This window comes from Pseudoalteromonas luteoviolacea (genome assembly GCF_000814765.1).
Classification (GTDB): Bacteria; Pseudomonadota; Gammaproteobacteria; order Enterobacterales; family Alteromonadaceae; genus Pseudoalteromonas; species Pseudoalteromonas luteoviolacea_H.
In genome coordinates this window covers 598,500-656,170 of sequence record NZ_JWIC01000007.1, presented here as the reverse complement: position 1 = coordinate 656,170, position 57,671 = coordinate 598,500, and the positions used below count along the sequence as shown (strand labels likewise).

The window sequence follows — 57,671 nt, the reverse complement described above, 5'->3', positions numbered from 1 at the left end:
GTGTGCCCCCCCATAATTTGCTACCGCCAAAGCAAATATAATTTGAGCCAAGAAAAGTAAAATTAGCGTTTTACTCATCATGCTTTTCCAATTTGAACTTTTCAATACGACGATACAGTGTTTGACGACTGAGGCCTAACTCTTGTGCCGCGTGCGCAATCGTCCAGTTATGCTTCTCGAGTACCTGCTGCATGTGCTCTTTTTCGCTCAATGCAGTTGTCTGCTCATGTCCTTGAAACGCACTGACATCCACTTGATTTCCATCCGCAAAAATCAACGCACGTCGACAGCTATTTTCCAGCTCTCGAACGTTACCTGGCCATGTTTGCTGCATTAAAAAGTGCTCAGCTTCCTTGGTGAGTGTATGCTCCACGCCTATGAAGTGTTGAGCCAATGGAATAATGTCTGCTTTGCGTTTATTGAGCGGTAAAATTTGCAATTCCATCCCATTGAGGCGATAGAATAAATCTTCTCTAAACGCACCGCTTTTAATGTCGAGTAATAAGTTGGCGTTAGTCGCACTAATGACGCGCACATCTACCTTTTGCGTCACATTAGAGCCCAATCGCTCAAATTCACCAGTCTGCAGCACACGTAATAGTTTCATTTGACCTGCAAGTGGTAAGTTGCCAATTTCATCTAAAAATAATGTGCCACCGTCGGCTGCTTCAAAACGCCCTGCCCTTGCTTGGTTTGCGCCAGTAAACGCGCCCTTTTCTGCACCAAATAATTCAGCTTCCATAAGCTCCTGCGGGATCGCGCCCATATTCACTTTAATAAATGGCGCATTCGCTCGCTGCGATTTATGGTGGACAAAGTCAGCTAACTTTTCTTTACCTGAGCCATTCGGTCCAGTGATCAACACATTGATGTCCGCCGCGGCCACTTTAGTCGAGGTAAAGATAAGCTCACTCATTTCACGACTTTGATAAATCAATTTACACTCAGGGGTAGGCGCAGCTTGCACAGTGATATTTTCTTCAATTGCTTTTAGTAGCTTCTTATCATCCCAAGGCTTGGGGAGATAATCTGCTGCACCTGATTTGACTAACGTAATGGCCGTTTCTAATTGGCTCCAAGCGGTGATGATAATGATGGGTAAAGTGGGGTTTAGCTCTTTTAATGTGCCAAATAACTGCTTTCCTTCATCCCCTGATGTGGTCCCTTCACTGAAGTTCATATCTTGAATGACCAAATCCACTTTTTGTCGAGAGACGGTCAAAATGGCATCTTTAACGTTAGTGACCGTCAATACAGTATAATTGTGAATGCTCAGCAATAAGTCTAACGCATCTAAAATATCAGGGTTGTCATCGACAACAAGAATTGTGTTCATAACCATTTAAATACCATGTAGTGACCGTTTTACTGGCCACTACATGTCTTTCCTTAATTTTTATAACGTGCGGGTTGCAACCACTGGCGCTATTTTTGTTGTTTTCCATGCAGGCAACCAAGTTGCCGCAGTACCAGATATAAACACGATGATAACACAAGACAAATAACTGATAACATCCGGTTTTGGCATCACAATCACCTCTGCCAATAACATATTCACTGCAATCACACTCGCGACCCCAAGTAGTGCTGCAATGCCACTGACCAGCCAATTTTCGCTCAACACATAGACTAATACATCCTTTTTCCGTGCGCCCAGTGCGCGTCTAATACCAATTAAACGCTTTTGCTTAGACACGTGAAAGTGTGCGTGGGCAAAGCAACTTATCATGGTCACCAACAACATCATTCCGGTCAGCAAACTAAATAAGGTTGCCAAACTGCTAGACTCTTTAAAATAGTCACTGTGATGTGCTTCCATGGTCAGGATCTCTCGGATCTCTCGTTCAGGATGTACTTGCTTAATTGCCTCAGTGATCGCCGTTTTGGTCTTTTGCACATCACCTGAGGTGACTTTCACCATATATATTAAGCGTGATTGAGCACGCGCCATATTTCTAAACGTAAAGATGCCATAATGTGGACGTAGACTCGATGGCCTAATTGCAATATCTGACACCACGCCAATCACTCGCCCTTCGGAGGTATGCTTACCAACCGCGCTTTCTCCCGGGTAAAGCGCCTCAGCTAAACTACGAGTTAAAATGATATTGGCTTCAAACTCATAATTGTCTAAATAGCCTCGCGTTGCGTCATCATCAAAAGTGAAGTCTCGCCCAAGATGCATTGATGCGCCGAGCAACTCAAAAAACTGCTCACCAACATAATACATTGGCACACCACTAAACTGCCTTTCTACTGGTACATCTTCTGGATGATCCGCATCTTCAATAGAGTGAAAGTTACCCCCTTTCATCAGCGGTAATTGGTTAGTAAAACTCACCGTTTCAACCACATCAAGTTTATTCAATGCCGCCATATCTTCATCTACAACAGATAGAAAGAAGTTGGCATCTAAAAAGGCTTCGGAAGTTGGACGGACCTGAAATACCAGTACATTTTCCATGTCAAAACCCACATCACGCGCTAACTTCTCGTTGGCCTCAATGCTCAACAATAAACTGTTGCAGGCGAGCCCAATGGTTAAAACTAATTGAAAAATCAGCAAGCCAGTAGCAAATTTGCGCAATAACATGGATTTAAATAATGCTTTTATGTTCATAGTGCTACTCCTTACTTTAGAATGCTGGCTAATGGCGTACGAGCGCCCTGTACTAACGGATAAATGGTACTTAGAAGACTTGAAGCCAGTGCAACACCTACCCCGATCACTATCATGTGTAACGGTAATTCGGCCACAGGCGCTAAATCCTCAAATAGCTGACGGTATAATGCGAGTAAGCTAATAGCGAGTACCAAAGATATCAAGGCACAGGTGATCCCTAAAATCACACTCTCTATCACGCCTTGATAAAATATTTGCTTGCGACTGGCGCCAACCGCTCGACGCAAGTTCGCTTCAAATTGCCCAGCTTGATAACGAGACAACATCAAGCTATTGGCATTGAAAATACACACCAGCAGAAAAATACCCGTGGCAAAAGTAAACGCTAAAAGGTCTTTATTGACGACTTCATTCTCATCCAACCAAGCATTAACATCATAAAGTCGGTTATCCACTTCATGGCGGTGATTACCTTTGTCCTTTTGCTGCTGTGCATAGCTATCAATAAAGGTTTGAAAAGCCAGTCGCTGCTGCTCGTCTATCAGCTCAACAAAGGTCTGAATATAATACGCATTGATCTGCCTTGTTTCACTCAATACTGAATAGCTATCTGTCGACAACGCTCTTGCATAGATGGCCCAGTTATTATCTATAGCCACTTCAATAGGCACAAACAAATCATCGGTTTCATCAAATGCTTTTCCTTCAGAGGCATGATAAAAGAGCGGTCTCATATGCCAAGGTTTCAACACCCCGACAATGTTATAAATTTTACCTTGCAGCTCTACTTGCTTGCCAACACTATTTCCACCACCAAATAAGGTCATGTTGAGCTTATGGCCAATCACAACCTCTGTACCATGCTCATTTTCCCACGCTTTACCATGGGCAAACTCAGCACCCATCATGTCAAAAAATGAAGCGGTGGTCGCTCGCGTATTGCTTGAGTAGCGAGTCAAATCTTCTGAGTCCGCGCGGCGACTATAGACATGTGTTGCGTAGTGCATCGTCGCATTTTCTGCGACATCGGCATCCAGTATCGCTTTTGCATCACTGTATCTGAGCGTGTGCATGCTACCAAAGTTATTCGTTGACCCTGCGTAAGTATTCATATTGACATTAAATATTTGATCACTTTTCCCAGGAATAGGGTCTTGCGACATCAAAGACAACATGGATAAATTTGCCAGCAAAGTACCAATCCCTATCGACAGGGTTAATATAATCAAGGAAAAAAACAGCGGTGTGCGTTTAAAGTTACGCACGCACAGCTGCACATAATAGTAAAACATATCCATGTTCATCTCCTAAGCTACTGGCTGGTTCTGATTTACAATGTGTGCCTGTTCTACTGGCGCATATATGCTGTAATCCGTGATTTGACCATCAATGATTTGTATATTGCGGTTCACTTCTCTGGCTTGATCTGGGTCGTGCGTTACCATAATAATGGTGCTACCTTCTTTGTTAATGGTTTTCAGCAAGTCCATGATTTGCCTAGCCATTAATGAATCAAGGTTACCCGTCGGTTCATCGGCCAATAAAATCTTAGGTTCACCTGCCAGTGCCCTTGCAATGGCTACACGCTGCTGTTGCCCCCCAGACAGCTGACTCGGTAAATAACTATGACGACTTGCCAACCCAACCAGCTCAAGCGCGTGCTCAATACGACTGCGTCTTTGCTTGGCACTTAAACCACGATAGCGTAGTGGCATATCCACGTTATCGTAAATACTGTAGTCTGGGATCAGGTTATAATTTTGAAAAATAAACCCGATTTTCTCGTTCCTCAGACGAGATAAATCATCATCTGACAGTCCTTTGACAGCAGTGCCATCCAAGACATATTCACCCTCGTTAAACTCATCCAGTAGTCCCGCCACATTCAAAAATGTCGACTTACCTGAGCCTGACGGGCCTGTCACTGCCACAAACTCTCCGGCATCCACTTGTAAGTTAAAGTCACGTAACGCATGCGTTTGAATCGTTTCACTGCGATAAACTCTGCTGATATTGTTCATTGAAAGCATAATTAGGTCCTTAATTCTTGTTGTTTATTTTGAAATTTTAAAAATTTGGCTTTGATTAAATGCGTCGTAATCAGAAATGATGATCTCTTCACCTTCTTGAACACCGCTGATCAATTCGACATAGTCGACACTAGATACGCCAATTTTGATGTCGCGTAACTGAGCCATTTTGTCTTGAATGACGAAGGCTTGCTTGCCTCCAAAGCTAGATAAAAACGGGCCGCGTTTGACTTGCAGCACTTGAGCTTTTTTCTCAAATTCGATTCGCCCATTCACGCGCTGATTTTGGCGTAACTTTAAATCACTATTGGCGTCAATCTTTACACGCACTGCAACTTGGTTTTGTTGGATCTCTGGAGATACGGAACTCACAGCTCCCTGATAAGATTGCCCGCCAAGGGAAATCTCCACATTAAGCCCTATGCCTAAATCATCCGCATAGAATTCTGGTACCTGTAACTCTGCTTCATATTCAGATAAATCCACGATGGTCATCAGTGCTTGGGCATCTGCAACTTGCTCTTTTTGCTGAACTAGCCAACTTCCCACTACACCGGCAACAGGTGCTCGGACTTCCAGAGCTCGTTGCCTGCGCTTCAATTCGTCGAGAATTTGTGTTTGACGTTGAACCGACAACGCTCGCGTTTGTGCCTCAAAATCTAAGCGCTTTTTAGCCATGGTGACACGCTTTTGCGCATGCTTATGCATCAGTTGCGCCTCAAGGAGCGTGTCTTTACTGCGTGCAAAATCCAATTCACTGATCACTTGCTTGTCATAAGATTCTTTGGAGCGACGCTGCTCACGCTGAGCTGCATTTAAACGCACAGTCGCCTCATCTAAACTGCGCTCTAGCTCAAGTTGTGCTTCATCGTCTGCTAATAACCCTCTATTGGACTCCAACTGTAACTGAGCCAGCAGCGAACTTTGCTGGTCAATCTGGGCATCCAGTTCTGGGCTGTGGATCGTTGCAAGCAAAGCATCTTGCTCCACCTTGTCCCCAGGTTTAACTAACAGCGTCGCCTGGCCGGGTTCCGGACTGTAAACTTGCGGTGCATTGGCTGCCACTAAACGTCCAGAAACAGACACATCTCTCACTAGATCTTTTTTAATCACTTTGGCAGTCACCAGCTGCGCGTAAGATACCGTTTTAATACCTGAATACCATTGACTAATCGCAGGGATGGACACGACCGTGATCAGCGTCATAAATACCGCCGAAACAACAAATTTCAGTTTGCTTGAACGCGTGCTTGGCGCGATGACTTCATCCTGGGACTGAGTTCCTTTAATCATTTTATAATACCTATTGATTTCGATACTCAGATATAAGCGAGGACAATGCCAATAATGATAAAAAATTAAACTCATGAATTATAAAGAATTTTTTGTAATTTAATTTTATAGAGTGTCCGAACGGACACATAAGCTGTCCAAAGGTGTCACTGTTACACGCGTCTGGACACACACTGTCCACACCTCAATATCAGGTGAAAACGATTTAAAACATGCACTGTACTCTTATTGATATTACTCACATGCCAAACCTGCTCAGAGATCCAGAATCGATCTGTATATTCAGGCTCATTTTGTTAACTCAACGTCATCAAATGAATTGGTTTAATCGACTCTGAATAAAACAAGGCGCCACCACTGTTAGGTCAGTCGGTAATATTTTAAAATCAAGCTTGAGGATAAAATGATGACTAGAGTATGGCAGGTAAGTGCATGGTGCATCATCCAATTATATAGGGTTGATACTTGAGAGAACCTCATTAGTTGAGAAGCTTGAGCGAATTGGGTCATACACCCAGCGATACTGTGTATGTAAGTGACGACATGGACTAGGTACTTACTAAAACCAAATTCGTTGACAAAGCAGTGAAGTGAGCCCAACTGTTTAAACCACAGAATCGATGTCATGGTCGTCTTTGCAAAGGGAGACAGCTAGGATCATCACTAAACACGACCAGAACAAGATCCGATGGACGCCACCTCGACTGTATTGTTAAATGGCTTTACAGTACAGCGTATCCACTTCATTAAGGATAAAAGAAATTAATCGGTCAACCATGATGTCGTCGTATATGTTTTATCAATCCCTTATCATTGAATTCTAGCGACACTATATTCGTCTTGTTATATTCGATTTCGCTATCCAAATGGGCAGGCTTCACCTTACCTGACTCCCGCATTTTGATAAAAACAACGTTGTGGCCGACCATAATATCCAAGATATCGATTTTACTATGGACGACTTTATCTCTTAACTTAGCGAGCATGTCTTGGCGAAGTTTAGTTTTATCTGAATAGGTAAAGCTATATTTCACATGTTCATCGACAAAATCATCAGCAAGTAGTGCAATAAACTTGTCTATGTCTTTATCAGTTGACTTAGGCTGTTGGCGCGCATTTTTGGCTGTAACAAATGCATGTGCCTTGGCTATGATATCATCATGCGTCAACTCAGCTTGAGAAAAGGCGATATTAGGTAGGGCAATGGCGACTATAATGACTAATTTGTGCATAATATTTCCTTATTACATCACTGAATCATCAACGAGCTTCCGCTTATCTAAAACCGTTTTTAAATAGGCGCTATAATCTCGCAATATCAATTGACGCGCTTGATAACCTTGTTGCTGAACACCATGTGCGATAAATGGTGGTATTATTTCCCACCCCATAAAGCCAAATATATCTTGGTAAAGACCGTCAATCTTAGTTTGATAGTAATCGATTTCATCTTGATCAGATGCACCACCTGTTGTGATTGAATACATGACCTTTTTTGGTTCAAGCTTAGCACTTTGACCATAAGCAAACCCTGAAGTTAATACACGATCAATCCAACCTTTTAAAATAGCTGGAAACGACCACCACCAAAGTGGAAACTGCAAAATTAACAAATTACATTCGGAGAGCTTTCGTTGCTCTGTGGTAATTTGCTCAGTAAATGCATCATTGGCAATTGCATATCGCTGCGCTTTAGCCAAACTGAACGATTCTTGCGTGCCTTCATAGCCCGCTACATCCGCAGGCCCCGCTATGGCTTCAAATTGATCCACATATAAATTTGATTCACTATAAGTAATGTTTAATTCAGTGAGTGTGTGTTTTGCAACTTCGTGCAGCGCACAGTTAAACGATAACACCTCAGGGTGTGCGACCACTAAATGAACCCGCATTACACCTCCTTGTTTCAAATACAATTAGTTTGTTTATGACTCGGCTTTTCGTTGATAGTTCAATTTGGGGACAATGGATAACAGACCAACCATAAATAGTTTAAAGATGTAATTAATATCCAAAAACAATACTTCGCGCTATATCGGTCAATTTAGTGAGCCGTGTTACCAAATCCCAAAAGACCTGATTTATCAGATTGCTCCCAAATTATTTATGAAAAAATGGCAATTTTCTTCACCTAGATTAATTCTGTTTTAAAAAAAACATATTTTTTTCCTGTTATTAATTTTTTACAAACTGCTTAAGAAGTAAAAAAATATAATCATTAAAAGCATTAAGTTAGCAGGGGTACACATTCATTATTTAGCTCGATATTTGGGCCACAGAGAGCGTAAATGGCTGTTCAATACAAAATTTTTCTTGATCTGCTTGCTCGTGAAGCGCGTATTGCTGGAAAATTAGCCACTCCAATGGAGATGATTGTGAAAGTACTTGCAAAACTGGCACTTGTTGCCGTCGTAGGTCTTTTGTCTGCTTGCTCAGATGATGATGACCCAGTAATTACCCCAGAACAAACTCAACCTGAAACCTCTGTCTATGACGCAGCTAAAGCAGCGGGCTCTTTTAATACGCTCGTTGCAGCGCTTGACGCCACAGGGTTAAACGCAACACTAGATGACACGAACAATAAATTCACAGTGTTTGCCCCAACCGACGCCGCTTTTGAGCTATTAGGCACAGACACCATCGACAGCTTGCTTGCCGACACAGACACACTGACGAAAATTTTGACATATCATGTACTTAGCTCTGAAGTCAATGCTGAAACAGCGATATCATTGGCCGGACAGACGACTGCGACTGTCAACGGTGCAAAAATAGCGCTGTCGTTGTCTGGTGATGACTTACTCGTGAATACAGCCACCGTCACTCAAACAGACATAAAAACCGACAACGGCATCATTCACGTTATCGACGCGGTATTAACTCCGCCAACAGATGCAACATCAACTCAAAATATTGCAGAAGTAGCCATCGCAGCGGGTAATTTCACCACATTGCTCAAAGCTGTTGAAGCCGCAGGGCTCACCAGTGCACTGACAGGATCCGATGCACTTACAGTGTTTGCGCCAACAGACGCCGCGTTTGCAGCGCTTGGTACAAAAACGATTAATACGTTGCTGGCAAACTCGGACGTGCTTGGCGATATCCTCAAACAACACATTGTGTCTGGCAACGTGGATGCCATTACCGCAATGTCGTTGAATGGAAAAAGTGCAACCACCTTGCTTAATAACCAACAAAGCGTTGCAATTGATACCGCTTCAAATATGCTGAAATTTGCAGGCGTCACCGTCACACAAACCGATATCGCAGCGTCCAATGGCATCATACATGTGCTCGATGCGGTTATTGTTGGGGATGTCACGGTTCCTGAGTCCCTTGGTTTAATACCTGAAGTGGCGACTGCAGCAGGGTCATTCAACACGCTGATCAGCTTGCTAGGCGCAACAGAGTTAGACCAAGTGCTATCAGATCCCACCGTAAAATTCACGGTTTTTGCACCAACTGATGCGGCATTTGCAGCACTAGGACAAGAAACGCTTGATGCACTTGGGGCAAACACAGAACAGCTAAAAGACATCCTACTCTACCATGTAGTATCAGGACAAAGCGTCATGTCTGATGCTGCATCCGCCATCGCTTCGTCAGAATCGAACATGGTTACAATGGCAAACAGCGACATGGCAGCACTGAGCACGGTCAATAGTAAGCTTTTTATTGACGATGCAGTCATCAGAACTGCCAACGTTCAAGCAGACAACGGCGTTATCCATGTACTGGACAAAGTCATTATGCCACCGGCAGACAAAGTCGTATCAGAAAAAACCATTGCTGAAGTCGCTGCTGAAACGGATGATCTATCAACGCTAGTTACCGCTCTAACCACAGCTAATTTAGTGGAAACATTGTCAAACAAAGAAGCGACATTTACCGTGTTTGCACCTACAAATAGAGCGTTCCAAAAAATACCCGCAGATACGCTAAATGCCTTACTTGCTGACAATACAGGGTTAACGCAAGTGCTTACTCAACATGTATTGGGGCTCGAAGCGTCCGCTATGACCGCATTAAAGTTAAATGGCAAGAAAGTAGACACCCTTGCATCAAACATGCTTGACATCAGCGTCGTCGATTTTGCAGGTACCAATAATGGTGAAAATGACGCAGTCGCATACGACTCAAGCAAGCAAATACTAGTAGCAGGTAATGGCAGCGAAAAAGCTGGATTCACGCTTTATACATTTGATAATGACTTAACCTTCGCGCAAAGCCAGTGTAACGACGCTTGCGCGACCACATGGCCACCAGTGATCGCCACAGAAGCACAAATCGCCAACATACCTGGTCTGTCGTTAGTCGCAAGACAAGACAACACAATGCAAGTGGCTTATTTAGGTCGCCCGCTATACCTTTATGCTGCCGACACAGCAGCAGGCGATATGATGGGTAGTAGCATAGATAACTGGTCTCACGTCATGCTACCCACCTCTGGTCTGCAAATTGAAGGCAGCAATGTGATTCAAAAAGACATTTACACCGCCAACGGGGTTGTGCACTTAATTGACACTGTTATCACGTCGGTTGACTAAATTACCCTTCCTTTGAGTTTGGTATGGCACCCTCTTGAGGCTCGCCATACCTTTTTCTACTACATAGCTAAGTGCAATCTAATTCAGGGGACGTCACTTTATATTTTTGTTCAAATAAAGCAAATGCGCCCAGTAGTGCCGCATGAGGAAGTTGACTAACTCGAATATTCAACTGTTTGCATTGCTCGTACTGTGTAAAAGAGGCAAACATACGTTCACCAAATAAATCAAACGCCTGTGTAACAGACCCGCCCATTACGATGACATCTGGATCATATGCCAACTGCATATGAGCAAAGGCAATCCCCAAATGCGTCCCCAATTGTTCAAACAGTTTCAGTGATTGGACGTTGCCCGCTTTTGCAGAAAGGTACTCTAACTCTCCGTCAGTTCCCCGTTGTTTGAAAAATTGACCACTACAATAGTCTTCAATGGTCTTACCTAAATAAGGGGCACTGCCAAATTCACCAGCCAGACCATATCGACCTGTATACAGCTGTCTATCAATAACAACGCCGGCACCTAGCCCAGTACCAAGACATACCCCTAATATGTTTTTACATGGTGCCAACTTCCCACCGTGCTCACCATAACGATACTCACCATATGTAAAACAATTCACATCGTTATGTACCAATACAGGCACATTGAATCGCTCACATAACACTTGCGATAATGGTACATCACGCCACGCTGGAATGTTGGTCACTTCAAATACTTCACCAGTGGCACTGTTCACCACGCCAGGGATCCCAATTGCAACGCCTACACACTCTTCAGTAATGGTTTTTCTAACCAGTTCAATGATATAGTCTGTTACTGCTTGTTTGCTCCCAGACGCGGGAACAGGATAACGTTTTACACTCGCAATATGCCCTTGCTTTGCGATTCCACATAGGGCTTTAGTGCCCCCTAAATCTATACAGACAACCATCCCTGACATGTTTACGCTTCCTGCTCTGCTGATTTTTTCTCAAAAAAACGGATTGTATGATTGTTTACGATAGGATTAGATGAATAAGCCACGCGCAACATATAACCCAAAGGCAAAAAGAGCACTAGCAATCCGAGTTGTAGTGAACCTGAGACTTGTACTAACAATCCAATGAGTGGAGAGATAATAGCGCCTCCCACAATGCCAGTGCACAAGATCCCTGCAATCGCACTATGGCCATTAGAAAACGAGTTCAATGCTAAAGAAAATAGAGCTGACCACATAATTGATAAAAAGAAGCCCGCTACGGGGAATGCCCACAGTGCTATGGCTGCTGAGCCGAATATCGCCCCACCTAAACTCACCCCCGCTCCAATACAGAACCACGCCAAAACTTTGCGTACATCGAATAGCTTCATCATTACTAAGCCGACAGCGCATCCTACGGTCAGCATTAACCAAAACTTACTCACCACACTGGCGCCAACTTGTTGAGTATCCATCTCATGAACTTGCAACATAAAAATCGAAATAGAATTAGCAATACCTTGCTCTAATGCCACATACGCTGCGATGGCAAAGAAATACTTGATCACCACTTTATTTTTAAACAGTGCCATGCTTTCAGCCAATGAGCATGTCTTTGCGTCATCTTCAGGATGGCGGCATGATTGAAACCGAGTCATGCCCCCCCAGATAAACATCACTAAGCACAGTGCGGCAAACAGCCAATACATACTCAACCAACTCATGTGTTGCGGTACCAAACTATTTAAAATGCTGCTTGGCTGCTGCGACCACTCAGCCAAGTTAACATAGACAATCGGAGATAAGGTTGCTCCCGCACCAAATAACAATTGCGCCACTACGGATAAAACAGCAAAATGCTCACTGCCACCAGCCCGTCGTAACATGGGGTTAATGGCTACCTGCATATATGCCATTGCGCTGCCTACCAAAAATAATGCAATCATGGCAAGCTCAAATGTTGGCCAAAAAGCAAATAACAGCGCACCGACCATGGCAATACCAAAGGCCAAAAGCATGACAAATTTTTCACCCATTCGCTGGGCCAGAAGGCCAGCTGGGATAGACATCACGCCATAAGCTGCAAAAAAAGCGAATGGAAAAAAGCCAGCCAACGTCATACCGATAGCAAAACTTTTTATCAATTCAGGAAAAATGGGACCAAGAATATTGGTGATAAAAGAGATCATAAAGAACGTCGCGAGAATCACAAAGACAGCAGGCAAATTCTTATTCATTACTAGTACCTTATTTAATAAAAAGGTGATGGCAAAAATAGGATCCTTTTGTTGGCAGACAAATGATCCAAGGGGAATCCACCATCACCTTAACTCGTCAAATAAGGTTAGTTTGCCGTCAAATAAACGAATATTGAGGCACTTTTCAAACCTTTATCAATACAATTCAAGCTCACAGAAAATCACAAGATAAACTATTCAATAAAATTCCTATTTAGGGTGTCAATTTATCTAACTGAGAGTCAAAACGTAACTGATTCAAATGTAAAAATAAGTTGTTTATTACTTTAATTATAGCGGGTCAAAATATAACTTGGGCGCATCTCTTTCAGTGCAGCATGATATGAAATTTGAGCTTGATGGAATTTAGGTTGGTATCTTAGTCGATTGAGTTATCTGCTATTTTAGTTTCTGAAAAAGCGCCATCTGTATTAAAAAATTTAAAGCCCCAAATAGGGGCATAATGAGTAAGGGGAAGCCCGATTGCACAAAGGACAGTTTAAGTGAGCATCACCTTTATACGTACTATTTAATTGTAATTACTTGCCCGCTCGTTAATTCAGGTAGCTTGTACGATGGCAGAGAAAACACGGCATGAGGCGTGCCTGCAGCTGCCCACACAGTCTCATACTCTAGCAAGTCTTCATCTATGAAGGTGATAAGAGGCTCTAAGTGACCTAATGGCGGTATGCCTCCTATAGCAAACCCGGTTACAGTTCTTGTAAAGTCAGCGTCTGCCTTACTTAACTTTTCACCTAAACACTGAGCGACTCGTTTTTCTTTTACTCTGTTTTTTCCACTCACCAGCACCAAAACAGGCTTACCACTCTCTTTGCCTTTAAAAATAAGTGATTTAACGATTTGGCCCAACTCACAACCAATGGTGATTGCTGATTCATCTGCCGTTCTTGTGCTACCAGGCAACTCAACAACTGAAAATTTGCACCCTGCCGCAATAATTGCATCTTGAACACGCTGTGCACTTTTACTTAAATTCATATCTTTCCTTAATTAATCATTTAATTTAATGCCATTACTCAACTACTCGCTTTCAAAAATGCAATTGTTCAAGCCTGACCCAGAAAGCTAAGTAGTAAATAATTTTCTTTTCCACACACCATGTGGTGAATAAAATTCAATCAATACTGACATATCGCCATAAAAATGGATACTTTTATCATCAATGACTTACTTCACAATCAAATATGAATTCACAGAATGCAAGTGATTGAATATAAAAGCGCTAAAGAAGCCATTAAAGATAGGGGGGAATGTTGTGAGCCGTTTAGCAAAAAAGAAAGGCCGATAGGCCTTTCAGGTTTTAATGATTAAAGGAAATACATCACTACCAACGTCCACGCACACCTAGTGTAAAGCGGCGTTCATAAATGTTCTGGGCGATACGGTTATCTTTCCACTGCGCATACTGTGATTCATATTCTTCCGTTAAGTTACTGCCAGACATGTAAACGGTCAGAGAATCATTGATATCATAACTTGCCGACATATCAATATAGGTTGTTGGCTCGGTCCAAATCCCTACATTACCCATACCACCTGGTGTCGATACCGTGTGTAAACGTTTAGAACGATAGTTTGCAGCTAACCTAAATTGCAAACCATCTTGCTCATACCATAAAACAGCATTACCGGACTCTTTAGAGTTATCCTCTAATGGGAGCGATTCTCCACCAAACCCTGTCTTACCACTTTCACTTTCTGAATAGGTGTAGTTAAACGCTGCACCAAAGCCACTCCAAAATCCAGGTAAGAAATCAAAAGCTTGTTGGTAACTAAACTCAGCACCTTCCATCGTGCCACCAGTTCCATTAACCTGTCCATTTACATTGACATTGCGACGAGTCACACCGTCGCCATCTTCAGCAGGTATTTGCCATTGCGCTGATTCAATAAACGACTCTAAGTCAATCTTGAATAAGGCAACACTCATTAAACCGCTTGAAGAAAAATACCATTCTAATGTCACATCAGTATTATCTGCACGCCAAGGGTCAAGGTCTGGATTACCCTGCATCTGTGCATCTGTAGCAATCAATAAGTCTGGACTCACGCCCTCTTCAGCTGCAATGTCATCCCCTGCTCGCGCACGGCTAATACTCAACCCCCCTGCAATTGCCTCAAGATCCAAACGTGTCATGGTCTTACCCCATGATGTACGCAAAATCAGATCGTCTCTGAGATTAAATGCGACATTCACAGCAGGTAAAAAGTCATTGAACGAGCGATCTGTAACAATATCACCACCATCCGTAGCGACCGACCCAGGACAGTTTGAACAAATAGATTCTCCCACCACGTTTTGGAGTATATCCAGCTCAGTTTTTATATATTGAAAACCCACATTAGCGCGATAAAAATCATTGGAAAGATCAGCACTCCAATAAATTGATTGAGTCATTTCCTCAACAGTATATGAACTACCCGGTACACCGCCTTTGATATTGCCCGCGTATAAAGCATTTTGAAACCCAAAATGATCATCAAGCTGGCGAGGATCAATAAAGTAATACTCATTCATAGATATAGGGCCAAAGTCACCGCTCTTTGATACCCAACCACTTGGTAAACCACTAAAGTTTAGAGGGTTATCTGCGCTTATCGTGATATCCCCTTTTTCCGTATTAAGCTCACCGTTGCCATCAGTGTCAAATGCAGCCAACCCTTGGTCTTTCCACATAACATTGACGCTCCCTTCTCCGACTGGATTAGAGAATGGTGCCAATAAGACATATTGCTCGCGAGTCACATCACGCTGACTTGCACGCAAACCAAATGACATTTTTTCTAAATGGCCAAAATCAAACAAATATTCACCATCAAAACGTAAAATGTCTAAATTCGCATCTTCGTCATAGTTATTTTCAGAGTATGTTGACACTATCGCGTAACGGTCGATATTTGACCCAAATGCCTCACCTTGCAATTGCTCCGGACCACGTAACGTAGGATGTTTTCCAGTATAATTTAGGCGCATTGGGACAGGTTCTGGGCCATATCCGCCTGGGTTTACCGCAATTGCACCAGTACCATCATTTCGCCTCAAACCATGAGCAAGGCCATTGGTTAAATAACCTTGTGCAACATTTTCTGTATGGCTGCGCGATGCCTCTGCGGTAATAAACCGTATTTTACCCGAAAAGTCGCCATCTCCTTTGTACTCTAGTTCAAAATTAAAGTTGGTTGATTCGCGTTTATTTGTGTGACTTTCAGAGTGCGATACAACGCGGGGCGCATGTAGCGTAATATCTTGCGCAGTATACAAATTATGGCCGTTATCTAATTGACCTCGATTGATTGGATCATGTTGTTCTTGCCAATCCCAATGACCGCTCCATGCATTATCTGCGGTGATCCCTTTTTGACGATCTGCATCGTCCATATCGGTGTAAAATACATCACTACTTAATGTCCAATTATCACTTAATTGCGCTTGGAAGCTGACCGTTGCACCTAAACGCTCCCGTTCAGTAAAGCGGTTCATAATACCGTAGTTTACATACGTAAATTCGGCATCATCCGAGTCCCCATCCCCATTCATATCTGTCTTCGGACAGTACCAACATTTTACTTTTTCATGATTCTCAAATGGCGCGTAACCCCATTTGTCATTTAGGGCACCAAAACGATAATTGGCCAGGTTTGCTTCATCATATGAAACGGTCGCTAACACGGCAAACCGGTCGCCATTGTAACCGCCCGACACCATAAATTTAGGATCCGTTTCTTCAGAATAAGAACCGGTGGACGCTTCAAGCAATGCCGCACCACTGAAACCATCTTCCAGATCAAATGGCTTGCGAGTAATTAAATCAACCGTGCCAGAAATACCGCCTGCTAGCGTATCCGCAGTTGGCGACTTCATTACATTCATCGCACCAACCAAACTTGAAGGAATATCAGTAAAATCAGGCTGAACCTCAGTAATTGACCCCGCACTTAAAAATTGCTCACCATTGAGTAATGTTGTGACTTGAGGCATACCTCGTACATTAATAGTCGATCCCTCACCTGCACTGCGTCGGATCTGTATACCCGGTACACGCTGCAGTGAATCAGCAATGGTCACATCAGGTAGCTTGCCTATGTCTTCAGCGGTAATTGAATCAACCACGCCATCAGCAAAGCGTTTTGTATTTAAGCTTTTTTCAGTTGAAGCTCGAATACCGCGTACTTCAATGACTTCAACCTGCTCTGCTTGCACACCAGTATCCGCTGCAATCGCACCGAGAGGCAAAATACTGGCTAAAACGGCAAAAGACACTTGCGACAATCTAAATGGAGATAAATTTTGTTTCATCATGATTCTCTCTGATCTATTTTTTATCTGTTTTTGCAAAAGAAAATTAGAGAAAACTCAATACTTAACACCAAGTAAGTACATTGACCTAGTCACTCGATAATGCAGAGCTACTGAAAAAATCACTTAGCTATAATGCTACTTAAAATTAACAACTCTAATTTCGTTCACTACCTATTTGAGCAGCACAGGCGTCAAGATGTTTGCATTTTCTATCCCATACAGGTACAAAACTATCAATAAACAGCGCTGTCATCGCAAAATGATCACTTTTTAGCGTTATATCCGCTGAATTTGAGTGCTTTTTTAGTCAAAATTAAAGTGGGTAGATAAGTATCATGATTGATTTGAAATGTATCACCATATAGTCGAAAGGTGATAAATTATTTAATTATATGTAAAAGAAGAATAAGGATAACCAACTTTAACGTTGGTGTATTCTCCGAAAACATGTGCTCAGAAATACTTTAATAACAAACAAAGATAAACATTAAGGATAATATTATGAGAGCGATGTGTGAAAAAATCATTCCCTCAACCAATTGCTCTTGGCGATATTGTTTATATCAATTAAATGAAATTCCATTTAATTGGCATTATCACCCAGAGTACGAGATTTGTCTTACCCTAAACAGCAAAGGGGTTTGCCATATTGGTGACTATATTGCCCCTTTCTCAGACTATGATTTAGTATTGCTTGGACCTGAGCTTCCACATACGTGGCAATCAAAGCCAAACATGGATGGCAGTATGCAAAAAGTGTATGTGGCACAAATACCTGCCCTTTGGTTAGAGCAGCAACTCAGATTAAACAAAGAATTTGAAAGCCTACACACCTTGCTTCACAAAGCCAAATGCGGATTAAAATTCAGTAAAAACTTGGCCAAAACATCCGAGCAGCTATTTATCAAAATGGCTGAAGCAAACCCACTGGAACGCTATGTATTATTATTTAACATGCTTAATCAAATGGCGACAAGTGACTATGACACTCTATCAAGTATGGAGTTTAACTATGCTAATCAACAAGATCCTGCTAAAGATAAATTCGACCGAGTAATCAACTTTATTTATGAAAACTATACAGAGCAATTAAATGCAGACCTACTCGCAGAACAAGCACATATGAGCACCAATCATTTCCATCGCTTTTTCAAAAAACGTACAGAAAAAACAGTGACCGAATTTATTAATCAACTGCGCATTGCCAAAGCCTGCAAATTGCTTATCAATTCCAAAGCACCGATAACCGTGATCAGCGACCAATGCGGATTCAATAATTTATCAAACTTTAATCGTCGCTTTCTGGCTATTAAAGCATGTACACCGAGTCAGTTTCGTTCTCGTATTCAACATAAAGCGCTATTGTAGTGCCCTGTTAGACCAATTTTAAATTGGTCTAACATCTTCTATTTACTCTCATGATTCAGGTAAAAGTCAGTATATCTTTTGTAAATTGCGCACCAAACAATCATAAAACCAAGGCAAATTATGCGATTTAAATGGTCTTCACGAGTCATTTTTGGATTGGCGCTTTCAACTTCTCATTTAGCATACTCTGAGGAGGGGTGTCGCAAAGGTGACCCTTGTACGATGGTGGTGTACAGCGAACAATCTGATAAATGGCAAGTTATCAATAAATCTCGCGCCGAGCGGCCATTTAGTCCATTTTCAACCTATAAAATTCCCAATACGCTCATTTTGCTTGAGAAAAATAAAATCAATACCAAAGCAACGTACCAAGTAGATACCAGCCAGTATCCTCCGAAAAAGTGGTGGCCAGTCAAATGGCAAGAAGAAGACATCAAATTACGCGATGCATTTAGTTACTCGGTTTTACCCCTATATCAAACTTGGACCAAGACACTCAGCAAACCAGAAATCAAGACGTTTTTGTCTCAGTTTAATTACGGCAATCAAGATGTTACAGGGCCACTGGATAGCTTTTGGCTGAATTCGAGTATGCAAATTTCGGCATTTGAACAAGTCGATTTCCTACGCCGTCTAGATAACAAAACTTTGGGATTAAGTGCACATACTTACCAAACATTTGATGCCATCTTTTTGCAAGAAGCCTCCCCAGAACATACCCTATTTGCCAAGACGGGTACTGGCCCCATTGCCAAAAAAACGTATGTAGGATGGTATGTAGGCAAAGTTAAAAACGCACAAGGAACACATTATTTTGCTTTTAATATGTATGCGCCGACATTTAACGACATGGTGAAAGTACGCGTCAATAAGGCAAAAGCAACGCTCAGCGAACTGGGGATTTTATAAGCTAAATTTGAAGTAAAAAGAGGTAACACCGTTACCTCTTTTTGTATAGGCCTAAGCTAACTTCCTAAGTAAGCCTTGGGTATTTTGTCGCATGGTACTGGCTACCATGAAGTAACCTATCAGCGCCACAAAGAGCGCACCGCTCGAAGGGCCTAACAGCCAAATGTAGGGATGTAACTTACCTTCCACTTCAAACAGCTCTCTTTGTATGATGAGCAAAGTCACATCACTGACTAACGCAGCAACAAACCCAGCCAATGCTCCGAGCAGTAAAAACTCATATAAAGTAGCTAACTTGATAAGCCGACCTCTGGCACCTAAAGTGCGCAAAATCACAATTTCCTGCATACGCTCAGCTAAACTTGCTTGCACCTGAGAAATCAAAACCAAAGCACCGCTGGTTAACACAATGGCTAACACAAAGCTGATCGCCAATGAAACTTGGGCAATCATTGACTGGGCTTGCTCTAACCGACTTTTAATATCGATCATACTCATCGTCGGATGTTCCCTTAACAGCTTACTCACTGTTTTTTCATCGCCATCAGCAAACTGCGCGGCGGTGAAATAAGTAACAGGGAATTGTCCGGCAACAACAGGATTAAAGATCATAACGAAGTTCGGTTTCAGTGAGCCCCAATCCACACTGCGTAAACTGGTTACCTTGGCGTCAAAACTGCGCTCATTCACTAAGAAGCTCAGTGTGTCACCAACTTCAATCCCCATGCCTTCAGCCATCCCTCTTGAGATCGACACCTCAAGTTCAGCACTATTTTGCTCAAACCATGTACCTTCCACGACTTCGTTACCTTCTGGCAACGTCGTCATCCAAGTCAGATTAAGCTCCCGGCCAGCACCGCGTGCTGCCTCTTCATCTTGTTCTTCTCCTTCTTGTTTTGACGCACTGCGAGCAAATTTTTCACCATTTAAGGCATTTGCTCGACCACGGAAAACAGGGAAGAAATCAGCGTGAGAAATATTATTTTGTGCAAAAAACGTTTCAATTCTCTCCACTTCTGACTCGCCGATATTGATCAAAAATGCATTGGGCGCGTCCTCTGGAACCTGCATTTGCCAGTCAGAGATCAAATCATTCTTCAACACAAACAAAAACAACATCAACTTGATAGCCAGTGCGAAACTTATCAACTGAACCGCATTCGCATTGGCACGTTTTTGCAAAGTTGCAATGGCCAAAGACCAGCTACTGCCAGGACTTAGCCCCAACTTCCTCCCAGCACTGAACAAGAGCCTAGACACACCGAATAGCACTAACATCAGGATAGCTGTACCACCAAATAGCAATAATGTGGTTTTTAATTCACCGCTGAAAAACCACATAAGCGCAAAAATAGTGCTCACAGACAACGCCATATGAATGCGGCTCACAGCCAATTTATCACCTAGATTGCGGCGTAATACCCGTAATGGAGGAATATCAAATAGATCAAGCAACGGTTTTAAAGAAAACATCAACGCACAGACAATGCCAATGGTGATGGCTAAAAACCATGGTTTAACACCCGCCAGTGGTAGCTGTGTATCCATAAAGTTGGCCAAATAATCCGTTGCGACCGCTTGCAATATGTAGCCAATCACCAACCCAATTGCGACTGAGAATAAAGTGACCATCGACAGGTGTAACAAAAAGATATTGCGAATAGTCGCGCGACTGCCCCCCAAGGTTTTCATCATCGCGACAGGGTCATACTGACGCTCACAATAACGCTTCGCAGACACTGCCATGGCAACCGCTGCCAACATGATCCCAAATAGACCCGCAAGTAATAAAAAGCGCTCCGAACGCTCTAAGTTTTCACCAAGCGGTGATTGGCGATCTTTGATCCCTTGCCATCTCTGGTTATCCCGCATTTGCGGTTTTAGCCAAGCGTAGTAGTTGGTTAAAGTCGCTTCATCTCCAGCGAATAACATGCGATAAAATACTCGGCTCCCAGGCTGGACTGCTTGCGTTGCCTCTATATCATTGTAGTTAAGCAGCACTCGCTTGTTACCTGCTAAAGAGAAAAACGGGGCATCAGGCTCATTGACTAAGATCTTGCTGGCCTTAAAAATACCTGCACCAATTTCAACTTCGTCTCCAACGGCCAACCCTAAACTATAAAACATCCCCTCGCTGAGCCAAACTTCCCCTTGCTCAGGCACACCTCGAATGTCGTAGTCAACTTGCTCAAAATTATCCTTGAGTGTCACAACTCCCCTAAGCGGATAACCTTGGGATACCGCCTTGATTGAACCGAGTACCAGCTCATCATTGGCGAATAACATCGAATCAAAAAACATCTGTTTTGCGGTTTCTAATCCCTGACTTTGTGCCTCTGTAATAAACGCTTCATTCAGCGGATGGTTACTCGCCAAGCGTCTATCTGCCGCGATAAAATCTGCCGACTTTTGCTCAATATTGAGACGAATACGCTCAGTCACCGATGACAAACTGAATACCGTCAGTACCGCAAGCGCGATTGCCGCAAAGATAATGGTTAACTCACCCCGACGTAACTCGCGCCAAAATAAAGTAAGTGCTAACTTAAACCACATGTACTGTTGCTCCTTCACCATCACGGATTTTTTCTAACTGCCCGCCTTCAATGTGAATAATACGATCGCATTGTTGCGCCAATGCTTCGTCATGGGTAACCAATATCAAGGTGGTGCCATTTTGCTTATTCAGATCAAATAACAACTTTTCTATTAAATGACCGTTTTTACTGTCCAAGTTCGCTGAAGGCTCATCCGCAAAGAGTATTTTAGGTGAACCAATGAATGCACGTGCGATTGCCACACGTTGTTGCTCCCCCCCAGACAATTGCGATGGATAATGACTGACGCGATGCGAAAGACCTACTTTATCGAGTAACTCACTGGCTTGCTGCTTAGCGCCGCTGTCACCGGCCAATTCAGCTGGTAGCATGACGTTTTCAAGCGCTGTCAGGCTTTGTACCAACATAAATGATTGGAATACAAAACCCACTTTTTCAGCTCTCAAGCGTGCTCTTTCTTCTTCATCTAGCTTGTTGAGCGCCGCGCCATCGAGAAAGACTTCGCCAGCAGACCCCGTATCTAACCCTGCAAGTAAGCTCAATAGCGTTGATTTACCAGAACCGGATGTGCCGACGATCGCAACAGACTCTCCCGACTTGACAGTGAAATTGATATCGCTAAGGATATCTAAGTCACCTTCAAAGGTACTGACTGTTTTGTTAAGCCCTTTGACTTGAATAACATTTAACTGAGAAAGTACTGACATGATTCGAATTTTCCTAAAACTTATGCTGTTCCTCGCCTGCCTTTATCAGCCTTTTAGCGCTGTCGCAAACGAAACTAAAATTATGATCATAGGTGATAGCTTAAGTGCGGGTTACGGACTTAAACAAGACCAAGATTGGGTTAATTTGTTACAAAATAAGTACGTTGAACAGAAAAAATCGATCTTATTGATCAATATGAGCGTATCAGGGCAAACCACAGACAACGCATTGCTGAACATTGACGCACAATTAAAAGCCCACCAGCCTAGCCACGTACTGATTGAGCTTGGGGGTAATGATGGTATTCGAGGGTTTCCAATCAAACTTATTCGTAAACACTTAACTCAACTGGTAACAAAAAGCCAGCACAGTGGCGCAAAGGTCGCACTCATGGAGATTCAAATTCCACCTAATTTAGGCCCAAGATACACAAAAATGTTTACGGACAACTACCAGAAAGTCGCCAAAGAGACCGAAGCATACCTAATGGATTACTTTATGGTGCCAGTCGCCGTAGACAAAACTTTAATGCAAAATGATAACCTACACCCCAATGAAAAAGCTCAGCCGCTCATTAGAGACTTTATGGAAGCGCAAATTGATTCTTGGTTGAAAAAATCATAACAACCCAAAAAATGACTTAAATAACAATAACCTATACACCTAAAACAACATTTTGGGTACAATTTCATTACAAATTAAGTATTCACAGATCCGTTTAAAAATAAAACAATTCCCTTCTAAGGAAGTTATATCTTAAGGAAATGAAAATGAAAAAGGTTTTTGTAACTGGCATGGCGATGGCGACTTTGTCTGGCTGCGCATCGATTGATATGCAAAGCTATGTAGATCCGCAATTTAGATCCACTCAGTATTCAAGCTTAATGGTTGAAGTAGCCGTCACTGATTTAAAAGCGAAAACACTTATCGAAGAGCGCGTGTGTAAACAAATCAATCTTAAGCTAAGTTCAGTTCAGTGTATAAAAGCAATCGACACTTTTGCTCCGACACGAGAGTATGATCAGCAAACTTGGCAACAAACATTTGCAAAAACAGGGGCACAAGCACGATTGCAAATAGAGCTACTTTCACAACAGCGCAACATATCGCATCACACCACCACACATACTGAACCTTCATATTTATCTAACCAGTCTTCGTATTCAACGCCAACTACAAGTTATACATCACGTACAACAACTGTACATCTAGTAGATACGTTTAAAATTACCCTATTTGATAAGGGTGACCAAAGTAAAGTGATGGTCGCTACAGGTGCAATCAATGCACAACAAGGCATGCTTAATCACAACAAAACCATGGCTTCATTAATATCTAAGCGCATTACCAAAGAACTCCTCAACAAGGGGCTTGTCAAACAAGTCTCATCAAATCCAAAGTAGACGCATTCACAAGACAACAAGCTTGAGGCAAATGCCTTAAGCTGTTAACAAGACACGCAAGTGAGGTGGAATGCCGTTCCGTGCTCACTGCTATCAAGCGATAAGTCAATATCCAACCTTTGGCATAACCTATGAACAATAGATAAGCCCATACCAAGCCCTGAGCTGCTGTCACTTTTTACACCAGACTCAAAAATACGTGCTTGAATATCTTCAGGGATCCCTTCCCCTGTATCAATGATACTCAACGTATTGTGTGAAAAGCGCACTGTGACCAAGCCCTGGTTTACATGTGAAAATGCATTACCAATTAAGTTACTCAATATCAAGCTGAGTGGGCTCTCACCAAGTGAGATCGTTGCTTCTTTTGGTATATCAATGTCAACCGTAATATCTTTATCGGCGATTTTATGTACTTGTTGTAAAACGCAGCTTTCAACAATAGGCAATAACGTGACATCGGTCTGTTGAATGGTTTCTTCTCTTGCCAGTGCTAACAATATTTCAACGCTTTGCGCCATTTGCTCTTGCGCTGCCGCAGCACGCTCTACCAATGCACGTTGCTTATCATTAAGCATTTCTTGTTTTAGTAGTGTCAGCGCACCTTGAGTCACCGCGATTGGCGTACGTAGCTCATGTGATGCGTCTCGCGTAAAAGCCTGTTCCCTGTCTATAAATTGACGAATACGATCCAATGCCTGCTCTAAGGTGCGCGCAAAACCGCCAATCTCATCATTAACGAATTGATCAGAAAAGTTTTGCGGTAATTTTTCTACTGGTGCTTGCGCCACAATATCAACTAGCTTATCCAAAGGGGTCAGTAGTTTTTTCGCCATCGCTAATGACAGATAGGCCAATAAAATAGCCACGACCAACACAATACACAGTGCTACCAGCATAAAATTAAACATACCGAGCTTAATTTTTCGAACAACCAGTTGCTCGCTCACCTCTGCCAACAACAGGCCTTGATCCAACCACATTAGGTGATAGTGCTTATCTCCCTCAGATGAAAACTCCCTAGCCCCAGGGGCTTCAACAAGTGTATTTTTAATAAACTCAGGTAATCGCTCTTTGTTTTCTAAATATTGGATAAATTCTAACCTCGGTTGAGGTATGTTTCCCACACTCAGTTGCTTCGAAACATAAGCGGCTTCGTCTTTGAGGATGACATTGAATAAATGGTCTTCTATCGTATATGCGAATAAGAAACACACAAACCCAAATAATATGCTGATAAATAAAGAGATACCAACAAAATAAGCGATGATCCTAGTGCGTAATTGACGTGCTTTCATAAGTTATACTGTATCCAATGCCAGACCAACACTGTGAATTGTTTTAATCACTGCGGTATCAAAGGGTTTATCTATGGCCTTTCTAAGCTGATAGATATGAGAACGAAGCGCATCAGAGTCGGTTGGATCATCCCCCCAAATTTTGTCACACAGCTCACTGCGACTTAAAGGTCTAGGGTGGTGTTCCATGAGTAGTTGTAAGATTTTTAGTGGAATAGGCTGCAAAACGATCACTTGTCCAGCACGCTTCACTTCTTGTGTTTGCGCATTCAGGCTCACATCACCAATCTGTAAGGTTTTTTCGCAGTTAAGTAAGTGACGCTTAGCTAACGCCAAACATCTTACATACAGCTCTTCTAAAGCAAAGGGTTTAGTCAGATAGTCATCTGCTCCCATATTAAACCCAGCCAGCTTGTCATTCAGCGCATCACGTGCAGTCAGCATAATAATGGGAATATGTCTGTTTGCTTTGGTGCGCAGAAATTCGCACACCGCCAACCCATCCATTTTCGGCAACATAATGTCTAAAATGATACAGTCATAGTAGTTGTCCATAGCAAGCTGTGCTCCTTGCTGACCATCATAAGCAAAATCTAAAATCAGCCCTAACGGCTCAAAATACTCAGCAATATTGCAACTGATCTCATGATTGTCTTCTACCACTAAAACTTTAAATTGCTCCTGAGCACTGCGCGATGAGGCGTGTCTTTCCATGCTGATACCACTCAATTATCAAAGTGCGAACAGCTTATCATGGAGACATGTGAAGTGGGTGTGAAATAACAAAGCGCTTGGTAAAAATTAGATGTGTGAACACACTATTTTACCAAGCAATATTTTGAAGGTGGCTTATTCTCAAAAAAGCCCTTATTTAAGTAAGCAACACTTACTCATAACCTAAGCACGAAATATGAAAATTTTTATACCTATTTTTATAGTTAAGCAAAATTTGCTTATGCTAAATGTACCTTTGTGCTTGTTTACGTTAACTTTCCTTTTCTCATTGGGGACTGACTAAACAGTCGTGACAGCCACTGAAATAGGCTGGGACGCGGGTCAAGTTTCACGTTTAAATTAAAACTGTACCCTTTTTTGTAATGAGTTCTGATTACTTCACCTTCAAGGTTGTGCTTTGAAATACTGCGACGAAGCTCTGACACAGCCCGGTTTATCGCATTGTTATCAACATATTCTTGTTGCCAAATTTCTCGACACAACTCATCGCGGCTAATAACGCGATCCCTGTGCTGAATAAAGTAAACTAACAAGTCGTAGATCAGGGGTTCAATTTTCACCCGTTCACCGCAGAATGTTAACGAACGTTTCCTTTTATTCAGTGCATAATGACCAAATACCGCAAAGGTAAAGTCAGTATTTTCTTTATCACTTAAATTCATGATCAACAATATACTTCCTTTATATATGACTTTAAAAGCACCTTTATTTTATCGCTCATATAGGTATATTGGAATGAATTAAGTCATATTTTCACATGACTTTTGTTAATAGAAACATATTACCCAATTGTCCATAAAAGAAACAAAAAAGCTTCTTGATCAACCTGAATTAAACAAGTTTTATACAAAAAAAACACATATGAGAACAAAAAACGCACGCTTTATTTTATAAAATTGCAGTTTATTCCGGTATTGATGACAGTCGATTATTTAGACTTTTTTCACCCGTATTAAGAAAATTCATGATGTAGTATTTTTTTCGTAATTTTAGAGAAAAAGGCCAAAAATTAGGCCCTCAATTTTACTCACAGAGATGCAATAAAAGATTTTATTTTTTGATTGTCAGGGAACTGTTTTGCGCTCACTTTTAGCACCTCAAGTGCTTTCTCCGGTTGGTTTAATCGAACCAAAGCTTTTGCCAAAGACATGGCTATCGCAGGGTGCGAAAACTTAGGTAAAATGTACTCTAATAATTTTGCACTGGCGCTCACCTGAAACTCACTGGTCGCATTATTAATTTGAACTACAGCCACCATCGCAAGCATTTTTACGTCATAATCTTGTGGCGCTTGTTCTAACTTATCAATGGCTGCTTTGTCGTCTCGTAAAAATAACTCATACAATTTAACGGTTGCATCATCTTGATAAGATTGTGCTTCAAGTAATTCAACTCCCATAGCGTCAACCATAGCACGTGCAGTATCCACGGTCGAAAATGGGTTTTGTCCGGTGATCACGCTGCCATCAATGGTTACATGGTTCAGCATCACAGCATCTTGTTCGAATTTAGCCCCTCGTTCGGTTAATTTATCTTGCAGTAAAAATGGGAAGTCTTTCAGCCACTTTGACCCAAACGCATGCTCCTCTGCATTGGTAAAACCATTAATCCGTTTACCTTCGACCAAGTATCTACCATCGCTTAATTTAACATCGACTAATGCCGCAGGCCCATGACAGACAGCCCCGATAACCCCCTGATTTTCATATAACTTTGCTATTATCTTTTTCAGTGGCTCACTTTGATATAGGTCGAACATTGGGCCTTTACCACCCACCACAAAAACACCATCGTATTTATCAATATCTATTTCATCGAGCTTATGGGTCTGCGATAACGCAGAGACAGCAGTCTCATCATTTAAAAACCTTTTGTTGTACATCGCAGCTTTATCATATTCGTCTGCAACAGGCTTACCACCATGAGGAGACGCCAATGTGACTTCAATACCGTGGCGCTTAAATACATAATACGCCTTAGCTAATTCTCCAAACTCATAGCCCGGCTTAACCAATTTTTGCTGCGGGTTAAGTTCACCGTAACTACTAAGTACAATCAAAACATTGCTTTGCGCTTTTGCAAATGCCAACGTACTGCAAACTGATAAACCTGCACATAATGCAATTTTTTTCATAACGACTCTCCTTTTGGTTGAGAGTGTTACAATAGAATGTGTGATGTGAAAGGACCGTGAAGTGTATAGAATAGCGTTAGGTAAAACAAAATAATCTCGTCATTGTGCAGCGTTGTATTCCCATACTTTTGGAGTAATACAATAAAAAATGATGTACTTAATTTTGGTGTAAAAATTCTACCTTTAAAGATCGAACAGTAATTATAAATTGATTTTAAAATATCGAAATATGAACAATGAATGATATAGACAAAAATATAAAAAATGATTTCATTCCAACGTCGTTATGGCATTTATATAAAGATGTCTATTTTTACCCTTTTTCACCCATCGCTCATTATATGAACGGCGCAATTATTAGCCTATGGAACTCACACGCTGATATTTTATCTAAAAAAGAAAATAAGCTAACTCAGAAAAAAAATATTACCTCTTTGTCCCGTCTAAATGTGCCAATACATTATTTATTTGGCGGTAATTATGACATGTCTTATCGTGAACTCAGTATTTCAGTAGATATTTCTCTTCATCTTGCACAAAAAATATCCATTCGATTTAATCAGCGAGCTTTCTACTTTTTAGATAACAATAGGATTACCTTATACAATAGTGACAACCTTGAACAAAACTGTGTGCTGGATACATTATTTACTTCACGAATTAACCGCATGACTTTACCTATTAAAAATACAGCACAAATATGACCATTTTATTTTCATACGAACAATATGACTAAATGAAAGGAATGGTTGTTTTTAATTTTTATGACTTCCTTTCGCTTTTCAATACTACAGTAGCATCTCAACACACAAGTTTTATTGATTTAGAATAATAAATCTTAAAGCAACAACAAAGACATAGAAAAAATAAAATATTGATAATTAAGACTTTTATTTAATTCCCCACAGACATACTGAGTTTTTCTCCGTGCAACTCAATTCTTGACTAAAATTAAAGTTAAATAAATCGTAAAGCAGTACCTATGCAGCTCAAAACCAGACTTCCTCTCGTGTTAGCCATCACAGCACTGATGCCTATGCTGATCATGTTTTTGATAGCCATGATCCATAGTGCACAGCAAGCCAGAGAAATGAGCATCAGGGCTGCACAGTCTGAAGTTTTAAACGCAGCCGCCATTTTCAATGCGTATTTCTCCCAGCGAAAGTCTGAAATAGCCACGTTAGCCCGTCAACCGACTGTGCGTTCTATGAACTTTGAACAGATAAAGCCAATACTCCAAACAGAAAAAAAATCACATCACAACATTTATGAAAAGTTCATTTTAGGGCGAGCCGATGGAAGTTTTCATAACACAGAAGGGGGTAACCCCTATCAAGGTATGCGTCGCACTTTTGATGATTCAGATCCGCATTCAAAGCATAAAACCATCATTAAGCGTGATTACTGGCAACACACTGTGAGTAACAATATCGACGATCAGCCTCGAGTTTATGTTTCTGAGCCTATGATCTCTTACACCACAGGCGTAAAACAGATTGTTGTTGCCGCTTCTATTTTAGGTACCAACAATCAAGTAGTAGGGCTGATAGGTGGCAGCATTGCGTGGCGAGAAATTGATCGACTGATCACCAATGTCCATGATCATGTACTTCAGCAATTTAGCAAACAAACTAAATTTATGCTGGTCTCAAGTACTGGTGTGTACATGTATCACTGGAACAAAGAGAAAACCGTTCAACACCAATACATTGATGGTAAATATGTGCTCAATGATATTGGAGAAAAAACCAGTATCATTACCCGTGTAACGAAAGAAAGAGATTCGGCTTTACAAGCGATTGGATTAAAAATGATTGCAGGATTTGAAGGGCACGGACAATTCATGCTCGATAAGTCAACCCAAGCTTTTGTCTTTTACGCCCCGGTTCCTTCAGCAAATTATAGCCTAGCGGTCGTATTACCCGAGCAGGTCGTGTTTGCTTCTGTTGAAATGCTCAAAGAGAAACTGCTTATCACGCTAATTTTGGCCACATTACTCAGCATGCTAGTTGCTTGGTGGATTGCCTATCGGCTGTATAGCCCCATCTCTAAGCTGACTCGTGCAGCCAACTCATTGGCAGAGGGACAATATGATGTTCACCTTAAAATTAAAGGAGACGACGAAATAGCCGAGTTAAGTCGAACGTTCGAGTCTATGCGCGACACCATTTTTGCAAGAGAAAGTGACCTAGAAAAGCGAGTAGAAAAGCGTACCCAAGCGTTGGAAAAAGCCATGCATGACGCAGAACTTGCGGTCTCTGCCAAAAGCCGATTCTTAGCGAACATGAGTCATGAAATTCGAACGCCAATGAATGGTATTTTAGGTACTATCCAACTACTAGAGCAAGAAGCAAGCTTTAGTGAAGAACAAAAACAACTATTAAAACTGGCCAATGTATCAGGCAGTAATTTATTAACGTTAATAAATGATATCTTAGATATCTCAAAATTAGAGCAAGGACAGATCAGTTTGTATGCGGAGCCGTTTGAACTCAAAAGTACAATCGAGCACCTAATTCAATTAACGCAAAACAGATCGCACTCCAAGCCCATTTACATGACTTATACCATTGCGCCCAATACGCCGCTTGAGATCGCCAGCGATCAACACAGGCTGCAACAAGTCCTGCTGAACCTGTTAAGTAATGCCTATAAGTTTACAGCACAAGGTGAGATCTCTGTTTTCATTCAACTCAATCCAAAAGATGGCCAGCAATTACTGTTCACAATCAAAGATAGCGGCATAGGCATTAGGCCAGATCAGCAGGATAAAATCTTTGACCCTTTTTGCCAAGAAGATGACAGTACCACTAAACGATTCGGAGGAACGGGCCTTGGTCTCAGTATTTGCCAACAACTTGTCAGCCTCGCAGGTGGCATCATCTTATGTGAGTCCAAGCCCAATGAGGGATCCACTTTTACATTTACTTGGCCCTACGCGCCTTGCTGTTTAATAGATCAAACTCGATCCGCTGAAGATCAATGTGCACAATTAAGCGGGCATATCTTACTTGCAGAAGACAACGCCATAAATCAAGTCGTGATCAGTGCGATGTTAGAAAAACTGGGTCTACGTGTCGACGTTGCCAAAGATGGCGTACAAGCTTTAGAAAAAGTGAATAAAGATTATTTCGATCTCATTCTAATGGATGTGCATATGCCAAAGATGGATGGTATTGAGGCAACTAAACAACTCCGAGCACACCCACAACACAGTCAGATGATCATTATCGCCATCACGGCGAATGTCTTTTTAGAAGATATTGCTACCTATTACAGTGCCGGCATGGATGATTTTATTGCAAAACCGGTCGAAATGACCAAGTTAGAATCCATTTTAAGTAAATGGTTAGGAATAAAAAACAGCTAACCAAATTGTTTCTGTGTCAGGCTGTGTCCAACTGACTTTATGTTTACAATGGGCTGGAATATTAATATGCTCTCCGGCCCCAAGCCTGATAACTCGACCATCTTCAAACGTCAGTTCACCTTCGCCTTGCATTACCATTACCCATTCATGCTGCGCTTGGTCATACCATCCAGTTTCTGGCGATGCATGCCCTTTTGAAATAATGCGTTCGATTTTCACATCACCATTACCTGCGATCACTTCAAAAAATTCGTCAGTCAGATCGCTTGGCAGTGCATTGAACACATTTTGTTTTCCATTACTCATGGGGTGGCCTTTAACTCGTTAACACAATATTTAAAAGTGCAGATAAAATGCTAGATAGGTAAGACTTGGTGGAGCTAGGCGGGATCGAACCGCCGACCTCTTGCATGCCATGCAAGCGCTCTCCCAGCTGAGCTATAGCCCCAAGTTAGAGACTAAGATTCTATTATATCTTATTAATTTGTAAAGCTGTTTTTGTATTTTATTTGATAACTAATGTTTTACCTTATAAAAAGAAAAGCAGCCGATTTACTCAGCTACTTTTTCAATTTCATTGGGAACAAACACATCGTGCTAGTTTGTTAACTGTGTTAATGCGCTATTCAAAGCTTCGCTTAACTGTACATTAGTAAGTTGTTGTGTCTCTAAATCAAAATTGTCGAAGAAGCTGGGTACTGACAAATGCGCTTTCACATCAGCTGCAAAATAAGGGGCAGAGTTTACTGCTGCATTCAGTACACTTTGTGCACCACCTGGCCCTGGAGAAGTTGCCAATAATAGCATTGGCGTATCTTGATACACTTTCATGTTGATACGAGATGTCCAATCGAAGATATTTTTATACGCTGCAGTGTAAGAGCCATTATGTTCAGCAAATGAAATTACAATCGCATCTGCTTCGCCAATTTTGTCATAAAACTTTTGCGCAAGTTCTGGGATACCGCTCTCTTTTTCACGGTCGATGCTATAAATCGGCATTTCAAAATCGTTTAAATCCAAAACTTCTACGTCAGCCTGCTCAATCTTAGATGTTGCATATTCCACCAGTGTTTTATTGATTGACTGACGGCTGCTGCTTGCTGCAAATGCTAATACTTTCATAACGTTCTCCAATTTAACTGTTCTATTTTAGTCGAGGATACTTGCTCAACCTGATGACAAACAGTGTAGATTAAGTTTTAATAAACATTAATAGGGCAAATGTAAAGTTACTATTTCCATATGAATTATAATCTATTTGAAGGTATCCAAGTTTTCGCCAAAGTTGTGCAATGCAATAGCTTCGCAGAAGCTGCGCAGCAACTCGGGCACTCCCCGTCTCATGTCAGTAAAGTCGTCAACCGCCTAGAGGCACGCCTCGGCATGCGGCTATTGAACAGAACAACTCGCACCTTGGCGTTAACACCTGACGGTGAGATATACTTTCAACACTGTGTACAGCTGATCTCAGATGCTGAGCAAACTCTGCAATTACTCACTCACCAAGATAACAAACCCAAAGGGGTACTTAAAATCAGTTGCCCGGTCGCATTTAGCCTTGACTATTTGAGACCTGCAGTGACAGAGTATTTGAAAAAGTATCCTAACGTCACCATCGAGTGGGATCTCAACGACCGCGCAGTTGATGTTGTAGGAGATGGATATGACTTGGCAATTCGAGCGACCACTAAGCTCGAAGAATCAACCCTTATCTGTAAGCGCATTTATCAATGTCGAACTCTCGTTGTTGCGAGCCCTGATTATATCGCACAGTATGGAAAGCCATATCACCCAAGAGAGCTCACTAAGCACCACTGTGTTTGCTATAGTAATTTAAAAACCCCTGATCGATGGGAGTTTACCGATCAAGTTGGCAAATCTTTTACTGTTGATGTACGTAAACGTGTCAATTGCAATCATGGAAAGATGCAAGCGGCCATGGCCATTGATGGTGTTGGCATCACTCGGTTACCAGAGTTTTATCTTGTAGATGCCATCAAAAATGGACAGCTAGAGGTGCTTTTTGAATCATACCTGCAAAAACCCGTCGACGTGTATGTTGTTTACCCAAGCAGAAAGCATTTGTCACCTAAAGTCAGATACTTTATCGACTTACTCTCTGAGCAACTTGCGGTGTAACAGTCTTGGTCATTTTGAGCTGGTGCCATAGCTATGATAAATGGCCTCAATCTCTTGATTGTCTATCATTGTTTTCAATGCGTTATTTAATTCACGCTGTAATTGCGTTAAGTGTGGTTGTAATCGCATATGTACTGGTAAACGGCTGATCTCGTATACCACCTTAAAATTGGCATAATCGGGATAACGATGTTGATAATAAGCGGCTGTAACGTCTCCCAACATAATAAAATCAACACGCTGATGAGCCAGTTGAGCAAGCAACTCCTTTTCAGAGACATTGTCATAGACCATGATTTTCATGAGCCCAAAGTGAGATTCAAACTCCCCGTATCGATACCCTCTTACTCTGCCAAAAACAGAGCCATAAAAGGTTTTAGGGTTGTCTGTAACACTTTCATCTTCTCGCCCTAAAACCACTTCACGCGAATAGGCATAAGGCAGAGAATAAATCCCCGGGTTGCTACTTTGAGTCCGCCAACTGGGGTTAACGCCGGGTTCAATATCAATTTTACCCATATCAAATAACTTTTGCCCTCTGGCAACCGACCAAGGCACTAGCTCAAAGGTATGGCCCGTCAATGTGCCCAACCGATTAAACAAGTGACTAAATATACCCGCTTGCTCATTGCCAGATATATAGTTGTAAGGTGGATTTGCACCATGGTAAACCAACACGGTGTAATGCTCACAGACCACCTCAGATGAATATAGAAAAATGATAAAGCCAAGCCAAGCGCGCATAATGGCCTCTTATTAACACACCCTTTATCAACTTAGCATAATTTTCACAGACATTATGAGTAAGTGCACTATTTAAGCAAAAAACAGACTGTTTATTACCTATTTAAAAACAAGGCTAATTTCAACACTAAACAAAAAGAAACAATAATTCTTACATAGAAATAATTTGGCTATTTAATGCTCAAAAGTTTAAGTAATTAAATTTTTTCTTCATTTTTTTGACTTTAATCATAAATATTATATTCATTAATTCGTTTAATAATAGTGTGCGAACGCAAAGCAATTGCTTTGCAGTTTTATGTTGTGAAGGAAACCGCACGACAAAAACATCCTCGTACATAAAACTTTTTACCAGCCTATATGGCTTTTTATTCTCAAGAAAAGGAAACAAACTATGAAAACTGGCGTATTATTCTCACTAATTGCCATTGCTGCCGCTGCAAATGTTTCAGCTGAAGAGCTACCTACTGAAGCGGGTTATGCGAGTGTTCAAGAAGTGCTTGAATATGGTCGTAAGTATCAAACCATCAGAACACAGCTTAAAGAAGCAGGCTATCGCTTCCACGACTGTCATACTCAAGTTATCAATTACTTCGTGACACCGATGCAGGCAGAATACCTTTATGCTAAAACTGAATGCACTTACTCGACGCCAAGTGGTGGCAACTACTCGCTTCAAACAGACTATGCAAAGGTCACGATTGATGTGAATTTCAATCAAGAACATGGCCTGTATAGAGAAGGAGATGTAGCGGTCAACTATATGACTGTTTACTAGTCACTTTAGACCCACGAAAAGTATTCATACCGGTTAGAATATTTTTTCGTGACCCATAGAGAGGAGCATCTTAAACGGTGCTCCTTTTAGCTGACAGAGCTTTACCTAGTCAATAAAATATTCTTCGGCTTTCATGTCACTCGCGACATCCTTTCAACTTGATGCCTTATTATTCCTAACTGATAGAACAGTTGGTTTCAGCCAATCATGGACTTGTATTTATTTGCGGTTACAGAGCGTATAAAATCTTTCTAAAGCGCATAAAAAACTAATAAAACCAATGATTAAGGATTAGAAACACTCGTTTTTTTCAATGCGTTAACACACTTACATATATCATAGAAGATGCACCATACTATCGTGCATAGGGAAGTACAATGAATTACGGGTTCGGACACAGGCTAAATATCTTGATTGCCGATGATCATCACCTAGTACGACAAGGGATCCGCGCTCTTATCGTACAAGCGAATATAAGCAACGCCATCTTCGATGCCGAAGACGGCGAACAGGCATGGCAATGTATTCACACTCTCCAGCCTGAGATTGCAATTTTAGACATTTCAATGGGTAACATGAGTGGTTTAGAGGTATGCCATAAAATAAAGCAGCGTCAACTTAGCACCAAAGTTATCTTTCTTAGCATGCATGAAGATATTAAAATAATAAACCGCGCCTTTGCCGCAGGCGCACACGCTTATCTTCCCAAAAGTGACGCATTTAACACGTTAACGCAAGCCATAAAGCACGTTTGTAATGGAGAGCAATTCATAAGCCCACGCTTAAAAACAAAACTAGAAGCATACCAGCTCTGTGCTAAGGATTTTATTCTCACGGCCCGAGAACAAGAAATTGTTACTCATATCTCTTCAGGTCTTACTAATCGCGAAATAGCAGAACGCTTATGTATCTCAATTAAGACCGTTGATAATCACCGTACCAGGATTATGAAAAAGCTTGGATTAAATAAAACGGCCGAGTTAGTGCGATTTGCCGTCAAAGAAGGCCTTGTTTTATAAAACTATACATATCTTTCCCTATTTAGGGTAAATACCCTATTTCTCTATTTGTTACTGAGCACTATCCTGCCGGCTTTACTATTACGTTGAACGCGCTCATTGATTGCAAATGATGCTAGGGAAAGAGCTAATGCCATTGCACCTAAATTGTATAACATCCATCAAATCCAAATTTGTGACCTACTCTCAACATTCCCTTTTAGCACTACTATGTGGCTTGCCAATTCTGACTGAAGCACATTCCCCAGTAAAAGTGGGGGACATGCAAACAGTCGACATTGAATACCGTTCACAAGTGCTAGATCAAATGCCTGCAATCACCTCGCTCAATGAAGGGGGTTACATTGTTTTGTGGACCGCTGAAATATCTGGGAATTCATATATATATGGACAAAGATACGATCAAAACAATGTCAAAATAGGCCATCCTACTCGTATAAATACCAATGCGAAAAGAGCTTCGAGAGCCCCCCATATCTTGCCTCTGACAGATGGTAAACTCCTGGTTACATGGCAGAACTATTGGGTTAGAAGTATCAATGGACGTAAGTTAAATCACGATGGGAGCTTTGCTTCCAGCGAGTTTGAATTGACCCCCATTACTGCACCTGTAAATAATTACAATCGCAGAGCCGCGGCCTTAAAAAACGGCTGGTTTATCATCGGGTGGGGTGATAGAGATAGGCAAAACCCAGTGGTGTATGCAAGAGCGTTTTCTCCTTCTGGTATTCCATTTGATCAGCGCATTGATATTATCAGCTCAAATGAAAAACTTTATCGGGAGAACCCTTCTCTCATTGCCTTTGATGACAATAGTTTTGTACTGACTTGGGCGGCTTCATCCAACATCTACGTGCGCCGATTTGACGCAAACCACAAGCCTCTTGGCCAAGAACTTAGAATTAATAGAGAGGGGCTAACCAATGGCAAAGACACTGACATACAGCACTTGCCAAATGGTGGGTTTTTGGTTGTATGGCGGGGTTTTGATGTCCACTCAGATTCCTACGGGATCCATGGACAAAGATTCAATGCCGACGGCAGTGTCGCCGGAGAAAACTTTACCCTAGTGCAAAATACATCCAGCTCAACTCATACACAGCCAAAGATCACCGTGCTAGATTCTGGTGCATTGGTCGTTACCTGGACCGCCCCAGATGCTGATGGCTTAGGTGTTTTCGCACAAGCTTTTAATCAAAATGGCGATAAGCTTGGCGATGCGTTTCAAGTCAATGATACCGTAAAAGGGTCTCAAAAACTGCCCAACCTCACAGCGCTATCAAATGAGCAATTCGCCATTAGTTGGCTAAGCAGTCCCAATAACAATGATGAGTGGACTGTGCACATACAAAAATATCAACTGCCAAGCGGCCCGAAAAATAGCGTGATCCCCACATTGCCAACAGGCCCAATCTACGAAGGGGATACGATACCACTCAACCTTGACGTGCAAGGTAGTCATATTTATGGCATTAAAGCCATCATAACAGTCAACGCGCCTAAAAAAGCCAGTTTTTCAGGTGGTCACCTTGGTAGCTTCATCCCTGAAAATGAGCGCCTCGATAGTCCATTGCAGTATTCCGATGCCCGTTGGGAAGCCTCTGCGACATTAGTCCCACCGCACAAAGCAAAAACTGGCGAGGGTCAATTTGCCACAGCAACTTTATTAGCCAAACAAACGGGAGAAGTAAGCCTGCGTATCGAAACCAAGTTTACCGGTGAAGATGGCTCACTGATGTTTGAACACAGCGCTGCTCACTCACTGACCATCTATGAATCCGTGATCTTGACTGGCAACATTAAAACGCTCACTGAAAATGCCGACTATCAAGACATCACGCTCACTTACAACACTCAACCTGTAGCCATAAAGCCGGATGGCAGCTTTTATATTCAAGCGCAATTAACACCTGGTCTACTGACAATATCTTCACCTGGATTTTTGACAGCGAAAGCAGAATATCACTTTAAAACAGGCCAAAAGGACATCCATTTTGGCGAAATCGCGCTTATCCCTGGCGATGTAAATCAAGATAATGCCATTAACATTGCCGACTTTACGTTATTCATGAGTCATTACCGTTCGCACGCCAGTGAACCTACATACCTATTTATTGCTGATTTTAATAAAGACGGTCAAATCAACATAAAAGACTTAACTCTACTGGGAAAACATTTTGGTAAATTCGGCGATCAACCTATTAACCCCTAACTTAGCCATTGCGAGATAGGTTGCCCTTGAGCCGAAATTGGGCTTTGAAGAATAAACTGTACATCAACTTATGCATCGCACTCATTGTGCAAGAAATAAGGAGAAAAAGTGAAAATTCAAACAAAACAAAGTGCAACATACACACTGTATTTACAATTGTGTTTTCGCAAAAGAATTTGGACCAATTTAAGGTAAACCCCTATTTTAATTGAACAAGCCTTCCCCTAGTTTATGGAAGCTTTAATAAAACAGGCACCTGAGTAACCTCATCTGCCTCATTTTTGCCCAAAAGGAAATTTTAATGCCCATTCTAAAAAAACACACAAAATCAAAGCTAAACACCGTGCGTAAGTTTAGTCGAAACCTACTGCTCATGAGTATGTTTAGTTTGCCGATGATTGGTCAAGCGACAACGCCTGAGCCAGTTGGCGGTGAATTTACTATCAATATCCCCTCCGAATATCCTGTAGCTAATCCAACGATCACAAGGCTAGAGAATGGTAATCGTCTCGTATCTTGGGCCGATAATGCTGATAGTATGTTTGGTATGCACTCTCTTAATGCACAGCTTTACACACCAGATGGATTCAAATCGGGTTCAATTTCTCAATTGTCCGCAGCAAATAAAGGCGGGAAAGTAGTCGCACTCGATGGCGGTGGATTTTTAACTGTCTCTATACAGGAAGAGCCAAAGTTAGAGTTCGTTATCCAAAAGTTTGACAATAATGCTAATCCAATAGGAACTGAACAGCGTTTTGACATATTTAATGGACAATATAATGATGTAGCCGCCCCGCATAGATATTATAGATTAAGCCAATTGCCTAACAATAAAGTCGCTGTTGCTTTTGTAAGCTATTCACAAAATCCTGAAAAAAATATTTTTACATCGATCATTGATGCTAATGAGAACATCACTATTGAGTCGACACAATTAGTCGCATCCTCAGTAAATGATCACACTGGCTTGCAAATCAAAACGTTACAGGACGGTAATTATGCAATTTTGTGGACAAGTAAAGAGCATTCAATTGCAAAATCGCATGTGCAGAGTTTTAATAACCAAGGCATTCCCGTCAGCAACGCAATTACTGTTGACTATATAAACGTCTTGCTTGACGGTGAGTATCCAGGAACGTTAGCAGCGACAAATGATGGTTTCCTTGTCGTTTTGCCATCACAAACTGGACCGATAGCTTATTCATATACTAGTGACGGTCAACTAAAAGGCTCAAAAATCGAAGTATACTTGAGCGAATTCGAGACGATAGAACAAAACTTAGCCACTACCACCCTAAAAGATGGGCGAATTATCATTACATTCATGACAAACAAAGGATTACAGGCTCAGGCTTTAAACCAAGATGGTACAAAAAATGGGGATGTATTTACCATCAGTGCATCAATGGTAGATATGCAAAGCTTGGTATTCCCAAGCATAGATGAGTTAGCGAATGGCTATTTATTCGTTACATGGGTATACACACACAATGTAAGTAGAGGCTATGTTAATGATGTTAGAGGCCAATTATTAAAAGTCGACACTCAGCTAGTCAATGGCGTAACGGCCACACTCCCTACACGCTCAATCTTTGTTGGAAATACCTTTGAGATCCCACTTTCAATCGAAGGGACCAACATCTACGGTGTTGATACCGTGCTTAGCATGAATGGCACTCAAGTTGCGCAATTTAGTGACGGGCTTTATGGAGAGTTTTTACCTTCCTATGAGCGCCTGACAATTCCAGTTAATGTGACTGGCGAGCGATGGGAAAGTGCACTGTCATTAAAATCTCCCTATAAAGCAAAAACAGGTAAAGGGCATTATGGTACTGCCTCATTAATTGCCAATAATCCGGGGACTGTGACGGTCACGGTGCAATCACAATTCACTGATGAAAATGGTCAATATATTTATCAAAGCCAAGATAATTATACTGTAACCGTATTAGAATCCGTCTTAATTAGTGGCAGTGTGGCGTCATTGGCACCAGACGGTGATTTCTCCAACTTTACCATTACAATCAATGGTGAGATTGTTAAAATCAATCCAGATGGAAGCTTCAGCGTTCAAGCGGGCATTGGTGAGGCAACACTGACGTTCTCTGCGCCAGGTTATCTCAGTAAAGAGCAAAGCATCACACTGTCGCCAAATCAGGCTAACGTTGATTTAGGCGAAATTGATCTAGTTGCTGGAGATAGCAACGGTAACGATAAGATTGATATCGGTGATTTAACGAAGCTGCTCGGCGCTTACCGTACCACCAGCACAGATCCTAACTACTCAATCGGGGTCGATTTTAACCGAGACAATAAAGTTGATTTACAAGACTTGACATTGCTCGGCAAAAACTTTGGCAAACAGGCTCAGTAGCCTTTAGGCCAATATTAGTTTAAGGCCATACTCTGTATGGCCTATATGCAAGGACTAGGAACTACATGCAATACCTAATTACCGCCATATTTTGTTTTTTAAGTACTGCCGCACTCGCCAGTGAAGGCCGGGTGACTTTAGAAACCCCGAGCCAGAAAGTAAAAACAGGCAGCCAATTTTATATCGATATTAACGTGCACGATGTGCCAGAAGTTTATGGTGTCCACCTTGTCTTGAAGTATGACCCCGCCCAACTTAAAGTACTGGACCAAGATGAAAAAATGCCAGAAATTCAACTCGAGCATGGCAACTTTTTGGATGAAGACAGATTATTTGTATTAAAAAATGCTGTCAGTGTGCAAGGTAATACAATCGACTATATCGTTAGCCAGATGGCCCCCGCGAACAGTGTTTCAGGCTCCGGCCGCGTTGCAAGGGTGTTTTTTGAAGCGCATAGCAATGCCACCAAAAGCGATGTCACAATCGAGAAGGCCGACTTTGGCACAAGAGATGGTCAAAGCCTGACATTTTCGACGGACTCAACGCTCAGCTTTGCATTTGACTCAGCATATGACATCGTCAAACCGCCCCCCGCCAACCATAACAATGCGATGTTATTGGCAGGCATTGTCATCATAATGGGCTTGATTTCCCTCACGGCTCTGTATAGACGCAAGCGCGGCGAACTTACGTCAGCAGAAAAAGCGTAAGGGCATCAAAAGATGCCCACTTATCTCTGCAACACCCAATGAGTCGTTTACTGGCGATACACGTGAATATAGCCATCAAGATCCGGGATCAAGACTTTACCTGCACTGACAGCAGGAGAGGCGTAAACCCCACCATGCACAAAGCCTGATATCATACTCGGCTGGTAATCCCAGGCGGTTTCTCCGCTCTCTTTATCAACGGCCATAAATCCGCGCTGAGTCATGAACCACCCCGGCTCATCGTGACCTGTTGACCCAATGTACACGCGATCTTCATCAACCACAGGTTGGCCCCAGCTCCAACCAGGTGTGGCCACTTGCCAAACAATGTCCCCAGTTTGAGTTTTCATTTTAAACAGCAACTTAGCATCTGAACTGCCGATATAAAAATATCCATCATCGCTATCCGCGACAGCACTGGACTCTACCCAAGAACCACCGGGTAGCGCTTTTTGCCAAATAATTTGCCCGTTGTACGGCGCTAACCCATAAAGATATGTATCACGAGAGCCCACGACCAAAATATCGTCCACTATCACAGGACTAGATGGGATCGCGCCTTGTGTTTGATACTGCCATATCAGCTTCCCTGAGTGCTTATCGAGGGCATACACGTGACCATCCCAACTCGCCACAAACACCTTACCTTGATAAATAGTTGCGGTTGCTCGGATCATACCTTGGGTCTTAAAACGCCAGCGCATCTCGCCGTTACGTTTTGAAAATGCATAAAAATAACCGTCCGCGCTGCCAACATAAACAAATCGACTGTCTGCGATTGGACTAGATTTAGTGTAATCAAATTCCCATGGCGCATGATTGGCTGGCAAAATACGCTGATGTCCACCATCGTTTAAACTGGCTTTCCATAGCAATTTTCCGCTCCAGCGATTCAATGCATATAAAAACCCGTCATCACTGGTAATAAAGATCCGATGGTTATCAATAAAGGGTTTTGAACGCACTTTTGCGCCCGTAAGATAAGTCCAGCGGACTTTGACTTGGTCGACATCAAATGCATACAAATTGCCGTTATCACTGCCAAAATAAGCAATGTGACTTTTCGCAGAAATACTGCCCCAGTTTTCACTTCCAGTTTGAAAGCTATATAAATATTGCCCGCTTTTTGCGAACACAGGTGTTGAACTTAATGTTATGAACAGCGCCCAAACAAGCGCTGCAATTTTTCGTTGTAAAGCCATAGTGTGCTCCTTTATTTAGCTCGGGAGCAACACTATTGGGTACGCTCTAAATAGTCCTGAATTTAAACTAAAACATTCTTAATTTATATTAAATATCTGATATACCTACTTTTAAAATGTGGTTTTGCACCAGTTGAGTAAATCCTTTTTCTTGTTTTAGCGATAAAAAATGTGGGTCAGCAGCTATCCACATAAAAGCGTATTGGCCCGCCAATCTTGATTGCTCTAAATAATGCAGCGCTAATTGTGTATCGCCAATGGCTGCGGCATAACGCGCCTGCGACATAGGCGCGCTGTAATGGCCGACATCCGCTTTGCGCGTATCGTGATAGAGTAACCAACGATATACCCCTTTCATGCCATGTGCAGCAAAGTGCTTTTCAATCATGTTGATGTCTGAATCTGAATAACCTTCATATTTCATCACCCAGATCAACTCTTCTAAAGCCAAATCAAAATGACCTAGCTGCTCATAAATCGCTCTTAAACACACATGGTAAAACTTATTGCTTTGTGAATAGGGCCTAAGCCTATCAAGCGCTTCAAACGCCTTATCAAATTGCTGACTCATCATATATACCCAAGCGACACTTTCACTCGAGTAACCATCTGGCTCCATCGATTGATAGGTCTCAATATGATACATCGCTTCATCTGTTCGGCCGACAGCCAGTAAATACTGACCATACATATGATGTGCTTCGCTTTGTGGTAAGGCATTTAAAAAATACGCTTCAGCCTCTTGTATGTTCATTTCACCCATAAAGATAAGCTTGGCATACAACAAGTTGGCGCCTTTATGCTCTGGGTGACTGGATAACACGCGTTCTAAAATGGTTTTTATATGCTGTTTATCATGCTGATAACTCGTGCTCATAGGCTGCAACTGAGAAAAGTGCGCTTTAGCAAGCCAGTAAATAGGGTCTGCCAGATCAGGCTGCTCAACCGAAATCGATTTGAGTAAGCTGATGGCTTTGTCTAATTGCTCAGGGTGATTGTTAACAATAAAGCGCGCATGATTGAAAGGCTCCGTTAAGTGGTCAGGGATAACCTGCTTCACAGGCGATCTGGGCATCTGCCAAAAAACCACAAAAGAAACAGCGACCAGACACAGCGCGGCTTTTAATAGAAAACTATCTAACGATGAGGGCAATGCATCGCACATTGGCGGGCCAACCCAACGATATCCAACGCCAGAAATCGTCTTTATATACTTAGGAGACTTTGCATCATCACCTAATAATCTTCGCAATCCATTGATTGCCACATATATTGCATCTTCACTAACAACCCGTTGCCCCCATACTTCGGATAAAATTTGAGATTTGCTGACATCTTGATGCTTAAACTTTAATAATAAAACTAACAGCGCATATTGTTTAGGATCCAACTCCACTACTTTCGTGCCATTTTGTAAGCTCAACTGCCGATGATTTATAACCCATTGTCCTTTATTGGCGGTCTTCAGCATAATTCCTACCTGAGAATAAAAATCTATCGTTATTTAATTTGAATAAATATTTGGGTGAAATATCGCCACTAGCATAATGGACTTGAAGGGTGTTGTTAAGGTTTTGTTTACAAAAATTACAAACGTAATAAAATTGCAATATAAAGGGCTGAGAATTTCTCGCCCTTTACATAAATAAGATTAATAAAAGCTGGTACTCAATTCACCCTGTTGAGTATCTTGAGTGATCCGCCACTCATCAAAAAGCATCGTAGTACCGCCAGAATTTGTGCATCGAATAGCGTAAGTCAATGATGAGCTATACGCATCATAAAGCGCTTTACCTGAGTGCGTAAACACATCACTGTGTATATTGCTCACACTCGTTTGACCATTAAATAGGCCGGGTACGCCACCATTACCAAATTTGACCACACGGCATTCACCATCAGGCGCAAATGTATTCACACTCAACTGCGTATCCATAGTGACTGATTGATAATAACCAGGGTATCGCCCCCCTTCTTTCCAGTTATCAAACAGCAACGTTCTATCTAAATGAATGGCCGGCGCTGCAGGTACCTTATGGTGTACAAGATAACTACGATTGTCATCATGACACGTCAGCTTAATTACTTTAGCGGATGTCTCATTGCCTTGCTCAACTGCACCATAAATCACTTTATTATCAGCGACCGTTAGCTGAGTTAAAAGTGCACCACTGATTTCGTCAAACAATGCAGCCTCGCTACATGTTGCTTGGCTTGAAGTATCAAAAAATGCCGTGAAATAGTGTGATGAGGTGCTTTGCATCAAAATACTGTGTACCGGACCATACTGGTATTGCGTTACTTTTCCTGCATTGCTGTCGGCATCGTAGATTGTCTCAAGCGCATGTGTATTAAATGTTGCTAAAACACCTGCGGCTAGGGCATAGATTACTTTCATTTTAGTCTCCTTTGAAATCAGCCATTTAATAAGTCTATTATTTTTACTAATTATTTTAGGTACACACATGCTCATAGTTACCCATAAAAGCGACTTATGAGCCGTCATGTTTGTACTGATCATCCTGATTATTTCAGCCCAACATGAATACCAATATGGGAACATGGCTTCGTTGTGTCACTTTATAATGACGACAAAAAAAAATAAGTCAAATGTTTTTACTTAATAATTAATTGACAAAACCTAACAAACCTTATTAAACAAAAAACCATAAAACACTGAAAGTAAAGCTTATATTTTAACTGGGGTCTTTCTCTAAAATATAAGTCTATCGGCAAATTAACATAAATTGCTTCGCTGCATGCATATCTAGTTAAGCCACCTATCCTTCAGTAAGCAATTAAAAGTCAGTGACAAGATACACAAGTATCTCAAATTGACGCTACTCGAAAGCAATGTTTAAAACACCTTTCCTGTTCGAACTATGCTCATTGCTTATAAGCCAGGCATTACCTCACCCGTCATATAACAGGTCATTTATACACATGATCAATTGAAATACGCCTGAAATCAGAGTGTTACTTTACATTTTGTTTCCATTTTATTACCATTAAATTCGCTTTTACAAAAAAAGTTTAAAAGGAGATAACATGAAGTTTTTTGTAATTATGGGCTTGCTGCTCAGTAGCATTTTAATATCATATCAATCGCAGGGGTTTGAAGGGTTGTATTTTAGAACCTCAGAAGGGGAAGAAATTAAAGTTATTCCTCAATATAGGAACCAACGTATCACCAGTATTTCATTTGAGACCGATTGCTCTGCCAATAATGGATATTGTCTATCCAACCAACATACTGATGATATTTTGGAGGCGTTTATCAATAGTACTCGTAACCAACGGCTTTATACGTATCGTTATGTAACTGTTGATCCCTGTATGGATCCTAGAAACCATTGTACACCTTTTAGTAGCGATGAAATACAATCGACTGACTCTACCAAAGGGCCAGATCAATTATCGCCAATGCGAACGGTTAGCTCACGTACAGAATCAAATGCGCCGCAAAATAAATCAGGGCCACTTGAAACTGGGCTTGAACACTTTTTTCAGCAGTTAGGAACCAGTTCTGCAACATTACTCATTGAATACCTTAAATCATTCAATGGACAAGGTGATGCGCCTCTGATTTCTATTAACCAATACAGACTGTCTAATGGAAAAAAAGTGCCATTGTCTATATGCCGACCTTCAGACCAGGGGTGTGATAATATTGATATGGATGTGACGATTAATACAAACTCAGGTGTCACGGTCACTTTCAGAGAGCGTGTAGACTCAGCAGCTGCATGGAGTCGTTATCAGACAATTTATCAATCTCTCTGGGACTTCTTTGAAGCTGGTGAATATACATGTATTGTAGGTAATACAGGAACTGAATCCCAAAATATCATGAGAGGACAGCTGATTTGTATGTGGAACCCCTATTAACACCTCGCGCATAAGGCTTGTTTAGTATATTAATAGATACGCCCATATGTGAGTAAAATATCTTATCTTTACTCACATTTTTGACCTTATGCCTTTCCTCGATTTTATATACCTACAATACCCTATACAACAAATACAAAGTTAGCACTCTAGGGTGAGTGACTGGTCAAAATATATTAACCACTTAAAGGTGAGTCAACACGATTAAAAGGAAATAACATGAAGTTTTTGGTCATTTTAAGCATGATGCTCAGTAGCATTTTAATATCATATCCATCGCTGGGGTTTGATGGACTGTATTTCAAGACAATACAAGATGAAGAAATCAGATTCGCTGCTTTTCAAAGTGGTAGACAAAGTATAGGTATGTCATTTCAGTCACAATGTAATGAAACAAGCCCGCATTGCGAATCCAACAAACATATGACGGAAATTATCGAGGCGTTCTTTAGCGCGTCTCTTAATGATCTATATTACACATACCGTTACGTTACACACGAAGTCTGCGAAGATTCAGACAAAACATGCACACCGTCAGAAATCGACACAGAACAATCGACCTCAAAAAAGTATGGTAAAAAGCCAATCATAACCAAAGACATCTCATTAATTGCAGATTTACTGAAAGAATATAATAACAAAGATACCATGCCCAGATTCATAGTTATCTTGTACAAAACACTTACCACTGGCCAACACGTACCGTGGCGTATCTGCGAAATAGATAAACATGGGTGCAAACCGGTGAATGGGGTTAAGATAAAATCAGCAGAAAAATCAGAGCTGCAGGTAATGTATGATGGACATGGCTCAACATTAAGGGAATTTAGCCTGTTTGCAATTACGGAATTAGCTTTAAGAGAATTTTTCGAGTTTGCTGGTTATACCTGTACCTATACAAACCAGAAAAGCTCCTCCTCTCTTTCTAAACGATACGCCCAGTGTCAATGGCATCCAGATCCTTGTACAGACTCAGCCAATGACTGTGAAATACCAGAAGATAACTCCGTTCTCAAAGGTGAGCATTCATCATCGACATCACACAGTGCTCAACCTGACATTGACCCTTACAATATGATGGTAACTCAATATCGAGATAAAAAAACAGGACAGTTGGTACCACTTGCTGTCTGTGTTGTCCATGTCCCACATTGTACAATCGGTGAAACAGTTCAGTTTACATACTTATCTGATAAGGAGTTTACAGTGCAATATGCAGGATCAGGAGAGGCACTGGATGAATTAAATCGATTTATTGCAGTTGAGTCCGTATTACGTCAGTTTTTAGCTAAAGAGGGCTATACATGCACGTTTTTTGACTCAGTGAGTCAACAAAATGATGTGCAAAGACATGCCAGTTGTCAAAAAGTAACCGAGGAATAAAGGTGTGCAATTTGCTCATAAACAGAGTGTGATAACCCCTTAATCGACCCCTTCTATGCCACTGTTTTTATATTTAGGGCGCTCGAACTCAATTACTGCTGTATCTTACAAGAAGATACGGCAATCTCTCATTAAACAGGTCGCTTACTTTTCTGGTGCATCAACAAAGTTCAGGCCACTTTCAATGCGCGCAAACCAATTAGCAATATGCCTAAAGTCACTTAGATTCACCCCCGCTTTAACTGCTAGTCTAGGGTAAGTGTACAAAGCAATATCAGCAATGCTTGGTGTTGCACCCAGTAAGTAATCACGGTCACTCAGGTGGTTGTCCAAATACGTGAAAAAGTTAATGGTTTTATCATACGTTTGTTCAAGGTCGCCAGGTTTACCAATCACCTTAATACCGCGGTATAAGTTTGGACCATTAAGGACTTCTCCCGCAGACATCGACAAGAACTTTTGTATCTCTGCACGCAGTAAAGCATCTTCCGGATACCATGTGTTATCCGCATCATACTTCTGTGCAAGGTAAACTAAAATTGCGCTCGAATCACAAATAACAGCATCCCCATCGACCAATACAGGCACTTGCCCAAGTGGATTCAAGGCTACAAATTCATCTTTTTTGTGCTCTTGTTCATGTGGGTCTAGTAGCTTTAGTTCGTACTTAAGCCCAAGGATAGATAAAAAGTGTCTGATTTTATGACCGTTACCGGACAAAGAAAAACTATAAAGCGTTATACCTGACATAAGGATCCTTTTACCTGAAGTTTGAGTTGTGCGCTGCATGCGGTAGATACATCCAGCAACCAACATTAGTTTTTCATAGACTGACTCATGAGTAAATTAAGTATTTTTGAAGATTTAAACACGCTTAATCACTGTTGCGCTGCGCAGGAATATCACTGAAATATTGCACAAACTCCACCTCAAAGCCATCGGGGTCAATAAAGTAGACGTTTTTTCGATATCGGTGGTCGGGGCCAAGTTTATCTGCTTGAAACCCTGCCTCATTAAGACGTTTAACCACACTGTCAATACAATTGACTACATAGGCAAAGTGACCAAGGCCAACTTGATGCGCCTCTAATACTCTGTTTTCACCTTCACCATGATCACTAAAGGCAAGATAATGGTGGTCATCACCAAAATGAAGCCATTGTCTGGGTTTACCAAACCACTCTCCCTCACCTTTGCTTCTGACCTTCCAATGTGGAAACGCAGCGCGGTAAAATTGCAGTGCAGAGTCAATATTTTTGACCACCAAATTGACGTGTTCTAAATACATAATAAGTGCCTCCTATTTGTTTTCCATGGTGTATTGAAACGTGGCATGTTTATCTGCCTCCAATAGGTTTACATACGTTTTAATCAGCTTTTTCATTGTCTTCCCTCCGTAAGTTGAGTGGCACTTTAAAAGCTCAACTTAACTTGAGGTAAAGGCTTTTTTAAATATTTTTATCTCTGTGATAAACGCTCAAAAAATACCGCTTGGATAAACGCCACAAATGCGGCAACTTTTGGTAAGTGAATACGGTTTTTAGGATAGAGTGCATATACCTCTACAGCAGGCAATTGCCACTGCGCCAAGACGGGTTCAAGCAAGTCTTTCTCTGGATATTGCGAGCACATATAGTCTGGCAGTATCGCAAGTCCAACCCCGTCCACCACCATTTGCTTAAGTACAATATAATCATCAACACGCATCCTTGGCGAAATAACCACATCACATTGCTTAGACTCGTTGACTAGGCTAATCACTTCTGATTTTTGGATACTGCTCATCAGTAACACATCAAAATTGGCTAGCGCCTCTGGTGTCTTTATTACACCGTGCTGGGCAATAAATTCGCGACTTGCATAAAACCTTCGCGATACGCGGCCCAAACGTTTTGCTACCAATCTTGAGTCTGCCAGCTCACCTATTCGGATCACCAAATCAAAACCTTCTTCAATCACATCCACTCGGCGATTTAAGAGGCTCAACTGCAAATTCACCTGCTTATTTTCTTGCATGAATTGACTTAAAACTGGCTTTAGAATTTCATGGCCCATACCGACAGACATGCCAACTTTCAACTCGCCTGATATTTCATTCAGCGCTTGTGCAACACTGGCGTTGGCAAGCTCTATCTGTGCCTTTATTTGCTTACAATGCTCTAAGTAAACGCTGCCAGCCTCGGTCAAATGCTGCGTTCGAGTTGTACGCTCAAGTAATGTGATCCCCAAACTCGCCTCGAGTTGCGATACTTTTCGACTCAAATTGGCCTTAGGCATGTTCAAACGTTCAGCGGCCAAAGTGAAACTACCGGCATCAACCACGGCTAAAAATAGCAGCATCGAGTTTATATCTGTTTTTTCCATTGCCTGACTTTATTGTTGTTGTATATGGAAAAGTAATTCTATTTTATAGGTATATATAAAACAACCCAGCTTTCATACACTTTAGTCATCACTTCGAAACAGATTAAATAAAGCAGGAAAAACCATGAAAATACTTTCAAGAGATTCACTACAATTAGGCGGGTTTGCAGGCATTACAGAGCACAGATTAGTGACGGATAGCCGTGTATTTGCAGGGCGCAAAAAGCCAGAAACATTTGAAGGGCTTGGCAGTATGGTATATCTGGCGGATGCTCGTTATTTGCCCAAAGGTCAATCAGGTATGCATCCTCATAGTGAAATTGATGTCATCTCTGTTGTGTTAGAAGGACGCGTAAGTCATGAAGGGTCATTAGAGCATGGCAAAGACTTAGTCGCAGGTGATGTGCAAGTACAAAGAGCAGGAGGTGAAGGCTTTAGTCACAATGAAATTAACCCCGATGATGCCCCTAACCGTATGCTGCAAATTTGGGCGCTGCCTGAAGTTGCGGGTCAACCTGCACAATATAAGTCTTACTCCCCCAAAACCAGAGGTGCAACACGCATTTATGGTGGTAGTGAAAATCAACAAGACACCTTTGCCAGTGCAACCATCATGGATATTGTCCATTTAGATAACGAAGACAGCATCGATATTAACCAAGAGGCCCTGATCTATGTTATTACAGGTCAAGCCCAACTGCACCATAACGGTCAACAGACGCTGGTAAAAGAAGGCGACTTAATCAGCAATCATGCACAAAAAATTACCGCCACTGCACAGCTGCAATTACTCGTCGTTACACAGAACTAATTGAGCAATAATCGATAGGAGCGAACAAGATGAAAAACTCGGCACCCAATGAGCATATATTAGCCTTAGTCAATTATTTTGCATTACTTCCTCTGGTTTACTTTATTCCAGATTTAATCGCCCCAATTACTGGCGCCAATAAATTACTGCATGTGGCCACTGTTTTGGCATTAATTGTGCCGCTGATTTCATATTGTGTGATGCCCATTGCCGTGAAGCTGCTATCCAAAAAGACGGTGTGACTCACACAACCACCCACGCCCTGGGTGGTTGTGTGTATTTTAACTAGTGAAACGACAGGCCATACATTAATACACGCCCAGCATCCACATAATCAACTGTGCCGGTTGCTGAGATCCTAATTTTAGAAGTCGTCACTGGCTGAGGCAATCTGTACAGTTCTCTCGCAAATGCTTTATTTTGTATAACTGAGGTGAACTCAAACTCACCTTTTTTGACCCATGTGCCATTTTCCCACGCTTCCACGGTAAATGTTGTAAGACGGTTACCTTGCCCATTATTGTAGGTACCTAACTTAAACGACTGTAGAGTGAAGTTACTTTTAAACTCTAGAGAAAATGACATTGGGAAAGGTACTCCTCCGGTATCAGACATCATATATATGCCTTTTGTGGCGTCATCGGTATCCGTCAGGCAGGTTTCATCCAATGCTCTGGTGTAATCAAACTCCCCGCCTGAGAATGCAGCATCTGAGCTAAAGTTGATCACATCATCACAAACGGGTGGTGTGGTGAGCGCATTACTAAACTCAAATCCAAAATCTCCTCGACTGCCGTCTGATCCATACCAAGTGCCAGTCCATATATTTGCTGCATTTCGAGTACCGGTAAACCACTTAACGTTACCATTTTCATTTAATTTAAAGTGAACTCGCGGCTCAAGTCCACTGCCATAAAATGGGTTATTCGTTTCTTCAACTTCCCCTAACAGCGTCACAAAGTTACCATCATTACCAATCAACATATTACCCTGCTGAACGACGTTAACAGCAATGGTGTTTGTCGGGTTATTTACACCATCGAGCACATCATCAAAATTGATAACCACATTCTGTGCAAATGCCTGTGGCGCCAAAAAAAGTGAAGCAAGTACAATCCTTTTATTCATTTTATAATACCCTTAACGTTAGTTTGTTTTTTAATCGCGTAAAAACATCTTATGTCTATGACAAATAATGCAGTGAGATAATTACAAAATTTTATTGGTAAATGATGGCAAAGTAAGTAAAAGGACCTTTACACCTGACATAAATTGTCACTGACCGATTCACGCTACAGAACATATCATCAGAGACCAAACTCACCTCTCATTTAATTTTGCATCAACTCAAATGCGAGCTCAGTGACCTTTTGCCCCTTTAATTTATGCATACCAGAGATATTCGACAAGATGATGTACCCCAACCGATTATCTATGTCCAGAATCATTGCTGAGCTATATCCCCCAGTGCCACCATCATGAAAATAGACCTTATCTGTTTTATCAGCACTGTCGATTACATACCAGCCCAAGCCCATTTTTGTGTGGCCTTGTTCAAATGTGATTTGCTGCTGCAATTTGACCCAATCATGTATACGATCAAAGTGGGCAAGCGCAAACTGCCCCAAATCCTGTACTGACGAGAGAATAGCACCCGCGCCTTGTAACACACCTAAGTCCCAATTTGATGTTGCTTCACCCCGTGTATTTAAACCCATAACTAACTCGCCATGCACATCGCGCCAATTACAAAAGCTATGCGGCATCTTAAGTGGTTCAAATATGCGTTTTTGCAGCAGCTCGGAAAAACTCATCTGTTCTATTTTGGCCAGTACATATCCGAGCAGGCCAATACCAAGGTTCGAGTATTCGTGTTGAGTTTGGCTTTTAATTTTGATGTCATTGGCAAGGTGAGCCAACAAGTCAGCTTCTAAATAGGCTGCATATGGGTTATCTTTGCGCTTGAACAGTGCCTGCCAGAGCAGTCCAGGTGGCAATTTAGGCAAGCCTGAAGTGTGAGTGGCCAAAGACTCGAAGGTGATTTGAACATTATCTCGGGTGGTTAAATCAATATGCGATGAGATAGGTTCGCCCAATGCCAACTTTCCTTCACAGGCCAATTGCGCTAGCACAGCATTGGTAAACAGCTTAGTTAACGAGCCAATTTCAAACACCGATGCGTGATTATCAATTTGCTCAACCTCTTTACCACCTTGCCTTGCACCATAATATGCGCAGCGCCCCGCATCAAACTTTGCCACGGCCAGCTCGGTATTGGGCGCAAATGCGCCAACGACTTTATGAATTGACTGTATGTCGAGATCCGAAAACTGCATAACTGTCCTTTTACTTTTGTGCTCTAATTTATTGGAGCACAAACACAGCTACACGACAAAATGAATAACGTAAGTAAATATTTATAATGAAATAGTTTAGACTGTTGTGCGCCTTACCCATTAAGACGCCAATTGTTCCCGATAACTGCCCGGCGACACGCCAAACCAAGTAGTAAATGCGCGGATGAATGAGTTCGACTCTTGATACCCTAATAAAAATGCCACTTCACTGAGCGATATATGAGATTTTTGCAAATAGTGCTTAGCCAGTTCTGAGCGTACATTTTGTAAAACACTATGAAAATTCGTGTCTTCATCGGTCAGTTTTCGCTGCAAAGTCCGCTTACTCAGTGTGAGCTTTTGCGCCACCATCTCAATCGAACTTTGACCAACAGGCAATGACTCTATGAGAACAGCTCGAACACGTTCAACTGTCGTCGCGGTTGCGGTTAAATCTGCGAGCTTTTGATTCAAGCCGCCTTCAAAGTATGACCACATACTTGAATTTGCAGTTAAAAATGGACGCGCGGCATCCTCGGCTCGAAAGGCAATTGAAAGCTGCTCACCTTGTTTAAGTGTACAACCAAAAAACGCTTCATATGCTTCAATATTGCCAGGCAGTTCTGGCAAGGTAACCGATACCGGTATCGCATTGTAACGCGTTGCCATGCGCAGTAATTTGGTAAAAAACACCATCTCAGTAAGTACAAGTACGGCGGGAACAGCCCCCTCATAACCGTAACAAGATAACCCCATTGTTGTGGTTTTGTCGTTCATTTCAAGGTCCATTTTCATGGGTCCAATCAATGGCTTGTAGTGTTTTATGCGCGACAGAGCAGTATTTAAATCAGGACTACAAAGCGCCGCAAACAAAGGGGCATCAAACACTTCCACCGATAAATGTTCAGCAACCAGTAATGGGACATCTCGCCCGTTCGCGGCCTTTTCAATCGCCAACCACCAAGCAAAATACTCCTTTGGTGATAACATAACAGGCTCACGATTCAAAATATCCGCTGGCAGCTTTGAATATGCCACCACAGTCTCAACATCAATGTTCATGTCCTGTAATAATATTTTACAGTTTGCGTGTACTGTAAACTTGCTCGCAATTTTCATAACTCGTTACTTTTCCATCGATTGTCGTGACAACTTTAATACCATTTTACGCGGTAGTAATGGGGTGATCCAATTAAGCAAAAACTGTAATTTGCGCTCATTAAATGCAATCAGCTGACCTTGCTGCATCGCTTTGTAACCGCACTCAGCCACCGACTTTGCCGATTTAGCATTTTTCCACACATCAACCCCTTCCAAGTCGCCTGCAGCCACAAAACCAGTATTAACCGCCCCAGGACACAGCGCGGTTGCGGTGACGCCAGTGCCAGACAACTCCTCAGCAATTGCCTGAGTATAAGAAGTGACATACGCCTTGGTCGCATAATATACCGCTTGAAGTGGACCCGGTAAAAATGACACCGTGGATGACACATTGAGAATACGACCACGCTGGCGCGCAACCATCTCTTTTGAATATAGGTGAGTCAGATCCGTCAACGCGGTTATATTAACTTGTACCATCTGCTGATCAGCCACCATATCGCGTTGGTAAAAGACACCATGGCCACCAAACCCGGCATTATTGATTAAGACATCCACCTCAATATTCAAAGCAGACGTTTTAGCAAAAATACGCTGCGCAGCATGTGGTTGCGACAAATCTTCACTGATCACTGTCGTTTTTATACTGTGTTTGACTTCCAATTCCTTCGCCAAAGCGTCCAACTTATCTTGTGAACGCGCAACTAGCACTAAGTCACCACCTTGTTGTGCATGTAAGTGCGCTAATTCCAAACCAATGCCGCTGGATGCGCCTGTGATCAATGCCGTATTTGCCATGTGCTTTACCTCTGTTTAAACCCCGTTGATTCATTGCGCTCAGTATAGACATTCAGAACGCGCCACACACTGACAGATCGTGACACTCAACATGCAAAAGGTGACAACTTTAGTTTAAACGTGACAACTTTCATTCAAAGGTGCCAAAGTGTAAACCCCTTTTACAGTTTTAGTGAGTTTACAAATATCGATTTCAGTGACCTAACTATATATGGTTCCCGAGGCAAGCTCGGGATGACGGCAAAAGGACAACTTAGGCCAAATCAACGCTCCTAGATAACCCTCGTCATCCTGATGAAGATCAGGATCCATTTTCTATGCACCTAAAAATAGTTCTTCAATAGACACAAAATTAAATGGGCCATTGAAGTCAAATCAACACACAGACCTCACCCCCGTCATCCTGATGAACATCAGGATCCATTTTTAATGCAACAGAAAATAGTTCTTCAGTAGACACAAAATTAAATGGGCTAATTATGTCAAATCAACACACTGACCTCACCCTAGTCATCCTGATGAATATCAGGATCCGATTTTGGGTTCTGTGCATGTGATTCGTTTGTTGGTTGGAGAGGAAAACACAGCTATAACGACGATTAATACGCGCCACTTATGATAAATCAACACACCGACTTCACCCTCGTCATCCTGATGAACATCAGGATCCATTTTTACTGCGTTGCACAATCAGTTCCTCGTTAGACTCAACAATCCATCAAGAATACATAGGCCTGCGGCGCGATAGTGAAGCGAAATATTTCCAACACGGAGCTGAAATCCATCCATAGAGTGTGGTTACATCGGTCATCCATGACCTCACTTCTTCGCGTTGCGAAACTTTGTTTCGGTCACTCATCACCTAAGCTGCTTGCGTGGCAGTGAAGGCAGCCAATGCATCAGCCGAGTTATCAATCTCTTTCTAAGCTGCCTGTTCGGCAGTGAAGGTGGTGTATACATAATTTTGCTCCAAAAAAAATTTCTAAGCTGCCTGTTCGGCAGTGAAGTTCTCAAATGATATCGAGTTCAAGAAGTTCATTTTCTAAGCTGCCTGTTCGGCAGTGAAGGTTATTTGCGCTGATGATGATGCTGAGACCAATTTCTAAGCTGCCTGTTCGGCAGTGAAGTTTTCGATACGTATCGAGAGTATGTTTATGATTTTCTAAGCTGCCTGTTCGGCAGTGAAGTGACTAACGGGCAGACCGTTAATGTAATTTCATTTCTAAGCTGCCTGTTCGGCAGTGAAGTCACAGGGTTGTTGATGGTAAAGTTGAATCAATTTCTAAGCTGCCTGTTCGTCAGTGAAGTCAATCAGGCAAGTTGAAATAGAAACAATATCTTTCTAAGCTGCCTGTTCGGCAGTGAAGATGACCTATTAACTTGAGCAAGAGCTATTACATTTCTAAGCTGCCTGTTCGGCAGTGAAGTTGATATACAAGGATGTCAAAATTACCCCATATTTCTAAGCTGCCTGTTCGGCAGTGAAGGAACTTGTGAACTCTATATATCATTCTTTGGATTTCTAAGCTGCCTGTTCGGCAGTGAAGCCAAAAGACGACAGTATTACCCTGACGTTTATTTTCTAAGCTGCCTGTTCGGCAGTGAAGTTTATGTACCCCAGATAATCATTGCGCTCCAATTTCTAAGCTGCCTGTTCGGCAGTGAAGGTAATGATGAACGGTGACAGCCAAGCTTACATTTTCTAAGCTGCCTGTTCGGCAGTGAAGTAGAAATCCCCCAAGAGTGGTTAAAAATCGAATTTCTAAGCTGCCTGTTCGGCAGTGAAGTTAGAGAACTTTCCAAGGTCAATGCTGATCTATTTCTAAGCTGCCTGTTCGGCAGTGAAGTTAATGGCTGGACAAACTAGACAAAAGCTTTTTTTCTAAGCTGCCTGTTCGGCAGTGAAGATGTGTCATTTTCAGTCCTTAAATTATGTAGATTTCTAAGCTGCCTGTTCGGCAGTGAAGTGAACACCTGTTCTTCAGGAACCCAAAACATATTTCTAAGCTGCCTGTTCGGCAGTGAAGTCGCCACTATTTCAGCTTTGATTATTATTCTATTTCTAAGCTGCCTGTTCGGCAGTGAAGAAAATATATCCGTATATTGGCAGATGTCCAGCTTTCTAAGCTGCCTGTTCGGCAGTGAAGAGAAACAGCCGAGAGGAATGTAGCATTAATTTTTTCTAAGCTGCCTGTTCGGCAGTGAAGACGGAGTCGGAATGAGTAAACAAGCGGTTTTATTTCTAAGCTGCCTGTTCGGCAGTGAAGGGAAGCCAGTTCGTTGAAGGTACTGTTATAGCTTTCTAAGCTGCCT

Annotated in this window: 48 protein-coding genes, 1 tRNA gene and 1 CRISPR repeat array (1 of these 50 only partly in view); of the genes, 17 read left to right on the top strand and 32 right to left on the bottom strand. The window is 41.8% G+C overall.

All coding sequences use genetic code 11. From position 1 onward, the window contains the following. The 8 genes from JF50_RS17200 to JF50_RS17165 form a co-directional block, all read right to left on the bottom strand. Window positions 1-81, bottom strand: the beginning of a protein-coding gene (locus JF50_RS17200; protein WP_080760270.1) for a sensor histidine kinase. It extends 1,236 nt beyond the left edge of the window; the window shows 81 of its 1,317 coding nt (coding positions 1-81); its start codon is at window positions 79-81; the stop codon falls past the left edge of the window. Beyond that, window positions 71-1,336: a sigma-54-dependent transcriptional regulator gene (locus tag JF50_RS17195; protein ID WP_039611034.1), complete on the bottom strand. Its 1,266-nt coding sequence runs from the start codon at window positions 1,334-1,336 to the stop codon at window positions 71-73. Before JF50_RS17195 ends, JF50_RS17200 begins: the two co-directional genes overlap by 11 nt. Before the next feature lie 60 nt (window positions 1,337-1,396). Continuing rightward, the gene (locus JF50_RS17190; RefSeq protein WP_039610616.1) at window positions 1,397-2,620 is read right to left on the bottom strand and encodes an FtsX-like permease family protein; all 1,224 of its coding nucleotides are present in this window, start codon (window positions 2,618-2,620) and stop codon (window positions 1,397-1,399) included. Between the two features lie 11 nt (window positions 2,621-2,631). Then, window positions 2,632-3,921: an ABC transporter permease gene (locus JF50_RS17185; protein ID WP_052262394.1), complete on the bottom strand. Its 1,290-nt coding sequence runs from the start codon at window positions 3,919-3,921 to the stop codon at window positions 2,632-2,634. 9 nt (window positions 3,922-3,930) lie between these two features. After that, on the bottom strand, window positions 3,931-4,653 hold the full coding sequence (locus JF50_RS17180) for an ABC transporter ATP-binding protein (RefSeq protein WP_039610614.1): 723 nt from the start codon (window positions 4,651-4,653) through the stop codon (window positions 3,931-3,933). Between the two features lie 24 nt (window positions 4,654-4,677). Next, a complete protein-coding gene (locus tag JF50_RS17175) occupies window positions 4,678-5,946 on the bottom strand; it encodes an efflux RND transporter periplasmic adaptor subunit (RefSeq protein ID WP_039610613.1) in 1,269 nt (422 codons plus the stop codon). A gap of 770 nt (window positions 5,947-6,716) precedes the next feature. Further along, complete coding sequence (locus JF50_RS17170; RefSeq protein WP_039610612.1) at window positions 6,717-7,178, bottom strand: hypothetical protein; 462 nt, start codon at window positions 7,176-7,178, stop codon at window positions 6,717-6,719. Window positions 7,179-7,190: 12 nt separating this feature from the next. Next, complete coding sequence (locus tag JF50_RS17165; protein WP_039610611.1) at window positions 7,191-7,838, bottom strand: NAD(P)H-dependent oxidoreductase; 648 nt, start codon at window positions 7,836-7,838, stop codon at window positions 7,191-7,193. Between the two features lie 477 nt (window positions 7,839-8,315). On the opposite strand from JF50_RS17165, the gene JF50_RS17160 reads away from it, so the two are divergent. Next, complete coding sequence (locus tag JF50_RS17160; protein ID WP_039611033.1) at window positions 8,316-10,493, top strand: fasciclin domain-containing protein; 2,178 nt, start codon at window positions 8,316-8,318, stop codon at window positions 10,491-10,493. A gap of 67 nt (window positions 10,494-10,560) precedes the next feature. Here JF50_RS17160 and JF50_RS17155 read toward each other — a convergent pair whose 3' ends face one another. The 4 genes from JF50_RS17155 to JF50_RS17140 form a co-directional block, all read right to left on the bottom strand. Continuing rightward, window positions 10,561-11,436 (bottom strand): ROK family protein, encoded by an 876-nt coding sequence (locus tag JF50_RS17155; RefSeq protein ID WP_052262393.1) that lies wholly within the window; start codon window positions 11,434-11,436, stop codon window positions 10,561-10,563. Between the two features lie 2 nt (window positions 11,437-11,438). Next, the gene (locus tag JF50_RS17150) at window positions 11,439-12,692 is read right to left on the bottom strand and encodes an MFS transporter (RefSeq protein WP_039610610.1); all 1,254 of its coding nucleotides are present in this window, start codon (window positions 12,690-12,692) and stop codon (window positions 11,439-11,441) included. Between the two features lie 525 nt (window positions 12,693-13,217). Beyond that, window positions 13,218-13,691, bottom strand: coding sequence for a YbaK/EbsC family protein (locus tag JF50_RS17145; RefSeq protein WP_039610609.1), 474 nt, complete (start codon window positions 13,689-13,691; stop codon window positions 13,218-13,220). 346 nt (window positions 13,692-14,037) lie between these two features. After that, window positions 14,038-17,013: a TonB-dependent receptor gene (locus JF50_RS17140; protein WP_235423460.1), complete on the bottom strand. Its 2,976-nt coding sequence runs from the start codon at window positions 17,011-17,013 to the stop codon at window positions 14,038-14,040. Window positions 17,014-17,514: 501 nt separating this feature from the next. Here JF50_RS17140 and JF50_RS17135 point away from each other — a divergent pair. Together JF50_RS17135 and JF50_RS17130 are read left to right on the top strand one after the other, a co-directional pair. Next, the gene (locus JF50_RS17135; RefSeq protein ID WP_039610608.1) at window positions 17,515-18,381 is read left to right on the top strand and encodes an AraC family transcriptional regulator; all 867 of its coding nucleotides are present in this window, start codon (window positions 17,515-17,517) and stop codon (window positions 18,379-18,381) included. 120 nt (window positions 18,382-18,501) lie between these two features. Beyond that, entirely contained in the window at window positions 18,502-19,290 is a 789-nt protein-coding gene (locus JF50_RS17130; RefSeq protein ID WP_039610607.1) for a penicillin-binding transpeptidase domain-containing protein, read from the top strand. Between the two features lie 51 nt (window positions 19,291-19,341). Here JF50_RS17130 and JF50_RS17125 read toward each other — a convergent pair whose 3' ends face one another. Together JF50_RS17125 and JF50_RS17120 are read right to left on the bottom strand one after the other, a co-directional pair. Then, window positions 19,342-21,846: an ABC transporter permease gene (locus JF50_RS17125; RefSeq protein ID WP_039610606.1), complete on the bottom strand. Its 2,505-nt coding sequence runs from the start codon at window positions 21,844-21,846 to the stop codon at window positions 19,342-19,344. After that, window positions 21,836-22,555, bottom strand: a complete 720-nt coding sequence (locus tag JF50_RS17120; protein WP_039610605.1) for an ABC transporter ATP-binding protein — start codon at window positions 22,553-22,555, stop codon at window positions 21,836-21,838. The genes JF50_RS17125 and JF50_RS17120 overlap by 11 nt, the downstream gene beginning before the upstream one ends. Between JF50_RS17120 and JF50_RS17115 the strand changes: the two genes are divergently transcribed. Both JF50_RS17115 and JF50_RS17110 read left to right on the top strand, forming a co-directional pair. After that, on the top strand, window positions 22,554-23,180 hold the full coding sequence (locus JF50_RS17115; protein WP_039610604.1) for an arylesterase: 627 nt from the start codon (window positions 22,554-22,556) through the stop codon (window positions 23,178-23,180). The genes JF50_RS17120 and JF50_RS17115 overlap by 2 nt on opposite strands. A 146-nt stretch (window positions 23,181-23,326) precedes the next feature. Continuing rightward, complete coding sequence (locus JF50_RS17110; protein WP_039610603.1) at window positions 23,327-23,959, top strand: hypothetical protein; 633 nt, start codon at window positions 23,327-23,329, stop codon at window positions 23,957-23,959. A 44-nt stretch (window positions 23,960-24,003) separates the two neighbouring features. Here JF50_RS17110 and JF50_RS17105 read toward each other — a convergent pair whose 3' ends face one another. From JF50_RS17105 to JF50_RS17090, 4 genes are all read right to left on the bottom strand, one after another. Continuing rightward, window positions 24,004-25,257, bottom strand: a complete 1,254-nt coding sequence (locus JF50_RS17105) for a sensor histidine kinase (RefSeq protein ID WP_039610602.1) — start codon at window positions 25,255-25,257, stop codon at window positions 24,004-24,006. Window positions 25,258-25,260: 3 nt separating this feature from the next. Beyond that, window positions 25,261-25,971, bottom strand: coding sequence for a response regulator transcription factor (locus tag JF50_RS17100; RefSeq protein WP_052262392.1), 711 nt, complete (start codon window positions 25,969-25,971; stop codon window positions 25,261-25,263). Between the two features lie 266 nt (window positions 25,972-26,237). Further along, entirely contained in the window at window positions 26,238-26,654 is a 417-nt protein-coding gene (locus JF50_RS17095) for a winged helix-turn-helix domain-containing protein (protein WP_039610601.1), read from the bottom strand. Window positions 26,655-27,019: 365 nt separating this feature from the next. Then, window positions 27,020-28,126 carry a type 1 glutamine amidotransferase domain-containing protein gene (locus JF50_RS17090; RefSeq protein ID WP_039610600.1) on the bottom strand — a complete coding sequence of 369 codons (1,107 nt, stop codon included), beginning with the start codon at window positions 28,124-28,126 and terminating at the stop codon, window positions 27,020-27,022. A gap of 236 nt (window positions 28,127-28,362) precedes the next feature. Here JF50_RS17090 and JF50_RS17085 point away from each other — a divergent pair, with 236 nt between their 5' ends. Both JF50_RS17085 and JF50_RS26250 read left to right on the top strand, forming a co-directional pair. After that, window positions 28,363-28,830 carry a DUF3293 domain-containing protein gene (locus JF50_RS17085; protein WP_052262391.1) on the top strand — a complete coding sequence of 156 codons (468 nt, stop codon included), beginning with the start codon at window positions 28,363-28,365 and terminating at the stop codon, window positions 28,828-28,830. A 278-nt stretch (window positions 28,831-29,108) separates the two neighbouring features. Beyond that, entirely contained in the window at window positions 29,109-31,496 is a 2,388-nt protein-coding gene (locus JF50_RS26250) for a hybrid sensor histidine kinase/response regulator (RefSeq protein ID WP_052262390.1), read from the top strand. Here JF50_RS26250 and JF50_RS17075 read toward each other — a convergent pair. The 3 genes from JF50_RS17075 to JF50_RS17065 form a co-directional block, all read right to left on the bottom strand. Further along, window positions 31,476-31,802: a cupin domain-containing protein gene (locus JF50_RS17075; protein ID WP_039610599.1), complete on the bottom strand. Its 327-nt coding sequence runs from the start codon at window positions 31,800-31,802 to the stop codon at window positions 31,476-31,478. The genes JF50_RS26250 and JF50_RS17075 overlap by 21 nt on opposite strands. 66 nt (window positions 31,803-31,868) lie before the next feature. Then, window positions 31,869-31,944, bottom strand: a tRNA-Ala gene (locus tag JF50_RS17070). A 149-nt stretch (window positions 31,945-32,093) separates the two neighbouring features. Beyond that, window positions 32,094-32,621, bottom strand: a complete 528-nt coding sequence (locus JF50_RS17065; protein WP_039610598.1) for an NADPH-dependent FMN reductase — start codon at window positions 32,619-32,621, stop codon at window positions 32,094-32,096. Window positions 32,622-32,741: 120 nt separating this feature from the next. Here JF50_RS17065 and JF50_RS17060 point away from each other — a divergent pair, with 120 nt between their 5' ends. Further along, on the top strand, window positions 32,742-33,638 hold the full coding sequence (locus JF50_RS17060) for a LysR family transcriptional regulator (RefSeq protein ID WP_039610597.1): 897 nt from the start codon (window positions 32,742-32,744) through the stop codon (window positions 33,636-33,638). 9 nt (window positions 33,639-33,647) lie between these two features. Here the strand turns inward: JF50_RS17060 and JF50_RS17055 are convergent, their stop codons facing one another. After that, a complete protein-coding gene (locus tag JF50_RS17055; RefSeq protein ID WP_052262389.1) occupies window positions 33,648-34,382 on the bottom strand; it encodes a substrate-binding periplasmic protein in 735 nt (244 codons plus the stop codon). A gap of 394 nt (window positions 34,383-34,776) precedes the next feature. Here JF50_RS17055 and JF50_RS17050 point away from each other — a divergent pair, with 394 nt between their 5' ends. The 5 genes from JF50_RS17050 to JF50_RS17030 all read left to right on the top strand — a co-directional run bounded on the left by JF50_RS17050 (window position 34,777) and on the right by JF50_RS17030 (window position 41,475). Then, the gene (locus JF50_RS17050; protein WP_039610596.1) at window positions 34,777-35,160 is read left to right on the top strand and encodes a hypothetical protein; all 384 of its coding nucleotides are present in this window, start codon (window positions 34,777-34,779) and stop codon (window positions 35,158-35,160) included. 377 nt (window positions 35,161-35,537) lie between these two features. Further along, window positions 35,538-36,179, top strand: coding sequence for a response regulator (locus JF50_RS17045; protein WP_039610595.1), 642 nt, complete (start codon window positions 35,538-35,540; stop codon window positions 36,177-36,179). A gap of 262 nt (window positions 36,180-36,441) precedes the next feature. Then, a complete protein-coding gene (locus JF50_RS17040; protein ID WP_039610594.1) occupies window positions 36,442-38,391 on the top strand; it encodes a dockerin type I domain-containing protein in 1,950 nt (649 codons plus the stop codon). A gap of 301 nt (window positions 38,392-38,692) precedes the next feature. Continuing rightward, on the top strand, window positions 38,693-40,765 hold the full coding sequence (locus tag JF50_RS17035) for a hypothetical protein (protein WP_039610593.1): 2,073 nt from the start codon (window positions 38,693-38,695) through the stop codon (window positions 40,763-40,765). A gap of 65 nt (window positions 40,766-40,830) precedes the next feature. Continuing rightward, entirely contained in the window at window positions 40,831-41,475 is a 645-nt protein-coding gene (locus tag JF50_RS17030; protein WP_039610592.1) for a cohesin domain-containing protein, read from the top strand. A gap of 47 nt (window positions 41,476-41,522) precedes the next feature. Here JF50_RS17030 and JF50_RS17025 read toward each other — a convergent pair whose 3' ends face one another. The 3 genes from JF50_RS17025 to JF50_RS17015 all read right to left on the bottom strand — a co-directional run bounded on the left by JF50_RS17025 (window position 41,523) and on the right by JF50_RS17015 (window position 45,075). Further along, window positions 41,523-42,677 carry a PQQ-binding-like beta-propeller repeat protein gene (locus JF50_RS17025; RefSeq protein WP_039610591.1) on the bottom strand — a complete coding sequence of 385 codons (1,155 nt, stop codon included), beginning with the start codon at window positions 42,675-42,677 and terminating at the stop codon, window positions 41,523-41,525. Window positions 42,678-42,765: 88 nt separating this feature from the next. Continuing rightward, a complete protein-coding gene (locus JF50_RS17020; RefSeq protein WP_039610590.1) occupies window positions 42,766-44,148 on the bottom strand; it encodes a winged helix-turn-helix domain-containing protein in 1,383 nt (460 codons plus the stop codon). A gap of 180 nt (window positions 44,149-44,328) precedes the next feature. Continuing rightward, window positions 44,329-45,075, bottom strand: coding sequence for a hypothetical protein (locus JF50_RS17015; protein ID WP_039610589.1), 747 nt, complete (start codon window positions 45,073-45,075; stop codon window positions 44,329-44,331). 650 nt (window positions 45,076-45,725) lie between these two features. Here JF50_RS17015 and JF50_RS17010 point away from each other — a divergent pair. Together JF50_RS17010 and JF50_RS17005 are read left to right on the top strand one after the other, a co-directional pair. Continuing rightward, window positions 45,726-46,565: a hypothetical protein gene (locus JF50_RS17010; RefSeq protein ID WP_039610588.1), complete on the top strand. Its 840-nt coding sequence runs from the start codon at window positions 45,726-45,728 to the stop codon at window positions 46,563-46,565. A 219-nt stretch (window positions 46,566-46,784) separates the two neighbouring features. Beyond that, window positions 46,785-47,948 (top strand): hypothetical protein, encoded by a 1,164-nt coding sequence (locus JF50_RS17005; protein ID WP_039610587.1) that lies wholly within the window; start codon window positions 46,785-46,787, stop codon window positions 47,946-47,948. A 144-nt stretch (window positions 47,949-48,092) separates the two neighbouring features. Here JF50_RS17005 and JF50_RS17000 read toward each other — a convergent pair whose 3' ends face one another. The 3 genes from JF50_RS17000 to JF50_RS16990 form a co-directional block, all read right to left on the bottom strand. Continuing rightward, a complete protein-coding gene (locus JF50_RS17000) occupies window positions 48,093-48,698 on the bottom strand; it encodes a glutathione S-transferase family protein (RefSeq protein WP_039611026.1) in 606 nt (201 codons plus the stop codon). A 124-nt stretch (window positions 48,699-48,822) separates the two neighbouring features. Further along, the gene (locus tag JF50_RS16995; protein WP_039610586.1) at window positions 48,823-49,236 is read right to left on the bottom strand and encodes a VOC family protein; all 414 of its coding nucleotides are present in this window, start codon (window positions 49,234-49,236) and stop codon (window positions 48,823-48,825) included. Between the two features lie 170 nt (window positions 49,237-49,406). After that, window positions 49,407-50,312 carry a LysR family transcriptional regulator gene (locus JF50_RS16990; protein WP_039610585.1) on the bottom strand — a complete coding sequence of 302 codons (906 nt, stop codon included), beginning with the start codon at window positions 50,310-50,312 and terminating at the stop codon, window positions 49,407-49,409. A gap of 124 nt (window positions 50,313-50,436) precedes the next feature. Between JF50_RS16990 and JF50_RS16985 the strand changes: the two genes are divergently transcribed. After that, on the top strand, window positions 50,437-51,123 hold the full coding sequence (locus JF50_RS16985; RefSeq protein WP_039610584.1) for a pirin family protein: 687 nt from the start codon (window positions 50,437-50,439) through the stop codon (window positions 51,121-51,123). 29 nt (window positions 51,124-51,152) lie between these two features. Then, window positions 51,153-51,365 carry a hypothetical protein gene (locus JF50_RS16980; RefSeq protein WP_039610583.1) on the top strand — a complete coding sequence of 71 codons (213 nt, stop codon included), beginning with the start codon at window positions 51,153-51,155 and terminating at the stop codon, window positions 51,363-51,365. 43 nt (window positions 51,366-51,408) lie between these two features. Here the strand turns inward: JF50_RS16980 and JF50_RS16975 are convergent, their stop codons facing one another. The 4 genes from JF50_RS16975 to JF50_RS16960 form a co-directional block, all read right to left on the bottom strand. Beyond that, window positions 51,409-52,251 (bottom strand): hypothetical protein, encoded by an 843-nt coding sequence (locus JF50_RS16975; protein WP_039610582.1) that lies wholly within the window; start codon window positions 52,249-52,251, stop codon window positions 51,409-51,411. Window positions 52,252-52,454: 203 nt separating this feature from the next. After that, window positions 52,455-53,459, bottom strand: a complete 1,005-nt coding sequence (locus JF50_RS16970) for a serine hydrolase domain-containing protein (protein ID WP_052262387.1) — start codon at window positions 53,457-53,459, stop codon at window positions 52,455-52,457. 120 nt (window positions 53,460-53,579) lie between these two features. Then, window positions 53,580-54,578: an AraC family transcriptional regulator gene (locus JF50_RS16965; RefSeq protein ID WP_039610581.1), complete on the bottom strand. Its 999-nt coding sequence runs from the start codon at window positions 54,576-54,578 to the stop codon at window positions 53,580-53,582. Between the two features lie 6 nt (window positions 54,579-54,584). Further along, the gene (locus tag JF50_RS16960) at window positions 54,585-55,358 is read right to left on the bottom strand and encodes an SDR family NAD(P)-dependent oxidoreductase (protein ID WP_039610580.1); all 774 of its coding nucleotides are present in this window, start codon (window positions 55,356-55,358) and stop codon (window positions 54,585-54,587) included. A gap of 919 nt (window positions 55,359-56,277) precedes the next feature. Continuing rightward, a CRISPR array of direct repeats spans window positions 56,278-57,625; the repeat unit is 28 nt; unit sequence TTTCTAAGCTGCCTGTTCGGCAGTGAAG. Window positions 57,626-57,671: the final 46 nt, after the last annotated feature.

Excerpts from the sequence above, each read along its gene's own strand:
- JF50_RS17095 (WP_039610601.1), bottom strand. The coding sequence starts at position 26,654 with ATGAATTTAAGTGATAAAGAAAATACTGACTTTACCTTTGCGGTATTT.
- JF50_RS16965 (WP_039610581.1), bottom strand. The coding sequence starts at position 54,578 with ATGAAAATTGCGAGCAAGTTTACAGTACACGCAAACTGTAAAATATTA.
- JF50_RS17130 (WP_039610607.1), top strand. The coding sequence starts at position 18,502 with ATGCGATTTAAATGGTCTTCACGAGTCATTTTTGGATTGGCGCTTTCA.
- JF50_RS17180 (WP_039610614.1), bottom strand. The coding sequence starts at position 4,653 with ATGCTTTCAATGAACAATATCAGCAGAGTTTATCGCAGTGAAACGATT.
- JF50_RS17125 (WP_039610606.1), bottom strand. The coding sequence starts at position 21,846 with ATGTGGTTTAAGTTAGCACTTACTTTATTTTGGCGCGAGTTACGTCGG.
- JF50_RS17030 (WP_039610592.1), top strand. The coding sequence starts at position 40,831 with ATGCAATACCTAATTACCGCCATATTTTGTTTTTTAAGTACTGCCGCA.
- JF50_RS17005 (WP_039610587.1), top strand. The coding sequence starts at position 46,785 with ATGAAGTTTTTGGTCATTTTAAGCATGATGCTCAGTAGCATTTTAATA.
- JF50_RS16970 (WP_052262387.1), bottom strand. The coding sequence starts at position 53,459 with ATGCAGTTTTCGGATCTCGACATACAGTCAATTCATAAAGTCGTTGGC.
- JF50_RS17015 (WP_039610589.1), bottom strand. The coding sequence starts at position 45,075 with ATGAAAGTAATCTATGCCCTAGCCGCAGGTGTTTTAGCAACATTTAAT.
- JF50_RS16990 (WP_039610585.1), bottom strand. The coding sequence starts at position 50,312 with ATGGAAAAAACAGATATAAACTCGATGCTGCTATTTTTAGCCGTGGTT.
- JF50_RS17185 (WP_052262394.1), bottom strand. The coding sequence starts at position 3,921 with ATGGATATGTTTTACTATTATGTGCAGCTGTGCGTGCGTAACTTTAAA.
- JF50_RS17045 (WP_039610595.1), top strand. The coding sequence starts at position 35,538 with ATGAATTACGGGTTCGGACACAGGCTAAATATCTTGATTGCCGATGAT.
- JF50_RS17165 (WP_039610611.1), bottom strand. The coding sequence starts at position 7,838 with ATGCGGGTTCATTTAGTGGTCGCACACCCTGAGGTGTTATCGTTTAAC.
- JF50_RS17105 (WP_039610602.1), bottom strand. The coding sequence starts at position 25,257 with ATGAAAGCACGTCAATTACGCACTAGGATCATCGCTTATTTTGTTGGT.
- JF50_RS17090 (WP_039610600.1), bottom strand. The coding sequence starts at position 28,126 with ATGAAAAAAATTGCATTATGTGCAGGTTTATCAGTTTGCAGTACGTTG.
- JF50_RS17155 (WP_052262393.1), bottom strand. The coding sequence starts at position 11,436 with ATGTCAGGGATGGTTGTCTGTATAGATTTAGGGGGCACTAAAGCCCTA.
- JF50_RS26250 (WP_052262390.1), top strand. The coding sequence starts at position 29,109 with ATGCAGCTCAAAACCAGACTTCCTCTCGTGTTAGCCATCACAGCACTG.
- JF50_RS17060 (WP_039610597.1), top strand. The coding sequence starts at position 32,742 with ATGAATTATAATCTATTTGAAGGTATCCAAGTTTTCGCCAAAGTTGTG.
- JF50_RS17135 (WP_039610608.1), top strand. The coding sequence starts at position 17,515 with ATGAGAGCGATGTGTGAAAAAATCATTCCCTCAACCAATTGCTCTTGG.
- JF50_RS17040 (WP_039610594.1), top strand. The coding sequence starts at position 36,442 with ATGCAAACAGTCGACATTGAATACCGTTCACAAGTGCTAGATCAAATG.
- JF50_RS17055 (WP_052262389.1), bottom strand. The coding sequence starts at position 34,382 with ATGCGCGCTTGGCTTGGCTTTATCATTTTTCTATATTCATCTGAGGTG.
- JF50_RS17120 (WP_039610605.1), bottom strand. The coding sequence starts at position 22,555 with ATGTCAGTACTTTCTCAGTTAAATGTTATTCAAGTCAAAGGGCTTAAC.
- JF50_RS16995 (WP_039610586.1), bottom strand. The coding sequence starts at position 49,236 with ATGTATTTAGAACACGTCAATTTGGTGGTCAAAAATATTGACTCTGCA.
- JF50_RS17110 (WP_039610603.1), top strand. The coding sequence starts at position 23,327 with ATGAAAAAGGTTTTTGTAACTGGCATGGCGATGGCGACTTTGTCTGGC.
- JF50_RS16960 (WP_039610580.1), bottom strand. The coding sequence starts at position 55,358 with ATGGCAAATACGGCATTGATCACAGGCGCATCCAGCGGCATTGGTTTG.
- JF50_RS17170 (WP_039610612.1), bottom strand. The coding sequence starts at position 7,178 with ATGCACAAATTAGTCATTATAGTCGCCATTGCCCTACCTAATATCGCC.
- JF50_RS17085 (WP_052262391.1), top strand. The coding sequence starts at position 28,363 with ATGAATGATATAGACAAAAATATAAAAAATGATTTCATTCCAACGTCG.
- JF50_RS17145 (WP_039610609.1), bottom strand. The coding sequence starts at position 13,691 with ATGAATTTAAGTAAAAGTGCACAGCGTGTTCAAGATGCAATTATTGCG.
- JF50_RS17010 (WP_039610588.1), top strand. The coding sequence starts at position 45,726 with ATGAAGTTTTTTGTAATTATGGGCTTGCTGCTCAGTAGCATTTTAATA.
- JF50_RS17195 (WP_039611034.1), bottom strand. The coding sequence starts at position 1,336 with ATGAACACAATTCTTGTTGTCGATGACAACCCTGATATTTTAGATGCG.
- JF50_RS17115 (WP_039610604.1), top strand. The coding sequence starts at position 22,554 with ATGATTCGAATTTTCCTAAAACTTATGCTGTTCCTCGCCTGCCTTTAT.
- JF50_RS16980 (WP_039610583.1), top strand. The coding sequence starts at position 51,153 with ATGAAAAACTCGGCACCCAATGAGCATATATTAGCCTTAGTCAATTAT.
- JF50_RS17160 (WP_039611033.1), top strand. The coding sequence starts at position 8,316 with ATGATTGTGAAAGTACTTGCAAAACTGGCACTTGTTGCCGTCGTAGGT.
- JF50_RS17075 (WP_039610599.1), bottom strand. The coding sequence starts at position 31,802 with ATGAGTAATGGAAAACAAAATGTGTTCAATGCACTGCCAAGCGATCTG.
- JF50_RS17035 (WP_039610593.1), top strand. The coding sequence starts at position 38,693 with ATGCCCATTCTAAAAAAACACACAAAATCAAAGCTAAACACCGTGCGT.
- JF50_RS17025 (WP_039610591.1), bottom strand. The coding sequence starts at position 42,677 with ATGGCTTTACAACGAAAAATTGCAGCGCTTGTTTGGGCGCTGTTCATA.
- JF50_RS17050 (WP_039610596.1), top strand. The coding sequence starts at position 34,777 with ATGAAAACTGGCGTATTATTCTCACTAATTGCCATTGCTGCCGCTGCA.
- JF50_RS16975 (WP_039610582.1), bottom strand. The coding sequence starts at position 52,251 with ATGAATAAAAGGATTGTACTTGCTTCACTTTTTTTGGCGCCACAGGCA.
- JF50_RS16985 (WP_039610584.1), top strand. The coding sequence starts at position 50,437 with ATGAAAATACTTTCAAGAGATTCACTACAATTAGGCGGGTTTGCAGGC.
- JF50_RS17175 (WP_039610613.1), bottom strand. The coding sequence starts at position 5,946 with ATGATTAAAGGAACTCAGTCCCAGGATGAAGTCATCGCGCCAAGCACG.
- JF50_RS17000 (WP_039611026.1), bottom strand. The coding sequence starts at position 48,698 with ATGTCAGGTATAACGCTTTATAGTTTTTCTTTGTCCGGTAACGGTCAT.
- JF50_RS17150 (WP_039610610.1), bottom strand. The coding sequence starts at position 12,692 with ATGAATAAGAATTTGCCTGCTGTCTTTGTGATTCTCGCGACGTTCTTT.
- JF50_RS17190 (WP_039610616.1), bottom strand. The coding sequence starts at position 2,620 with ATGAACATAAAAGCATTATTTAAATCCATGTTATTGCGCAAATTTGCT.
- JF50_RS17100 (WP_052262392.1), bottom strand. The coding sequence starts at position 25,971 with ATGGAAAGACACGCCTCATCGCGCAGTGCTCAGGAGCAATTTAAAGTT.
- JF50_RS17020 (WP_039610590.1), bottom strand. The coding sequence starts at position 44,148 with ATGCTGAAGACCGCCAATAAAGGACAATGGGTTATAAATCATCGGCAG.
- JF50_RS17140 (WP_235423460.1), bottom strand. The coding sequence starts at position 17,013 with ATGATGAAACAAAATTTATCTCCATTTAGATTGTCGCAAGTGTCTTTT.
- JF50_RS17065 (WP_039610598.1), bottom strand. The coding sequence starts at position 32,621 with ATGAAAGTATTAGCATTTGCAGCAAGCAGCAGCCGTCAGTCAATCAAT.